The following is a 57,671-nucleotide window of genomic DNA, read 5'->3' as shown; positions in this document are numbered from 1 at the left end:
GACGTCGGCGGTCAGCGGCCGGGCGCCGTCGGTCGCCCTCAGTACCGGTGACTTCGCCTTCTCCCGCCCGTCGGCCAGGACGCTGAACCGCACGCTCCCGCGGGTGGCCTGGGCGTCGTCGATACCCACCTCTGCGGTGAAGGAGGTGCACCGGCCGCCCAGGTAGTAGCGGATGCTCGCCGGGGCGTGGGTGCCCAGGCCCTTGGCGTAGGCCACTCCCCCGACGGTCAGCGGGGTGCCGTCCCCGGCGGCGGTCCCGCCGTTGGAACGGTCGCGTTCGGCGGGGCCCCAGCCGTTGCGGGCGGAGACCCAGTCGAGGTCGCTCGCCCAGGCGTCGGCGGTGGGCGGCGGCGGGAGGGTGCGTACGGAGGTGGTGGTGGCGATGCCGCGCGCGCCGCCGTCGATGCTGTACGCGGCGGACGCGGCGAGCTCGTACGTCCGGTGGGCCGTGTCGGCGGGCGGGGTGACCCGCCAGGTGGCGGTGGCCCTGGCGCCCGGGTCGACGGTGCCGAGCGTGAGGGGCGAGCCCGGTTCGGCGGTCCAGCCGGCCGGCAGGGTCAGGGTGAGGACCGCCCCGCTCACCGCGGCCGCCTCGTCGTTGGTGAAGGTGGCGGTGATCTCGTTCGGGCGCCCCGGTTCCAGGGCCTCGCCCGCGGTGAGGTCGAGGGTTGCGCAGGCGGCCCGCTCGGCGGCGGGGCCGAGGTCGGTGACGGTGAAGCCGTCCAGGACGAAGTCGGCGCCGTCCGGGGCGTCGGCGCGCTTGCGCAGCCCCGTCCAGGTGTCGCGGCAGCCGGCGGTCACCGTTTCACTGAACCGGCCGGTGGTGCGCTGCTGCCCGATCGGGGTGCGGCGGGTCTCGGCGGAGGTGCCGTTCGCGCGGTCGTGGCCGGTGACCCATTCGTAGGCGCCCGCGTGGGCCGACTGGTAGTCGTACGTCACACGGTAGTTGTGCCCGTCCTTCATGGGCACGGTCCAGGGCGCGGTGCGGTAGACGAGCCCGGTGTTCTCGTCGTGCGCCTTGAGGGACTCCTTTCCACCGAGGACGTCGTCGACGAGCTTCCCGTTCCAGCCGGCCTGCGTGTACGGGGCGTGGAGTTGGGCGATGTGGGTGCGGGGGTCGTTGGCGCCGCCCGCGTCGCCCTTGACGAAGGGCCCCCAGCCCTGGTCGACGGCTTCGAAGTCCTCGTGGACGAGTGTGCCCGCCGGGGCGGCGGGGGCGCCCGCGACGATCCGGACGTCGTCGACGCGCACCCGGGCGGGGCTGCCGGCGGCGGCCGTGACGGCCAGCGTGACGCTGCCGTTCGCGGGAGCGGTGAAGGTGACCTTGGCGCGCTGCATGGCGGTGCCGTGCCAGTCGGAGGCCGCGACCCGGTTCTTGATCGCCGAGCGTTCGACGGTGACGGCCGCGCCGCCCGCGGAGAGGGTGGTGCGCCTGCTCCTGCCCGGCTCCACCTCGATCCAGGCGGACGCGGTGTACCGCTCGCCGGGCCGCAGGCCGGTGATCCGCCGGCTGAGTGCGGCGGTGTCGCCGCCGGTGAGGACGGCGCTGTTGCGGCCCTGCTCGTCGGTGTGCCGGGCGGCGCCGCCGGTCTTCGTCCAGGTGGCGAGCCGCCGGTCGTTGAAACCGGGGTCGGCGACCGGCGTGCCCTCGCCCCACCGCGGGTCCGCCTGGGCGGGGGCACGGCCCGGGTGGAGGACGTACGCCTGGCCCGCGGCGGCCGTGAGGGTGATCCGCCCGTCGACGGGCCGGACCGTCCCGGTCCTCACCCGCCCGTTGTCGGTGAGCCGGTAGACGGTGTACGCGCCGCTTCCCGGCACGGCCCAGCTACTGGTCCCGCCCGTCTTGTTGTAGTGGTACAGCTTCCGGCCGCCGTCCCAGGGCAGGAGATAGCGGTCGCCGTCGAGGACCTTGCGGCCGTGGTCGTAGAACGTGCGGCGGCCGTCCTCGACGGTGCCGCGCACCTGGCCGGTGAAGGTGATGTCATTGCCGTCCCAGCGGGTGATCCTCTGCCGCTGGAGGTACTTGGCGGGCAGGTTCCGCTGCCAGATGTTGGCGGTGAAGGCGTTGAAGTCGGTCTCGCCGGTCCAGCCCTCGAAATCCTCCAGGGCGGTCTGGCCGAGTACGGGGTGGTCGTTCCAGACGTCCTTCTCGCTGTTGCGGATGAACCGGATGATCTGCGAGTTCAGGCCCTTGTTGGTGGCGCCGCCGTAGTCGAGGTCGTTCGCCCAGTGGGACCAGAGCGAGGCCCGCTCGAATTTGTCGGACCACTCGGTGCCGACGTGCCAGCCCTGCGCCCGCACGGCCTGCAGGGTCTTGTCGGCGATCCAGCCGTGCGAGTGGTACACGTCGATGTAGAGGAAGTTCAGATTGCGGTCGGTCTCCTTGCGCAACTGCTGGAAGCGCCGGGCCAGGTCGCCGCTGTTGATGTCGCGCCGCTGGTCGATGTAGTAGCTCTGGTTCAGCCAGTTCCAGCCGGGCTTGGTCCTGTCGACGAGGGTCTCGCTGAAGTTCTTCGCCTCCGGGTAGGACTCGGTGGCGTTGACGTGGACGCCGAAGGTCGCGCCCCACTTCTTGCCGGACTTCAGCAGTGTGTTCAGGTCTTCGAGACCGCCGGCGCGCTTGTTGTGGTTGCCGCCGTAGTCGGGGTGGGCGGAGTCGTGGCCCTCGGAGCCGTAGCCCTTGAGCACGGCGAGCTGGCCGAGGCCGTCGGTCGCGAGGGACACCCGCTTGACGTCGTCGAGCGTGCGCAGGAACGGGTGGGTGGCCTGGCTGGCGAAGTTGAACGGGATGTGGGTGACGACCCGGTCCGGAGTCTGCGCGCTGCCGGGAGCGGTGACGCCGATCGTGCGGAACGCGACGGCACCGTCCTGCCAGTCGACGGTCCGGTCGCCGTTGGCGTCGGGCGTGACGACGACCTTGGCCCAGGGCAGGCCGGCGCCGCTCTCGGGGCGGGGTGCGCCGGCGCCGCGGTAGGTCCATTGGCCGGACCAGACCCCGACCCGTGTCCCGGTGCCGTCCTTGCGGGCCTGGTGCCAGAAGCGGGCGCCGTCCCGGCCGGTGGGCCCGGACGGGCTGTCGTAGCTGGAGTTGGACTCCACGGCCGCGGCGAGCGAGTCGGTGTTCACCAGCGCATAGCTCGCCCCGACGGGAGCGGCGTCGGCTTTCGTGTCCGGCTTCACCTCTCCGAAGACGTCGGCGGTCCGCGTGGAGTCGGGGTCGAGGCGGGTGAACGCGGTGGCGGCGCCGGGCTCGTCCGAGCCGACCGACACCAGGTCGTGGCCGGGTATGTCGATGGTGCCGACGCGGATGGCGCCGGTGTCCCGGACCGCCGTGATCCTGAACGTGGTGGTGCGGCCTGAGACTGCGAGGGTGGCGTCGATCTCGACCCCTGGCAGGGCGGGGAGGAGGAGCGTGTAACGGGCGCGCGCCGGGCCGACGGACGGCGCCTGCTTCAGCCGTACGTCGTACGCCGTGCCGTTGAGCGTGATGCGGGTGACCGGAGTCGTGCTGCCCAGCATCCGTGCCCCGCTGCCGCGGTCGGTGTACGAGACGACGCGCGGGAAGTCGCGGGCGACGGCGACGGCGAGCAGCGACGAGCGGATGACGGCGGTCCCGGCCGGAGTGGCGGCAGCGGACGGAGAGGCCGGGGCGGGCGGGGCCGGCGCGGCTGGCGGGGCCGGCGCGGCTGGCGGGGCTGGTGCCGCGGGGGAGGCGGTGGCGCCCGCGAGGGCCGGGGCGGCCGGCGGTCCGGCCGGGACGGCAGCTCCCGCGAGGGCCGGGGGCGCGAGAGCGAACACGGCGGAGGAGACGGCGGCGAGGGCGCACGCCGCGCGGATTGTTGGTGGCATGGCCACTGGGGTAGTCCCCGGCTCTCGGCACCGTCAACGAAACGGCCGCCGTAGGGCGACGTCAGTCCAACAACCCCGGTCGATTAGTCCAAGTCCCCTTGCGCTGCGCCAACTTGTGAACGCAACAAGATTGTGAGAGCGCTCTCAGTCATATCTCTTGACGCCCCTTCCGGTCCGGACCAAAGTGAGCGGCACCCCCACCACTCCCCACCCCAAGGAGTGCACCACCATGACCTCCCGCATGTCCCGTCGCACCTTCCTCGCCGGCACGGCGGCCGCCGCGGCAGGTGCCGCCGTCGCGGCGAACACCCGCACCACCGCGTCCGCCGCCCCCGCCACCTGCGAAATAGCCATGGAGAACCGCTCGTTGCCCGGCACCGTCCGGGCGTACGTCACCGGCCACGAGCAGTCCACGGGCCGCTGGGTACTGCTGCGCCCGGGCGGCGGCGTCCACCGCCCCGAGTCCCCCGCGGCCCCCATGACCCCGCTCCCCGTGGACTGCGCCATCCCCCTGCGCCCGGCCGGCTCCGGCCCCATTGTTTTGACGCTTCCTCAGATGTACGGAGCCCGCGTCTATTTCGTCCGGGACGGCCGGCTCGACTTCTTCCTCAACCCGGGACCGGCCCTGGTCGAACCCGCCTTCGCCACGCCCGCCGACCCGAACTACGGCCGTGTCTGGTCGTTCGCCGAGTTCACGTTCAACCCGCACCAGCTGTACGCCAACATCAGCTACGTCGACCTGGTGACCGCCCTGCCCATCGGGCTGACCCTCACCGGCGACGCCACGCACACCGTCGCCCCTCTTCCCCCGGGCGCGCTCCAGCGCATCGCCGACAGCCTGACCGCCCAGGCCGCCCGCGACGGCCGGCCCTGGGACAAGCTGGTCATCCGGGCGTCGAACGGCTCGGTGCTCCGGGTGATCTCGCCGCAGAACCTGATGGCGCCGTTCTTCGACCGCCCCGACCGGATGCCGTTCAGGGACGCCTTCACCGGCTACATCGACCGGGTGTGGCAGAAGTACCGCACCACCGACCTGCGCATCGACCTCCAGGGCGGGCGGGGCGTCCGGGTCGGCCGGGTCCAGGGCGACGTGCTCATCTTCAGCGGCGGCCACACCTTCACCCGGCCGACCTCGAAGGACGTCTTCACCTGCAATCACGGCCCCTTCGCCAACAATCCGGCCGACTCCGACGACCGCAAGGCGCTGCTGGCCCGCCTGGCGGCGGGCTTCAACCGGACCACCCTGCTGACCCACCCGGACCAGCCGAACGGCCCGGCGCCCTCCGACTACTACCGCGACCCGTCGACGAACCACTTCGCACGCGTGGTCCACGCGAACACCCCGATCGGGTACGCCTTCCCCTACGACGACGTCCGTCCGGACGGCCGCCCGGACGTCTCGGGCGCGGCCCACGACCCGAACCCGCGGCGCTTCACGCTGACGGTGGGATAGGCGCAGGAGTTCCGTCCCGCACCGCCTCGTCGGTTCACCCCGGAGGCGAAACAGGGAGAACCACGAGCGGTCCCGCCGGAGCAATCTCCGGCGGGACCACCGCCTACGCCCACGACTTCGTCCCCTGACTGGCGGTGTCCCGTCTCAGTGACGTGCGGCCGATGCCGTTGAGACCAGGCAACAAAACGAGGTCGACGCAGGTCAGGGCGGTACCCGATCATGCGTTCATGCCCCTGAGAGAAACCCTTGCCCGAGCCGATGCAGACCTGGCCGCCGGCCGGGTTCCCGTCGCGCGCCAGCGCCTGCGCGGTCTCATCTCGTCCTTCCCGCACGACCTGATGCTCCGCCGTCGTCTGGCCGAGGTGTACCGGCTCTACGGCGACGCCGCCGAGGCGGGACGCTGGATGTATCTCGAAGAGGACCGGAATTCCGACGAGACCGCCGCCTTCGAGGCGCGGTACGGGTCTCCCGGGTGGCGGATGAAGGCTCTCGCCTGGCGCGGCCCCGAGGCGAAGGCCGCCACCGCCTTCGCTGAAGGGCAGCTGATCGCGGTGCGGGCCGCCTGCGCCGAGGAGTTGGGGCACCCCGTCGACTGGGACGACCCCACTTCCTACCTGGACGACCTGAAAGAGGAGTACGAGGCGCCCTCCGAGCCGTGGACGGTCGGCGGTGTGCTGGCGGGCGTCGGCTGTCTGCTTGCGGCCCTTGCGTTCCTCGCGATCTGGGTGAATGGACTCGTTGCCCTCTTCGACTGACCCGGGTTACCGGGGCCGGTGAGGAGCGCCGCTCACGGTTCGGTGAGGACCTGTCCTGGCGATCATCCGGGAGGGCGCCTCAAGATGTTTTTGACCGGAATCATGAGAGGGGCGCCTGGCTTGCGGTCGGATTCTCGCGGCTGGGTTACACGGCCGGAGCCCTGCGGTCAGCCGGCCGAGGGGAACACGAAGAAGCCCTTCTCCGTGCTGATGTAGCCGTACCCGGTGGACCGGGAGAACAGCGGGACGTTCTCCTCCGGGAGGCTCTTGGCGAGCACCTTCCTGGTGCGGCCGTCGACGGCGAGGAAGGGGTCTTCCCCGCCGTCCCCGTCCGTGGTGCCGTACAGCACGCCGTTCGGGGAGAAGCGCAGCGGCTTCAGCGCCTTCTCGTCGGACTTCTGCGCCCAGACCTCCTTGCCGTCGGCGGGCTGCCAGACGGCGGTGCCGTTCTCGGTCTCGGCGGCGGCGAGGGTGCGGTCGGGGGAGAAGATCGAGGAGCCCTCGGTGTTGATGGTGTCGTGGGGGCTGTCCTCGTAAGCGTACGTGGTGGAGCCGCCGATCTGCTTGCCGGTCGCCATGTCGTACGTCGCCGTCACCCAGGTGTCCGTCAGGAATGCGGCTTTGCCCCAGGCGGTGAGGACACGCCCGTCGCGCACGTCGAGCACCCGGACGGCGCCGCTGGTGCGCTTGCCGTCGTCGTCGAGCTCCACGCCCGCCGGCGGGGTGACGTCGGCGGTGCTCCAGGCCTTCTTGCCGGTGGCGAGGTCCGTCATGACGAGTTGTTCGGGGTCGGTCGCGTAGGTGGTCGCGTTCTCGACGTGGAAGGCGTACGTGCCGGTGATCAGGGGGGCGTGCCCCTGAGCGCCGTCGATCTCCTTGTTGCGGGGGTCGAAGGAGCAGCTCGCGAGCCGGCCGGTGCAGGTGACCTTGCGGGCGGTGCCGCCGTCGATCGGGGTGAGTTTCAGGCTCGCCTCGCCGTCCTGCTCGACGATGTGGCCCTCGTGCACCTGGAAGTCGTCGCCCTCGCGCTGCGCCTTGCCCAGTTCGCCGCCGTCGCTTCCGTAGACGGTGACCGTGGTGGTGCTCTTCTCGGCGCTCAGACCGTCGGACTCCGTCGTGGCACCGGAGAACACCGCGAGCGCGCGGACGCCGTCGTGCCAGGTGGTGGCGGCCACACGCCGGGTCGTCACCTTGAGCGTCTTGCGCACCTCGCCGGTCTTCACGTCCCGGAACTCCAGGGTGACCGGCTCCGGGTCGTCGGAGGAGTGGAGGGTGCCGATCGTGCCGTCGGTCGGCTCCTTGTCGGCCGTGCCGCCCAGGGCGTACGAGCCCTGGGCGTCCTTGACGAACAGGAACGTGTCACCGAGGTCGATGGCGCCGGCCCGCGGCAGGCTCCAGGCCGGCTTCGCGGCGAGGCCCGGGATCGCGGGGCCGCTGTAGACCGGACCCTTGGCCACGGCGGCCCCGTCCGGGTGGGAGGAGCCGCCGTTCTCCGGCTGGGTGCCGGAGTCCGTGCCGTCGGAGGAGGCGCAGCCCGCGACGAGCCCGAGCGACAGGACGAGGCCGGCCGCCATCACTGTGTACTTGTTCATGTCCCCGTTGGTTCTGTTGGTGCGCGCTGTCGCGCATCGGTGCGGCGCGCGACACGAAACCCAACGCCGCGCCGCCGGTGTGCTTGAAATGCACACGGCAGCATAGGTGAACGCCGGGTTCCGTGATCAACGAGCCCCTCGACCCTCCTCCTCACGTTCGGGGCACACGGTGGTTGAAATTGGAACGGAATAGGTCTACGGTCGTTCTCGTTGAAGGTTAAACAACCACACCACCGAGGAGCACGTCATGGGCATCTTCAGCCGCAACAACACCATCACCGCCGCTGCCCCCGTCGCCGTCGACCCGGCCCTGGCCGCGCTGACCGGCGAGTACAGCATCGACCCGTCGCACAGCAGCATCGGCTTCACCGCACGTCACGCCATGGTCACCAACGTGCGCGGCACCTTCACCGAGCACAGCGGCTCCCTGAGCCTGGACGGCGCGAATCCGGCCGCTTCCTCCGCGTCGATCGATGTCAAGATCGCGTCCATCGACACCGGCAGCGCCGACCGGGACGGGCACCTGCGCAGCGGCGACTTCTTCGACGCCGAGCAGTTCCCGCTGATGACGTTCCGCTCGACGAGCGCCGAGGCGCTGGGCGGCGCCGACTACCGGATCACCGGTGACCTCACGATCAAGGACGTCACGCGTCCGATCTCCATCGACCTGGAGTTCAACGGCTCCGCGAAGGACCCGTTCGGCAACGAGCGCGTCGGCTTCGAGGGCAAGGCCGAGCTGCTCCGCTCCGAGTGGGGTCTGACCTGGAACGCCGCGCTGGAGACCGGTGGCGTCCTGGTCAGCGACAAGATCAAGCTGACCTTCGAGATCTCCGCGATCCGCAACGCCTGACCGGACGCGGAACTCGCACCACACGATCTTGCCCGGGTTCCGCTCCCCCACCCCCCAGGTGTCGGACAGCATCGCGACCAGCAGCAGCCCCCGCCCGCTCTCGGACAGGGCGCACAGCGGTCGTACGCAGACGACACCGCCCCCACTGTCGTGGAGTTCCACCCGCAGCCGGCCGCCTTCCGACGGCCGGCGCAGGTGCATCCGGAGCCGGTAACCGCGCCCCGGCGGGACGCCGTGCCTCAGGGCGTTGGTGGCCAGTTCGCTCACGCAGAGCGCCACATCGTCGGCCCGCTCGCCGATGCCCCAGGCGTCGAGGGTCTCGGCAGCGAAGCGCCGGGCCGCCGGGATCGACCTGCGCTCACGCCGGTAGAACGCCTCGCGGAGGGACGGGAGTTCAAGTTCGTCATTCACGCACCCCATGTCACCCTGCGTGACTAGAGTGATCCACTGCGTCAGGCCGTACAAATCGGTTGTACGGGTCGTGACGGGTCAGGTACTCCGCGGGGTGGGAAGAGGGCGACCATGCACCCATCGAGCAAGCCCAAGAAGAACGCCACGTGGCACCTCATCGGTGCCCAACTCGGCCAGCTCCGCAGAGCGGCGGGGCTCACGCAGCCCGAGCTCGCCGAGCGGGTCTGCATCCACCAGGAGACGATCGCCTCCATCGAGCAGGGCCGCAGACCGCTCAAGTACGACCTCGCCGAGCAGTTGGACCAGGTGCTGGGCGGGCGGGGTGTGCTGGCGGCGGGGGTGGCTCGGGTGCCGGAGCGGGAGAGATACCCGGCGTTCGCGCGGGACTTCATCGATCACGAGCAGCAGGCGCTGACGCTGCTCTCGTACGAGAACCATGTCGTCCCTGGCCAGCTCCAGACCGAGGACTATGCGGCGGCCGTCTTCGGATGCCTTTTCCCGCCGATCAGCGGGGAGGACGCCGAGGAACGGCTCTCGGCGCGGCTCGACAGGCGCAAGCTCTTCGACCGGAAGCCCTGGCCACCGATGATGAACTTCCTCATCGAGGAGGTCATTTTGCATCGGCCCATCGGAGGACGAGCGGTCCTGCGCGACCAGATCCGTCATCTGCGCCGCTGCGCCGAACTCCCCTTCATGGGCATCCAGATCATGCCGACGGCGCGGGAGCGACACGCGGGTCTCAACGGGCCAATGGTGTTGCTGGAGACCCCCGAGCACGAGCAATTGGCTTACATCGAAGGCCAGCGTGTCAGCTTCCTCGTCGACGACCCCGACGAGGTCAGTGTCCTCCACCAGAAATATGGGATGCTGCGTTCACAGGCCCTGACCCCCGAGGAGAGCATGGGCCTGCTGGACCATCTGGCAGGAGAGTCATGACATCCGCATCACTGACCTGGTTCAAGTCCAGCTACAGCGGCGACGAGGGCGGCAACTGCGTCGAAGTCGCCTACGACTGGCGCAAGTCCAGCTACAGCGGCGACGAGGGCGGCGACTGCGTCGAGGTCGCCGCCCACCCCGCCGCCGTGCACGTCCGGGACTCCAAGGTCGACGGCGGTCCCGTCCTCACCCTCTCCCCCGAGGCCTGGTCCGCCTTCGTCACGCGGGAGCGGTGACCACCCGCGCCTTGGCGATGAGCTGGTCGAGCAGCGCCAGCAGGGCTCCCCGGACGTCGTCCCGTCGGCGGGCGTCCAGCATCAGGATGGGCGTGTTCGGGTCGCTGAGGTGCAGGGCGGCGCGGATCTGGTCGGCCGTGTAGGGCTGCTCGCCGTTGAAGCAGTTGGCGCCGACGACGAAGGGCAGCCCGCGGTTCTCGAAGAAGTCGACGGCCGCGAAGCTGCGGTCCAGGCGCCGTGTGTCGACCAGCACGATCGCGCCGAGCGCGCCCCGCAGCAGGTCGTCCCACATGAACCAGAAACGCTCCTGGCCGGGCGTGCCGAACAGGTAGAGCACGACTCCCGCGTCGGTGAGGGTGATCCGGCCGAAGTCCATCGCCACGGTGGTCACCGTCTTGGACTCGATGCCGTCGAGGTCGTCGACGCCGACGCCCGCCGCGGTCAGGAGTTCCTCCGTGCGCAGCGGCTCGATCTCGGAGACCGACTGGACCAGGGTCGTCTTTCCGACGCCGAATCCCCCAGCGACGAGGATCTTGACGGGGGACTGTCCCTCGGCGGTGTCATATGCGGGCAAGGCTGTCCCTGATTCTTGTGAGCAGGTGGACGTTGGTGGTCTCGGTCTCGTCGAGGGGTGGCCGGTGGTGGATCAGGCCGCGGTCCGCGAGTTCGCCGAGGAGGACGGCCATGGGGGTGAGCCGCATGCGCATCCGGGCGGCGATCTCGGCGACCGCCCGTCCGTCCGGGGGCCGGCACATGGCGAGGATGGTCCGCCACTCGGTGGGGAGGCTGCCGTCGGCGTCCGGGTCGACCGTCGCCGTGATCACCGTGTCCATCGTCAGGACGGCGCGGGGAGCGGCCGTACGTCCGTCGGTCAGGACGTACAGCCGCGTACGGCGGCCCCTTCCGGGCCGCTGATCCGTCATTACGACTGGTGCAGCGCGGCGCGCTCGGGGGTGCCCAGCCATTCGCCGAGCGCCTGGGAGGCCCGTACCGCTTCGCCGCCGAGCTCGCCGAGGCGGGCCTTGCGCGAGGTCACGACGATGAGGGTGCTGCCCTCGCCGCAGCCGACGATGCAGAGATAACGGTCGTCCATCTCGACGAGCTGGCGGATGACACGGCCGCCGCCGACCTCCCGGGATATCGCCTTCATCGTGGCGGCGATGCCGGACGACGCCGCGGCCACGCGCTCGGCCTGGTCGCGTTCCAGCATGTAGGCGCTGAGCTTGATGCCGTCGTTGGAGAGGAGTACGGCTCCCTGAATGCCGGCGATCCTGCTCAGGTTGTTGTCCAGGATGCTGTAGATCACGTCGTTCGATGCTGTCGTCATGGCTGGTCCTGTCGGAGCTCTTCTTGTTCTGCGGTTGCGGTGCCGTGCTCGTAGTCCGCCCAGGCGTCGGCGACCTCTTCGGGCGTCGCGTCGTCCTGGTTCCCGGCCGGCGGCGGTTCCGGTGCGCGGGGCACGAGGAGCTGCGGGGCCATGTGGGTCTGCGGGACGCGCTCGGGCAGAGACGGCAGCGAGCCGCGGTCCGGTTCCGGGGAGAGGGAACGGATCGGTGTCGGCCGGATGGCGTCCGCCGCCGTGCCCGGGCGCCGCTGGGGAAGCCCGTACGGTGCGGTGGGGGCGGCCGGCCCGGCCGCGGGGGCGTGTTCGCGCGCCGGATCGTCGCTGAGGGCGGGTGCCGGAAGGGGAGCGACGGGCACGCGCTCGGACGCCGGGGCGGGCATCTGCTCCGGCACCCGCTCGGACAGTGGGGAGGAGACCGGGCCGAAGGCCGGGGCGGAGACCGGGGCAGCGGCTGGTACGGAGACGGGAGCCGGGGCAGGGGCAGGCGCCGGGGCCGGGGCCGGGGCCGGGGCCGGGGTGACCGCAGGGGCCGGGGTTCCCACCTCCGTCCGGACGAGGTGGCTCTCCGGGATGATCACGACGGCGGAGGTGCCGCCGAAGGCCGAGCTGCGCAGGGTGACGCGGGCTTCGAGCTGGTCGGCGAGGTGGCCGACCACGAAGAGACCGAGCCGGTGGGCGTTCTCGGCGAGGACGGAGTACGGCGGGGCGGAGTGCAGGCGGGCGTTCATCTCCTCGTACCGCTCGGGGGCGACGCGAGGACCGCGGTCCTCCACCTCCACGGACAGGCCGTCCGCGACCAGCTCGGCCCGGATGACGACCTTGGAGCGGGGCGGGGAGAAGCGGGTGGCGTTGTCGAGGAGTTCGGCGAGCAGATGGCTGATCTGACTGATCACACCGGCTTCGACGCTGATCTCGTCGAGCGCGACGCGCTCGATGCGCCGGAAGTCCTCGACCTCGGAGGCCGCCTCGCGCAGCACGTCGGCGATGCGCAGGGGCTCGGTGTGGGGGTCGGGGATCTCGCCGCCCGCGAGGATCAGAAGGTTCTCGATCTGCCGCCGCATGCCGACCGTGAGCTGGTCGGACTTCATCAGCTGCGGCAGGAGCGTGGTGTCGTGGCCGAAGGTCTCTTCGAGCTCCTCGGTCAGGCTGAGCTGGCGGGTGACCAGGTTGCCGGTGCGGGAGGCGATGCCCGCGGCGAACATGCTGAAGCCGTCGCGCTCCTCGGCGAGCCTGCGGTGGCCGTCCACGGAGACGGCGACGACCCGGGCGAACGCGTCGCTGATACGCCCGACTTCGTCACGGTCGCCGGTGACCCTGGGCAGCGTCCCGTGGTCGACGGGCTCCCCGCGCTGCAGGCGGTCCACGACCTGCGGCAGGGTCTTCTCGGCGAGTGTCACCGTGCGCCGGTGCAGGCGGTCCAGACGGCGGAAGACGGTGCGGGCGGTGAAGACGACGACGGCCGCGACGACGAGCAGCGCCATGACGTAGCGGGCGATCAGCCAGGCGACCTCGGTACGGAGCTGGTCGGCCCGGTCGGCGGCGCGGGCGATGACGTCGCGCGCCTGCTCGGCGTTGAGGGCGGTCAGCTCCGCGGCGAACGTCTTCCGCGCGGCGGGCCAGACCTTCACGTCGCGCGGGAGGGCCACACGGAGGTCGACGTCCTCGTGGTGGGACATGACGGCGTTCTCGACGAGGGTCTTGGTCTCCCAGGCGGCGGAGCCGGCGATCCGGTCGTAGGCCACGCGGTCCTCGTCGTTGAGGTACGGGACGATCCAGGTGTCGAAGAGGTACCGGTGGGCGCCGACGGCGTTCGTGAACTGGGCGAAGCGGTAGGCGGTGAGCTCGCGGGACGGTCCGGCCGAGGCGAGGATGGTGTCCTCGCGGGCGAGCATCTCCGAGGCCGAGAACAGCGCGACGGTGAGGCGGCTCTCATGGGTGAGCCCGGCGTCATCGACGTGGCCGAACTCCTGGAAGACGTAGATCATCTGGCTGACCACGCCGCTGTAGTAGTCGATGGCCTGGTCGGCGGTGCCCGTGCGGACGTCGGCGCGGTCGCGCTGGGCGTCGAGGTCGTCGAGGCGGTTGCCGACCTCGGCGAGGTACCGGTCGGCCTGTCCCACGCTCGCCGGACCGCCGACCACGGAGGTACGGAATTCGGCCAGGGCACGGTCGGTGGCGGTGCGCGTCTTCCGCAGGTCGTTCTCGGACAGCTTGGGGTTGGACCAGTGCTTGGCGGTGCTGGTCCGCTCGTCCTGCATCGCGACCATGAGCCGGTACAGGGGTATGCCGATTCGTTCGGCGGCCGCGACGTCGGCGCGCAGGTGATCGGACTGCTCCAGCAACCGGTCGGCCGTGGCGACCGCTTGGACGCCCATCGCCACGGTGGGCACCACCGCCAGCCAGATGAGCAGAGTGCGCAGCCGCACAGCACGCCGCCGGCGACGGCTCGTCGGGGGCGCGACTCGGCCCTCACGTTCGCTGGGAGTCATGAGGGCCGATCATATCCAGCCATCAGGAGGATGAAAGGGGTGCCGGAGCGATCGATTCCCGTTAACACCTTGTCAGACAAGGGCGGTTCGCTGGGTAACCCCCGATGCGTCCGTCTTGTCCCCAACGGCGGGACCCCAACGGCGGGACCCCAACGGGCCCCGCACACTCGTATCGGACTTCATGAGTGCCAGGGTCCCCAGGGGCATCAGGGGCTTCATGGGCCCTCACCCTGCGGGCCGGTTCACCGGCGGCCCGAGGGAAGGCCCCGACCGGAGGGGATGGGTCGGGGCCTCCAGGAGGGCGCGGGAGGAATCAGAAGCCTCCGCCGCCGAAATCGCCTCCGCCGCCCCAGTCGCCGCCACCGCCCCAGCCGCCTCCGCCGAAGTCGGAGCCGGAGAAGTCGGCGCCGGAGAAGTCACCGCCCTCGAAGCCCTCGCCGCCGTATTCGGAGGCGTAGGCCGGGGTGGAGAGCATCGAGCCGAGCATGGTGCCCATCAGCAGGCCGGGCAGGAGGCCGCCGCCGAAGTACCCTCCGGCCCAGGGGCCGTACACCGGGCCCGCCTCCCAGTAGGGCCTGCGTCCGTACTCCGTCTCGACCGTGCGGGTCATCGGGTCCTGGCCCTCGGCCAGGCGTGCCGCGTCGGCCGCGCAGACCGGGACCTGGCGGGCGGCGCCGCCGGCCGGGGCCCACTCGGTCTCGGTGGCCGCCGGACCGTGGCGCGGGTCGAAGAAGCAAGGTGCCCGCCGCTCGGGAAGCGGGCGGCCCTCGCGGCGGGCGGCGAGGACGGCCAGCGACCAACGGCCGTCCTCAAGGGCCTCGGTCACGCCCCTGACGTCATGGGGGTGCTGGGCCCCGGCCATGAGGGACTTGGCCTTTTCGTAGGAGTCGAGGGCACGCTCGTAGTCGCCGCGCATCGCGTCGTCCGCGCCCTTCTCGCCGGGGTGGAAGTCGAGCCGGTCCAGCTCCTCACCGTAGGCGGTGATGTCCTCGTCCACCACGACACGGAGCTTCTCCAGGGCCTCCCGCTCCTCCTCGACCTTCCGGCGCCGCTTGCGGTGGACGGTCGTGTACGCGGCCGCGCCGCCCGCGACCGCCACCGCGCCGAGCATGATCAGCCCGGCGACCGGGGCGCCGCCGTCGTCGGGGACGCCCGCCCAGGAGCTCGGGGCGGAGCCGCGCGCCACCGGGATGGCCTGGTCGACGAAGTTGTTCAGCTCGGTCGTCGCGTCCACGTCCGGCTGGCGCACCGCGGACACGATGTTCTGCACAGCCGCGTTCGACATCACGGACCGGTCGGCACCCGCGTTGAAGCCGTCACCGAGCCGTACGGCGTACACCCCGGTCACGCCGGTCTCGGTACGGAGATTGCGCAGCAGATTGTCCGGCGGGAACTCCTCGCTCGCCGGCAGGACCGCCACGAAGATCGGCTTGTCGGCGTCCCTGATCTTCTGGGCGAGTGCGTCCGCGTCGATCCTGGGCAGCTCACGTGCCGCGTCGGGGTGCACGTACACCGGGCCCTTCTTCAGGGCCGCGGCCGCGTCCTCCGTCCCCGTGGCCCTGGCCCCCGCGCCGGGGGCCAGGGCCAGGAGCAGCAGTACGACCAGCCCCGCGAGGGCCGACAGGAGGAAGAACGGCCTGGTCCTCATACCTTGACGCTACCCCAAAAGGGGTCAAATAGGACCAGTTCGGAGGGTTCGTTCGGGGCTTCCTGGCCGGGATGCCGCAGGGGTCACTCCGTGGCTACTCCACGGCTACTCCGTGGGTTCGATCCCCGCCCGCAGGAGCCCGTAGGTGTACGCGTCCTCCAGCGCCTGCCAGGACGCCGCGATGACGTTCTCGCCGACACCGACCGTCGACCACTCGGCGTTGCCGTCGCCGGTGGTGATCAGTACGCGGGTGGTGGACTCGGTGCCGTGCCGGCCTTCGAGGATGCGCACCTTGTAGTCGATCAGCTCGAACTTGGCGAGCTGCGGGTAGATCCGCTCCAGGCCGGCCAGCAGCGCCCGGTCGAGGGCGTTGACCGGGCCGTTGCCCTCGGCGGTGGCGACGATGCGCTCGCCCTTGGCCCACAGCTTCACGGTCGCCTCGTTGGCGTGCGTGCCGTCCGGGCGGTCCTCGACGATGGCCCGCCAGGACTCGACGCGGAAGTACCGGCGGGCGCGGCCGTCGGCGAGCTCGCGCAGCAGCAGCTCGAAGGAGGCGTCGGCGGCCTCGTAGGTGTAGCCCCTGAGCTCGCGCTCCTTCACGCGCTCGACGACCCGGCCGACCAGCTCCCGGTCGCCGCCCAGGTCGATGCCGAGCTCCTTGCCCTTGAGCTCGATGGAGGCGCGGCCGGCCATGTCGGAGACCAGCATCCGCATGGTGTTGCCGACCCGCTCAGGGTCGATGTGCTGGTACAGGTCCGGGTCGACCTTGATCGCGGAGGCGTGGAGGCCCGCCTTGTGGGCGAAGGCGGAGACACCGACGTACGGCTGGTGGGTGGAGGGGGTCAGATTGACCACCTCGGCGATGGCGTGCGAGATGCGGGTCATCTCGGCCAGGGCGCCGTCGGGCAGGACCCGTTTGCCGTACTTGAGCTCGAGCGCGGCGACGACGGGGAAGAGGTTCGCGTTGCCGACGCGCTCGCCGTACCCGTTCGCCGTGCACTGCACGTGCGTGGCGCCCGCGTCCACCGCGGCGAGGGTGTTGGCGACGGCACAGCCGGTGTCGTCCTGCGCGTGGATGCCGAGGCGGGCGCCGGTGTCGGCGAGGACGGTGGAGACCACGGCCTGGATCTGGGCGGGGAGCATGCCGCCATTGGTGTCGCAGAGGATGACGACATCGGCGCCCGCCTCGTGCGCGGTGCGCACGACGGACTTGGCGTACTCCGGGTTCGCCTTGTAGCCGTCGAAGAAGTGCTCGCAGTCCACGAAGACCCGACGGCCCTGCTCGCGCAGGTACGAGACGGTGTCGGCGACCATCGCCAGGTTCTCGTCCAGAGTGGTGCGCAGAGCCAGCTCGACATGCCGGTCGTGCGACTTCGCGACGAGCGTGATCACCGGCGCACCGGATGCCAGCAGCGCCTTGACCTGGGGGTCCTCGGCGGCCGTCGCGCCGGCGCGGCGGGTCGCCCCGAACGCCACGAGCTGCGCGTTCTTGAACGTGATCTCCTGCCGCGCGCGAGCGAAGAACTCGGTGTCACGCGGGTTGGCCCCCGGCCAGCCGCCCTCGATGAACCCCACGCCGAAGTCGTCCAGGTGCCGGGCGATGGTCAGCTTGTCGGCGACGGTGAGATTGATTCCCTCACGCTGGGCGCCGTCGCGCAGCGTGGTGTCGAAGACATGGAACCCGTCGTCGACGGGATGGCTGTCGGTCTCCGTGGTCATGACTGTGATGGCTCCTGTCGGATGTGGCTCCGGGACGACGTGGATCCACTGCCCCCATCATCGCGCGCCGCTCGCCTTCCGCCGGGGTGGTGCCGGAAAACGAAAAAACCCCTCGCGGGTGCGAGAGGTCTGCGCGCGGGTCTGGGGCACGGTGTCCGCTGCCACGGGGATTCTGCCGTGGTCTCAGCGGTCACTGCGGACCGGCGCGCTGCTGTCCATAATCATGGCGGTAGCAAGCACGTGGGCAGTTTGCCACATCTGGACGGGTGATTGGACAGCGGTCTCACGATGCGGGCGTCAGCGCGGTGGTAACTGGCCCCTATGAACACACCACCCCCACCTTCGGGGCCCACCTCCGGCCCACCCAGTGGCCCGCTCCGTCCTCCCCCACCCAGCGGGGGCGGCGGCTCTGGCGGCGACCGTCCCCAGCCGGCCGGCGCCCCCGGCCCCAAGCCGGGCAGGTCCCGGCGCCTCATCGCCCTGATCGTCGGCGCGGCGGTCGTCGTGATCGGGCTCGTCGTCGTCCTGATCGTGGTGATGGGGGGCGACGACGGCGATGGGGAAGCCACGTCCCCATCAACCACGCGGCGGACGGTGGCCACGGCGGCGGAGGCCCGGCAGGTCGCCCAGCGGGTGGCACTGGTGCCGGAGGACTGGGGGGCGGGCTTCACGAAGAACGACCCGTATGAAGCTCCCAGTGACGAATTCGTGCCGGCGCCGGACTGTTCGGTGACCGCGCGCCCTTCGAGGGCGGGCACCCTTGCCTCACTGCAGCGCGGTTCCGCGACCCCGGAAAGGGAGACGCAGGCAGTTTCCGAAGTACGCGTGTACGGAAACGCGGCGACCGCCCGGACGTACGTGGCGGACCTCAAGCGCGCGATTTCCAACTGCCCGAACCAGACCGGCAACGAGGTTCGGTGGGACGGTGTCCATGAGGTGGCCGCGCCGGCGGTACAGGGGTTCGATGAGCTGATGGCCGAAGAAGCCACCTATGTCTACACATACACCGACGGCACAGAGGGCAAGGACCTCTACGTCTCGTACACCGGGCGCGCCGGCGAGACAGTGCTCATCTCCACGGTCGAAGGTCCGCCCCAGGACAGTGCGGACATCCGCAAGCGCGCGAGAAACGCCCTCGCCTTGATGTACCAGCGCCTGGAGCAGACCCTCGGCACCGGCAGCACCGCCACCTACGGCTGACCCCGCACCGCCCGCCCCCGTTCAGGGCAGCAGGACGTCCTCCAGGAATTCCTTCACATGCGCCAGGACCTGGTCTCGGCCCGTGCCCGGTATGCCGACCGCGACGTGGACGCTGAAGCCGTCGAGCAGGGCGCGCAGGCGCGCGGCGAAGCGGTCCGGGTCGACGGGGCGGAGTTCGCCGCGGGAGATGCCCTCGGCGAGGAGGGCGACCAGGTCGCGGTGCCAGGCGCCCTCGATGGCGGCCTGGCGGGCGCGGGCGTCCTCGTCGGCGTTCTGCGAGCGGTTCCAGACCTCCAGCCACAGGGTCCAGTGCGGGTCACGGGGGCCGTCGGGCACGTACAGGTCGACGTACGCGGCGAGCCGTTCGCGGACCGGGGCCTGGCGGGACAGCAGCGCGCTGCGCTCGGCGCCCAGGCGGCCCTCGCTCCACTCCAGGGTCTGGAGGAGGAGCTCGTCCTTGGTGCGGAAGTAGTAGAGCAGGTGCCCGCTGCTCATCCCGACCTCACGGCCGAGCCCCGCCATGGTGAGCCCTTCGAGCCCGCGCTCGGCGATGGTCTCCATGGCGGTGGCGAGGACCTCTTCCCGGGGCGGCGCGGTGTTGCGGGGGCGCCGCCGCGCGGCGGGCGTCACAGGGGGTTCGTTCACTCGTACGTTGTACCCGATCCTTCCAGGTCGCCGCGGCGGACCGCCCGGGATCCCGGGGCTCGGAGCCGCGTCTCAGATCCTCGGCTGCTGCTGTGTGATGCAGTGGATGCCGCCGCCGCCCGCGAAGATCGTGCGCGCGTCCACCAGCGTCACCGTCCGCTCGGGGAAGAGCCGGCGGAAGATGCCCGCGGCGATCTCGTCGTTCGGGTCGTCGAAGCCGCACAGCACCACACCGCCGTTGCAGATGTAGTGGTTGATGTAGGAGTAGTCGACCCAGTCGCCCTCCTCGTCCTTGATGACCGTCGGGGCCGGGATCTCGACGACCTCCAGCCGGCGGCCACGGGCGTCGGTCTGGCCGCGGAGGAGGTTCACGTACATCCGGGAGCGCTCGTGGTCCGGGTGCGCGGGGTTCTGCTGGCTGTGGACCACCACGACGCCGGGCTTGGCGAAGGCGGCCACGATGTCGACATGGCCCTGGGTGCCGAACATCCCGTAGTCGGCGGTGAGGCCGTGGGGCAGCCAGATCGCCTTGCTGGTGCCCAGCTTGGCGTGTATCTCGGCCTCGACCTGCTCGCGGGTCCATTCGGGGTTGCGGCCCGCGCCGAGCTGCACGGTGTCGGTGAGCAGCACCGTGCCCTCGCCGTCGACGTGGATGGCGCCGCCCTCGTTCACGAGCGGGCTGCTCAGCACCGGCACACCCGCGAGGTCCGCGACATGGCGGGCGATCTTGGAATCGTGCTCCCAGCGGGCCCAGTCGGCGCCACCCCAGCCGTTGAAGACCCAGTCCACGGCGGCGAGCCGGCTGCCGTCGGTGACGAACGTCGGCCCGATGTCGCGCATCCACGCGTCGTCGAGGTCCCGCTCCACCAGTTCGATGCCGGGGCCGAGGAGTTCCCGGGCGGACGCCTCCTGGCCGGGCCCGTGCACGACGGTGACGGGCTCGAAGCGGTGTACGGCACGGGCGACGGACGCCCACGCCGTGCGGGCCTCGGCCAGTTCCTCGTCATCGGTGAAGGTGGCGTTGGGGCCGGGCCAGGCCATCCAGGTGCGCTCGTGCGGGGCCCATTCGGCGGGCATGCGGAAAGTACTCATGGAGTGGGTGTCCTCAGAGGAAGTAGAGGCGATTGAGGGAGACGGAGTCGGCCGGGTCGGAGCGGACCGGGTCGCCGTCGAGGGTGACGAGCCCGGTGCGGCCGTCCACGGCGACCTCTCCGACACGGGAGTTGAGGAGCAGGTCTCGGGGTCCGATGCCGCGCGTTCCGCGCACGGCGACCCGGCGGCGGCGCGTGGGCATCCGGTCGGCGCCGAGCTGGGCGGCCGCGCCGGACACGAAGGCGACCGAGATGTCCGCGGCGGTCGCGCCGTGAGCGCCGAACTGCGGGCCCAGGACGAGCGGTTCGCAGGTGTCCGTCGCCGCGTTCGGGTCGCCCACGACCCCGTACGCCGGGAAGCCGGACTTGAGGACGAGCTGAGGCTTGGCGCCGAAGAACTCGGGCCGCCACAGCACGATGTCGGCGAGCTTGCCGACCTCGATCGAGCCGACCTCGTGCGCGAGGCCGTGGGCGATCGCCGGGTTGATGGTGAGCTTGGCCATGTAGCGCAGGACGCGGGCGTTGTCGTCGTTGTCCCCGTCGCCCTCCAGCGGGCCCAGCTCGGCCTTCATCTTCCCGGCCATGGCGAAGGTCCGGCGTACGGTCTCGCCGGCCCTTCCCATGCCCTGCGCGTCCGACGACGTGATACCGATCGCGCCGAGGTCGTGCAGGACGTCCTCCGCGCCCATCGTGCCTTCCCTGATCCGGTCGCGGGCCATGGCCGCGTCGCCGGGCAGGTCGGTCTTCAGGTCGTGGACGGAGACGATCATCCCGTAGTGCTCGGCGACCGCGTCCCGCCCGAAGGGGAGGGTGGGGTTGGTCGACGAGCCGATGACGTTCGGGACGCCCGCCATCTTCAGGACGTTGGGGACGTGCCCGCCGCCGCAGCCCTCGATGTGGAAGGCGTGGATGGTCCGGCCCTCCAGCACCCTGAGGGTGTCCTCGACGGACAGGCACTCGTTCAGGCCGTCGCTGTGCAGGGCGACCTGGACGTCGTGCTCCTCGGCCACCCTCAGTGCGGTGTCCAGGGCGCGGGTGTGGGCGCCCATGTCCTCGTGGACCTTGAAGCCGGACGCGCCGCCCTCGGCGAGCGCCTCCACCAGCGGCGCGGCGTCCGAGGAGGAACCGCGGCCGAGGAAGCCGATGTTGACCGGCCAGGCGTCGAAGGCGTTGAAGGCGTGGCGCAGGGCCCAGGGCGAGTTCACGCCGACGCCCCACACCGGGCCGAACTCCTGGCCGATGATCGTGGTGACGCCGGAGGCGAGCGAGGCCTCCATGATGCGCGGTGACAGCAGGTGGACGTGGGTGTCGACGGCTCCGGCCGTGGCGATCAGGCCCTCGCCGGAGACGATCGAGGTGCCGGTGCCGACGACGACGTCGACACCGTCGAGGGTGTCGGGGTTGCCGGCGCGGCCGATGGCGTGGATGCGGCCCTCGCGGATGCCGACGGAGACCTTGCGGATGCCCTGGACGGCGTCGATGACAAGCACGTTGCTGATCACGACGTCGCAGGTCTCGCGGACGGCGGCGGCCTTGAGGTGCAGTCCGTCGCGGGCGGTCTTGCCGAAGCCGGCGAGGAACTCGTCGCCGGGCTTCTGGGCGTCGGACTCGACACGGACGGTCAGTCCGGAGTCGCCGAGCCGGACGCGGTCGCCCGCGCGGGGGCCGTGCACCGATGCGTACTCGTAGGGGTCCATTACTCCGTGGCCTCCGCTCCCAGGTAGCCGCAGGCCGCAGCCCTGCGCAGTGCTTCCGCCTTCGCGTCGGGCGCGTCCAGCGGGCCGTCGACGAGGCCCGCGAAGCCGATCGCGACCCGGTCGCCGCCGATCGGTACGAGGCCGACCCGTGCTTCGCCGCCCGGGTCGAAGCGCATGGACGAGCCGGCCGGGATGCACAGCCGCATGCCGTACGCGGCGGCGCGGTCGAACCGCAGGCGCGGGTTGGCCTCGAAGAAGTGGAAGTGCGAGGTGACGCTGACCGGCACGGCGGCGGTGTTCCGCACGGCCAGGGTGATCGCGGGCTCCCGCTCGGCGTGGAGGGGGCCGGGGAGCAGGGCGCCCGGGGCGTCGTCGCCGCCGGGGCCGCCGATCGGGTCGCTGACCACCGCGAGCCGCGAGCCGTCGTCGAAGACGGCTTCCACGTGCACCTCGGTCACGACGTCCGCGACTCCCGGCAGGACGTCGTCCGGGCCGAGCACCGAGCGCGCGGCCTCGATCGCCTCGGCGAGCCGGCGCCCGTCGCGGGCCGCCTCGCAGACGGTGTCCGCGATCAGGGCGGTCGCCTCGGGCACATTGAGCCTCAGGCCCCGGGCCCGGCGGGCCCGGGCGAGCTCGGCGGCGCCGAAGATCAGCAGCCGGTCGCGTTCCGTGGGGGTCAGTCGCACGTCACCACACCTCCTGTTTGAGCACCACTCTAACCAGAAGATTCATTGACGTGAAGCATTGACGCGAGTGCGCGGCGTAAGTCACATTGAGCGCCGCTCCATTTAGAGCGACACTCAAAGAAGCGGAACCAGTGCCTCCGAGCCTGGACCGGCTGACGGACCTGCGAGCAGGGAGCGCCCATGCAGAGAGAACAGCGCGGAGTCGACACCATCCCCGAAGCGGAACGCACCAGCGGACCACGAGACCTCATCTCGATCCTGCTGGGGTCGAACCTGTGCCTGGGCGTGATCGTCTTCGGCTGGCTGCCCGTCTCCTTCGGTCTCGGCCTGTGGCCGGCGGTCACCTCGATCCTGGCCGGAACGGTCGTCGGAGTGGCGGTGACCGCGCCGCTCGCGCTCGTCTCGCTGCGCACCGCGACCAATCTGTCCACGTCGAGCGGTGCCTTCTTCGGCGTGCGGGGCCGGCTCGTGGGGTCCGTGGTCGGGCTGCTGCTCTCGCTGGGCTACACCGCACTCACGCTGTGGATCGGCGGCGACGTCATGGTCCGCACGCTCGCCAGGCTCATCGGCCTGCCGACCGGAGGCACGACCCACGCCCTGGTGTACGCGGTGCTGGCCGGTTGCACCGTCGTCGGGGCCGTCTACGGCTACCGGCTGCTGCTCAGGCTCAGCAGGGCACTCGCCGTCGGCATGACCGTGCTCCTCGCGATCGGCCTGGTCGCGTACGCCGGCGACTTCACCACCGCGCCGCCGCCGGACACCCCGTACCTGCTCGGCTCGTTCTGGCCCACCTGGCTGCTGTCCGCCGTCGCGGCGGGCCTCAGCGGCCCGATCGCCTTCATCACGCTGCTCGGCGACTACACCCGCTACATCTCGCGCGAGCGCCACAGCACGCGCACCGTGTGGTGGGCCACCTGCGCCGGGCTCTTCCTGGGCCTGCTGGTGCCGCAGCTGTTCGGCACGTTCACGGCGCTGTCCGCGCGGGCCGGCCTCGACTACGCGGGCCCGCTCGTCGACGCCTCACCCGCCTGGTACCTGGCGCCGCTGCTGCTCGCCGCCACCGCCGGATCGATCGGCAACGCGGGGCTGATGCTCTACTCGATGGGTCTCGACCTGGACGCCATCCTGCCTCGGACGACCCGCACCCGGGCGACGCTGGTGGTCGCCGTCGTCGCCACGGCCTTCGTCTTCCTGGGCCACTTCGCGTGGGACGCGCAGTCCGCCATGACGTCGTTCGTCCTGCTGCTGACGGCGATCGGCACCCCGTGGGCGGTCATCACCCTCATCGGCCACTTCCGCTGCGGCGGCGCCTACGACCCCGAGGCGCTGCAGGTCTACAACCGGCGCACCAAGGGCGGCATCTACTGGTTCACCGCGGGCTGGCACGTGCGCGCTACCGCGGCGTGGGCGCTGGGTGCCGCGGTGGGCCTCTCCGCCGTCACCACCCCGCTCTACGAAGGCCCGCTCCTCGCCCTCACGGGCGGCGTGGACTGCTCCTTCATCCTCTCGGCCCTGGTCGGCGGCGTGCTCTACGCGGCCCTCACCCCCGGCTCCCGAACCCCGGCCCCCGCACCCGCTTCCGCGCCCGCCGGGACCGCCGCCCCGGCCGCGGAGCCGGAGACCGCCGCGTCCTGACGCGCGGCACGCCGGAGCGCCCGCGCCCCCGAGCGGGGGGCGCGGGCGCTCCCTTCAGGCCGGGAACCCCCGCGGAGGACCGCCGGCGCCCGCGGGTGTGCGGGACTCGCACAGGACATGCCCGGCTCCGCGGACCGGGGCCGGGCATGTCGGCGAGCGTTCAGCCGATCCGGTGCGTCCAGCCGTGGACGTCCTCCGCCGCGCCGGTCTGGATGTCCAGCAGCGCCTTGCGGAGCTTGAGCGTGACCTCGCCCGGCTTGCCGTCGGACTGGGTCCACTCGCCGCCCTGGGACTTCACCACGCCGACCGGCGTGATGACCGCGGCGGTGCCGCAGGCGAAGACCTCGGTGAGGGTGCCGTTCTCGCTGTCGCGCCGCCAGTCGTCGATGGAGATCCGGCCCTCCTCGGACGTGTAGCCGAGGTCCTTGGCGAGGCGGAGCAGCGAGTCGCGGGTGATGCCGGCCAGCAGCGAGCCCGTCAGCTCGGGCGTGACGATCTTGTTCCCGTACACGAAGTACAGGTTCATGCCGCCGAGCTCCTCGACCCACTTGTGCTCGACCGCGTCGAGGTAGGCGACCTGGTCACAGCCCTTCTCGGCGGCCTCGGCCTGGGCGAGCAGCGACGCGGCGTAGTTGCCGCCGGTCTTGGCGAAGCCGATGCCGCCGGGGACCGCGCGGACGCGGTCCTCGGACAGCCAGATCGAGACGGGCTTCACGCCACCGGGGAAGTACGCCCCGGCGGGCGAGGCGATCACGATGAAGAGGTACTCGTTGGCCGGGCGGACGCCCAGCCCGATCTCATTGGCGATCATGAAGGGGCGCAGGTACAGCGACTCCTCGCCACCGTGCGGCGGGACCCAGGCCTCGTCCTGCCGGACCAGCGCGTCGCAGGCCGCGACGAACGTCTCGATCGGCAGCTCCGGCATGGCGAGACGGCGCGCCGAGATCTGGAAGCGCTCGGCGTTGGCCTCGGGGCGGAACATGGCGACGGAACCGTCGGGGCGGCGGTAGGCCTTCAGTCCCTCGAAGATCTCCTGCGCGTAGTGCAGGGTCATGTTCGCCGGGTCCATCGCCAGCGGCGCGTACGGCGTGAGCTGCGCGTCGTGCCAGCCCCGGCCCTCGGTCCACTTGATCGTCACCATGTGGTCGGTGAAGTGGCGGCCGAACCCGGGGTTGGCCAGGATCGCCTCGCGCTCCGCGTCGGACAGCGGGTTCGAGGAGGGCTTGAGCTCGATCGTGGGCGTCGTCATGAGTGCTTTGTCCTTCACCGTGTGGTTGTGACGGACCGCGCCCACGCCTAGTACTGCTAGGACGTCCGAGCTTTCCCGCATGCCGCGGCCCCGCGTTCGATTATCGCCCGCGAGGCGCCGTGCGCGAAACAGTCGGGAAGCGGGCACGGGGAAGGCATGACCGCGGTCCAGGGGTTGATGGTGGCACCCGCGGCCGCACAGGAGAAGCCGCCGGGTGCGGTGTGCGACCCGGCGGCTGTGTTCAGAGAAGGTTCAGTCGGCGGGTCAGCTCGCTACTCGTACCGCGAGCGCGTCGCCGATCTCGTCCGTCGTGCGGACCGAGTCGCCGCGCTCCGCGAGATCCACGGAGACGGCGTCCTCGATGCGGGTCGCCTCGGTCTCGTAGCCGAGGTGGCGCAGCATGAGGGCGACGGAGAGGACCGTGGCGGTCGGATCGGCCTTGCCCTGGCCCGCGATGTCCGGCGCCGAGCCGTGGACCGGCTCGAACATGGACGGGAACTCGCCGCCGGGGTTGATGTTGCCGGAGGCGGCGACGCCGATGCCGCCGGAGACGGCCGCGGCGAGGTCGGTGATGATGTCGCCGAAGAGGTTGTCGGTGACGATCACGTCGAACCGCTCGGGCTGCGTGACGAGGAAGATCGTCGCCGCGTCCACGTGCAGGTAGTCGGTGGTGACCTCGGGGTACTCCTCGGCCACCTTGTTGAAGATGTTGGTCCACAGGTGACCGGCGAAGGTCAGCACGTTGTTCTTGTGGACCAGGGTGAGCTTCTTGCGCGGGCGGGCCTGGGCGCGGGCGAAGGCGTCGCGGACCACGCGCTCGACGCCGAAGGCGGTGTTGACCGAGACCTCGGTGGCCACCTCGTGCGGGGTGCCGGTGCGGATGGAGCCGCCGTTGCCGGTGTACGGGCCCTCGGTGCCCTCACGGACCACGACGAAGTCGATCTCCGGCTGGCCGGCCAGCGGGGTGGAGACCCCCGGGAGCAGCTTGCTCGGGCGGAGGTTGACGTGGTGGTCGAAGAGGAAGCGCAGCTTGAGCAGGAATCCGCGCTCCAGGACGCCGGACGGGACCGAAGGGTCGCCGATCGCGCCGAGCAGGATCGCGTCGTGCTGCTTGAGCGCCGCGACGTCGGCGTCGGTGAGGGTCTCACCGGTGGCGTGGTAGCGCCGGGCACCGAAGTCGAACTCCTTGGTCTCCAGCTTCACATCCTGCGGGAGAACGGAGCGAAGGACCTTGAGGCCCTGGGTCACGACCTCCTGGCCGATGCCGTCACCGGGAACCACTGCGAGATTGATGCTGCGAGACATGTCGGCACCCTACTCTCCGTCCCAGTGCATGACACCGGTGGTCCACCATATGGACGGCTCGTGTTCCGGTCGGACGGTCGGACGGCCCGAGCGGACGGTCGGACGGCCCGAGCGGACGGTCGGACAGGAGGACGGGACGTCAGTGACCCGTGGAGCCGCCGTTGTCCCTGCGGTCGAGAGCGCGCTGCAGGGCGGCGGCGGCATTCTTGCGCTCGGTGTCGGTGGGGCGCGCGGCGGAGTGGCGGACGCGACGGCGGGCGGTCTCAGCGGCCATGGTGATCGACTCCTTGAGATCAAAAGGGATCTGCGAGGCGCCGGAAGGGGCGGGGAGCGGTGCCGCAGGGGTTGCCTGCGCCGGGGCACTGCGCTCACGACCGCCATTCGCTGGATGGAGCGAGACGTTCGGCTCCTACAAAGCTAAGCGAGGGACGCGCCCCTGTCTCCACAATTACTCGGACTTCCTACTATCTGAGACGGAGCCGGGGCCCGACGGCGGCAAAGCATGACGAAGTTCGCGGATCAGCGCCCGGACGGAGACGGCCCGCGCCAGCTCGGGGGTGGTCACATAGCCCACGGAACGCGTCGGGCGCTCCGGTCCGAGATCGGTGATCTCGACCGAGGGCGGTGCTCCGGTGAGCGAGAGGCTCGGCATGACCGCCATGCCGAAACCACTGCTCACCATCGAGAGCACCGCTCCGTCGTCCTCCGCCTCGACCGTGGCCGGGGGCAGCCAGTCCTGCCGCGCCCACCATGCGCGGGTGTACGAGGTGCAGTTCTCCGGCCAGTCGACGAGAGGCAGCGACCGCGGCGAGCCGGAGGCGTCCCCTCCACGAGCGGGACCGGGAGCCCGCGGCAGGCCGGCCGGGTGCACGAGGGCGTATCCCTCCTCGAACAGCACTCCCCCGACCAGCTCGGCCGGCACCGGCGAAGACGTGCCGATCGTGGCGATACCGACGTCGGCCCGGCCCTCCAGCACCTCGCCCGCCGTGCCGGGGCCCACCTCCCGGACGATCCGCACCTGCGGCTCGACACCGGGGTGACGGCGCACCAGCCGCTCCAGGACCGGCGGCAGCAGATACAGCGCCGCACTCCGGAAGGCCGCGATCCGCAACGTCCCCCCGGCCGTCCCCCCGGCCGCGCCCCGCACTTCCGCGCCCATCACGTCCAGCAGCCGCAGCACCCGCCGGGCGTGGGCCACCGCCCGCTCGCCGGCGGCCGTCGGCCGGGCGCCCTGCCGGCCCCGGTCGAAGAGGACCGCGCCGAGCTTGCGTTCGGTGCCGCGGACCGAGTGCGAGACGGCGGACTGCGTCATGCCGAGCGCCACGGCCGCGGCCGAGAACCCCCGCTCCCGCTCCACGGCGACGAGCACGCGCAGCTCCTTGGGCGCCAGATCGGGCACCTGTTCTCCTTCTATGAGAGCCGTTCATGGATGACGGCCGTTCCATCGACGGAACCTACTGCCCGGCCGGGCACCCGCGCTCGTACGGTCCCGGCATGAACAGCATCACCGTGCGCCAGATCGCCCGCCCCGACGGCTTCCCCACCCCCGACCACTTCGCCTTCGTGGAGGGCCCGGTCCCCGAACCCGCCCCGGGCACGGCCCTCGTCGAGAACCTCCTGTGGTCCGTGGACCCCTACCACCGGGAAGCCATGGACTCCGACGAGCTGTGGGCCCTGAACGCCCCGATGGAGGGCCGCACGATCGGCCGGGTCACCGCCACCCGCCACCCCGGCCTCGCCGAGGGCGACCTGGTGTTCCACCGCCTCGGCTGGCGCACCCACGCCCTGGTGACGCCGGGCCGGGACGGTGCCCGCAAGCTGCGCCGCCACGACGGCGTGCCGCTCTCCGCCCACCTCTCGCTGCTCGGCGGCACGGGGCTCACGGCGTACGCCGCGCTCACTCGCACCCTGCGGCTCCAGCGGGGCGAGGACCTGTTCGTCTCGGCGGCGGCGGGCGGTGTCGGTACGGCGGCCGGCCGCATCGCCCGGCTGCTGGGCGCCGGACGGCTGATCGGCAGCGCCGGCTCGGCCGCCAAGGTCAGACACCTGACCGAACACATCGGCTTCGACGCGGCCTTCGACTACCACGACGGCCCGGTGGGCGAGCTGCTGGCCGCGGCGGCGCCCGACGGCATCGACGCGTACGTCGACAACGTCGGCGGCGAGCACCTGGCGGGCGCGATCGGCGCCCTGAGGGAGTTCGGGCGGATCGCGTGGGTGGGCGCGGTGGCGCAGTACAACAGCGCCGGGGCACCGGCCGCACCGCGCAACCTCTTCGACATCGTGGCGAAGTCACTGCGCCTGGAAGGCGTGATGGTGCGCAACCACGGGGACCTGCAGGAGGAGTTCGAGGACTTCCTGGTGCCGCACCTGCGGTCCGGGCGGGTACGGCCCGACGAGACGGTGGTGGCCGGCTTCGAGCGGATCGTGGACGCCTTCCTGGGCATGCTGCGCGGTGAGAACACCGGGAAGATGCTGGTCGCCCGCGACTGAGACCACCGCCGCTCCGGGGAGTGCCCGTTGCCCGCGAAGTGGCACCGGGCCCGCCGGCGGGGCGGGCCCGGTGCCGGCCTTCCGCCGGCCGGACGGGACTTGGCGGACCCGGCCTACAGCACGTCGCCGTCGCGCCAGTCGAACAGCAGCGCCCCGGCGTCGGCCGCCGGCAGCGGCCTGCCGGACGCCGGGCGCAGATACGTGCTGTCCTCCTCGTCCGGGAGGTGCTCCACGCCATCGGGGCCGTACGTCTCCACCCGGCCGTTCCACAGCTGCCAGCCGCGCGCCCGATAGAGCTCGGCGCCGTCGTCGGAGGCGGACAGCGCGCCGAACGCGTACGCCCCGTCGACGACTTCCTCCAGGGCGGCCATGACCCGGCCGCCTAGACCCTGCCTGCGGCGGTCGGAGCGCACCGCGACGGCCTCCACATAGCCGACCCGGTACGCCCGGCCGGCGTGCACCACACGGCGCATGATCACACTGCCGTGCGCGGCGATGCCCTCGTCGTCCTCGATGAAGGCATGGACACCGCCGAGGCCGTGGTCCCAGTCCTCGTCGCCGAAGTCGCCGTCGAAGGCGGCGTCCAACAGGGCGCGGATCGCGGTGAGTTCGCCAGATGTCAGCTCATAGGTGTGAGCGGTGCGCAGCGAGTCGGTCATACCACCCACTGTCTCAGGCGGCGGGCACGGGCCGGTGGCCGGGTGGGCGGACGCGCGCCCGTGCCGGCACGCTCAGAGCCGGCCGCCGCTGAGGCGGGAGAGCGGACCGCGCTGCCGCAGCCCCGCGCGGCGGCCGAGTGCGTAGGAGCCGGCCACGGCGGACGCGACACCGGCGCCCGCGCCGGCCACGATGGCCTTGCGGGCCTTGAACAGCGTCCACACGATGCCCGCCTTGCCCGCGGTGGCGCCGGCGGCCTTGGTGGCGGTCCGCCGGACGGCGCCGACCGCGACCCTGGCCTTCGCGGCACCCGCCGCGCCGGCGCCCCTCGCGGATTCGGCGGCCGACTTGCCGGTGTCCTTGGCGGACTCGGCGGCCGACTTGCCGGTGTCCTTCGCGGACTCGGCGGCGTCCCGGGCGCGTTCCTTCGTCGTCGTACCTGTCTGGGTCCTCTTCGTCTCTGCCATGGCGGGCGTGTAACCGGTCAACACCCGCACAAACACGTCCCTTCGAGACGGTTCCTGCCCGTGGCGCGCCGATCACCTCGGTGACCTCGTCACACACGGGCAGGACCGGGCCGGATTTTCCTGTCAGTAGACGCTGACGCCGTAGGCGCTCAGCGCCTCCCGTACCGGCTGGTGGATGGCCGAGCCGTTGGTGCCCGTGCAACCGGAGCTGCCGGAGTGGATGCCGAGGGCGACGGAGCCGGCGAAGTGGGCCCCGCCGCTGTCCCCGCCGGCCGAGCAGGCGGTCGTCCGGACCATGCCGTAGACCGGGCCGTCGCTGTAGTTGACGGTGACGTTCACGGCCGTGACGGTGCCGCTGGTCACCTTGGTGGTGGAGCCGCTCTTGCGGATGGCCTGGCCGACGACGGCGTCGGCGGCGGAAGAGATGTCCTGGAAGCCGCCGTTGTACAGATTGACACTGCCGGGCGTGCCGGCGGTGTTGGTGTACCGCACGATCCCGTAGTCGTTGGTCGGGAAGCTCGTGCCCTCGCGCACGCCGATCTGCGCCCCGCCGGAGGTCGCCGACCAGGTGGCGGCCGCGTTGGTGCAGTGGCCGGCCGTGAGGAAGTACTTGGTCGAGCCCTTCTGGACGTTGAAGGCGGCCGAGCAGCGGTAGCCGCCGCCGTGGATGGCGTCGCCGCCGGCGACCTCGCGGGTGAGGGTGCCGGGGACGCGGGTGATGCGGACGGCCCCGCCCAGGGAGGCGGCGACCCTGCGCAGCCGCGCCATGTCGCGGGCCGAGACGGATTGGTCGGCCTCGACGGCGATCTGGTTGGTGCGCGGGTCCAGGCCCCAGGAGGTGCCGGGGATCTTCGCCCGGGATTCCAGCGCGGCCGTGGCGGCGTCCAGCTGGGCGGCACTGCGCTCGACGAGCCGCGGTGTGGCCCCTGCGGCACGGGCTCGCTCGGCGGCCGCTTCGGTGGTGACGGTGACGATCAGTTGGCCGGTTCCGGCGTCCAGGTAGGTGCCGGCGCTGTCGGCGCCGAGCTGCCGCTCGACGGCGGAGTCGAGGGCGTGGAGATCGGTCGAGCCGGCGGCTCCGGCAGGGGTGGCGCCGAAGCCGAGGGATCCGGCGACGAGCAGGATGGACAGGCCTGTGCGCGCACGGGTTGTGCGTCTCATGACAGGGGTCTCCTTCATCGGTGACGTGTGGGGACGTACCGGTGAATGAATTTGTCATGTACACCACTAGGACACAAGGGGCGTGCGCGGCCGTGCATGAATACCGCCCCCGACCGGCGTGGGGGCCGGAGGGGGGCGGTGCGGAGGGGGCCGGGAGGCCGGGGGCGTCAGCCCATGTGCGGGTAGCCGTACTCGGTCGGCGGCACCAGCGTCTCCTTGATGGCGCGGGTCAGCGTCCAGCGCATCAGGTTCTGCGGCGCACCGGCCTTGTCGTTGGTGCCGGAGGCACGGCCGCCGCCGAAGGGCTGCTGGCCGACGACGGCGCCGGTCGACTTGTCGTTGATGTAGAAGTTGCCCGCGGCGTACCGCAGCTTCTCCATCGTGTGAGCGGCGGCGGCACGGTCATTGGCGATGACCGAGCCGGTCAGCGCGTACGCAGACACCGACTCCATCTGCTCCAGCATCTCGTCGTACTTGTCGTCCTCGTAGACGTGGACGGCCAGGAACGGGCCGAAGTACTCGGTCGTGAAGACCTCGTTCTCGGCGTCCGTGCACTCGACGACGGTGGGGCGGATGAAGTAGCCGACCGAGTCGTCGTAGGTGCCGCCGGCGACGATCGTGCAGGCCGGGTCCTCCTTGGCGCGGTCGATCGCGGCCTTGACCTTGGCGAAGGCCCGCTCGTCGATGACGGCGCCGATGAAGTTGGTCAGGTCGGTGACGTCACCCATCCGGATGCCGTCGACCTCGGCCGCGAACTCCTCCTTGAAGCCGGAGTTCCAGATCGACGCCGGGATGTAGGCGCGCGAGGTGGCCGAGCACTTCTGGCCCTGGAACTCGAAGGAGCCGCGGGTCAGCGCGGTCTTCAGGACGGCACGGTCGGCGCTCGGGTGCGCGACGACGAAGTCCTTGCCGCCCGTCTCGCCGACGATGCGCGGGTAGGAGCGGTACTTCTCGATGTTGTTGCCGACCGTCTTCCACAGGTGCTGGAAGGTCTTGGTCGAGCCGGTGAAGTGGATACCGGCGAGGTCCGGGTGGTTCAGGGCCACCTCGGAGACGGCGATGCCGTCGCCCGTCACCAGGTTGATGACGCCCTTGGGCAGGCCGGCCTCCTCCAGCAGCTCCATGAGCAGCACGGCGGCGTGGGTCTGCGTCGGGGACGGCTTCCACACCACCACGTTGCCCATCAGGGCGGGGGCGGTCGGCAGGTTGCCCGCGATGGCCGTGAAGTTGAACGGCGTGATCGCGTAGACGAAGCCCTCCAGCGGGCGGTGGTCCAGGCGGTTCCACACGCCCGGGGAGTTCGCCGGAGGCTGCTCGGCGAGCAGGTCACGGGCGTACTTGACGTTGAAGCGCCAGAAGTCGACAAGCTCGCACGGGGTGTCGATCTCGGCCTGCTGGGCGGTCTTGGACTGGCCGAGCATGGTGGAGGCGGCCAACGTCTCGCGCCACGGGCCCGCCAGCAGCTCGGCGGCCCGCAGGATGATCGCGGCACGGTCGTCGAAGGACATCGCGCGCCAGGCCGGGGCGGCGGCCAGGGCCGCGTCGATGGCGTCCTGCGCGTCCGCCTGCGTGGCACCGCGGAACGTGCCGATGACGGCCTGGTGGTTGTGCGGCTGGACGACCTTGAACTCCTCACCGCCGCCCATGCGCTTGACGCCACCGATGGTCATCGGCAGGTCGATGGGGTTCTCGGCCAGCTCCTTGAGCTTGGCCTCCAGACGGGCGCGCTCGGCCGAACCGGGGGCGTAGCCGTGCACCGGCTCGTTGACCGGGGCGGGGACCTGGGTCACAGCGTCCATGAGTTCCGTATCTCCTTAGGGGGGTCGGGGGAGGCGGGTTGCTCAGCCCTTGGTGAGGATGGAGCGGGCGAAGAAGAGCAGGTTGGCCGGCTTCTCCGCGAGGCGGCGCATGAAGTACCCGTACCAGTCGGTGCCGTAGGCGGTGTAGACCCGCATCCGGTGGCCCTCGGCGGCGAGCCGCACGTGCTCGTCGCTGCGGATCCCGTACAGCATCTGGAACTCGTACTCGTCCAGTTTGCGCCCCGCGCGGCGGGCGAGCTCCTGGGTGACGGCGATGAGCCGAGGGTCGTGGGACCCGATCATCGGGTAGCCCTCGCCCTCCATCAGGATCTTCAGGACGCGGACGTAGGCCTTGTCGATCTCGGCCTTGTCCTGGAGGGCGACGGAGGAGGGCTCCTTGTACGCGCCCTTCACGATGCGGACCCGGCTGCCGTTCGCGGCGAGGCGGCGGGCGTCCTCCTCGGTGCGGAACAGGTACGCCTGGATCACGCAGCCGGTCTGCGGGAAGTCCTTCCGCAGCTCCTCGTGGATGGCGAACATCGAGTCGAGGGTGGTGTGGTCCTCCGCGTCCAGTGTGACCGTGGTGCCGATCCTGGCCGCGGCCTCGACGACCGGGCGGACATTGGCGAGCGCCAGCTCGTGGCCGCCCTCCAGCGCTTGGCCGAACATCGACAGCTTGACCGACATCTCGGCCTTCTCACCGAAGCCCAGCCCCTCGAGGTGCTCGATCAGCTCCAGGTAGGCGTCCCGCGCGGCGAAGGACTGCTCGCGCGTGGTGATGTCCTCGCCCACGACGTCCAGGGTGACCTCCAGGCCCTTGCCGATGGCGTCCTTCACGATCGGCACGACCTGCTGGACGGTCTCTCCGGCGATGAACCGGGCGACGACCTGCTTGGTGCCCGGCGCGGCAGAGACAAAGCGTCGCATCCGGTCGCTGCGCGACGCTGCGAGGATCACGGGACCCAGCACGGGGCACCTCCACGGAACAAGGGGTTGAAGGGGGCCGGATCCGAACGAATCGGGAACGGCACGGAGAACCACCGTGAAACCTAAGGATCGCTCCGATCGTCGGCCATCGACAGCTGTCACGCATCCGTGCCCCCCATCTCAGACATCTGTCTGAAGCGCGGCCGGGTCGGTGCGAGAATGGCCGGGTGAAGGGCGATTACCAGGACCTGGTCGACGAGATCTCGGCGCTGCTCGGCGCCCCCGCGACGCTGGAGAACCGGGACTTCGGACTGATCGCCTTCGGCGCCCACGACAGCGATGACGACACCGCCATGGACCCGGTCCGGACCCGCTCGATCCTGACCCGCACGTCCACCCCGGCGGTCCGTGCCTGGTTCGAGGGGTTCGGGATCACCCGGGCCACCGGCCCGGTCCGCATCCCGGCCGCCCCCGACGCGGGCGTCTACCGCGACCGGATCTGTCTGCCCGTACGCCACCGGGGCGTCGTCCTCGGGTACGTCTGGCTCCTCGACGCCGACCCGGGCCCCTCCCCCGACCGGCTGACGGCGGCCATGGAGGTGGCGGCCCGGATCGGAGCGCTGCTCGCCGACGAGGAGCGGGCGGGCGCTGACCTCTCCCGTGAGCTGCGCGCGGTCCTGACCGCCGAGCGCGGCTGGCAGTACGACATGGCGCTGGCCCCGCTGCGCACCGCGCTGGGCCCGGGTGCGGACGGGCTGCACGCCCTGGTGTGCGTCGCCCCCTGGCCGGGCGGCGACAGCCCCTCGGTCCGTACGGCTCCGGGGGCGGCCGCCCTGTGCACGGTGCCGTGGACGACTCAGGCGCCCTCCGGGGCCCCGGGCGATGGGCCGGCCCCGTCGGACACGCCGGGCGCGGCCGGCCCGCACGCGCTGGCCGCCCTGATCCGGCTGCGCTCGGCGGACAGCCCGGCCCCTGCCCTCACCGCGGCGAGCCGTCTGCGTGACGCGGCGCTGGCGCCGGGCACTCCTGCCGCCCCGGGACCGGCGGTCTCCGGCGCCGCGGGCCCGGGTACGGCCGGAAAGGGCACCGGCCTGCCCGTCGCGGGGATCGCGGACCCGCGTACCGGCCTGGCCGACCTCGGCGCCGCCTGGCGGGAGGCGGTGTCGGCGGCCCGCGCGGCCGCCGCCGAGCCCCGGCTCGGGCCACTGGCCCCGTGGTCGTCGATCGGTCCGTACCGGCTGCTCACGGCGCTCCCCGCGGGCCCCGACCAGGATGCGGCCGTCCGTCCGCTGCTCGCCCCGGCCCACTCGGAACTGGCCAGGACCGCCGAGGTGTTCCTCGACAGCGCGGGCCAGGCGGGGCGCACCGCCGCGAACCTGGGCATCCACCGCCAGACCCTGTACTACCGGCTGTCGCGCGTCGAACAGCTCACCGGCCTGGACCTGGACGAGGGTGAGGACCGGCTGCTGCTGCACATGGCCCTGAAGGGCGCGCGGCTCCGGCGCACCCGGTGACCGTCAGGGTGTTTCGTCGCCCATCAGCGCCCTGAGGCCCGCCGTTAGGTCGTCGGCGGACGGCGCGCTCTCCGGGTCGACCATCCACTGGATCATCACGCCCACCACCAGCGCCTGGCAGAGCAGTCCGGCCACCCGGGCCTTCTCCGGGTCGGCCGCCGGGTCGAGGCCCAGCAGGGCCTGGGCCATGCCGAGACGCCCCTCGCGCTGCGGCTCCTTGATCGCCTCACGGAGCTTCTCGTCGTTCTCCAGCCGGGTCACCACCTCCAGCTGGAGCTTCCACAGCGGCCGGCTCTCCTCCGCGGTCGCGATGACCTGTTCCCAGACCCGGTGGAACCTCTCGTACGGGTCGGCCGGCGGCTCCGCTCCGTCACCGCCCGGCCCGGCCGGGCCGACGGCGTTCCCCCACTCCTCCGTCACGGCCAGGAACGCCTGGTTGAGGAGGGCCTCCTTGGAGCCGTAGTGGTAGCCGATGGAGGCCAGATTGGTGCCGGAGGCGGCGACGATGTCCCGCGCGGTCGTCCGGGCGTACCCCTTCTCCAGCAGGCAGCGCTTGGCGCCTTCCAGCAGATCTTCGCGGTGTCCCATGAACGCAGCGTACCCGGCATTCATACGTCCGTGTAAGACGCATGTCTGAATGCCGGGTACGAGCGTGTGTGTGCCGGGGGTGTGCCGGGCGTGTCAGTCCGTGAGGTTGACCGAGCGGACCGACGTCGCGCCGACCTCCTCGGCGAGCTCCGCCAGGACCGGCGCCGGAACCGTGTCGTCCACGGTCAGGACGGCGAGCGCCTCGCCGCCCTCCTCCGAACGGGCCACCTGCATACCGGCGATGTTCAGACCGGCCTCACCGAGGATGCGGCCGACGGTGCCGACGACACCGGGACGGTCCTCGTACCGCAGGACGACCATGTGCTCGGCGAGCGCGAGGTCCACGTCGTAGTCACCGACGGCGACGATCTTCTGAAGATGCTTGGGGCCGGCCAGGGTGCCGGAGACCGAGACCTCCTCGCCGCCCGAGAGCGTGCCGCGCACGGTGACCACATTGCGGTGGTCGGGCGACTCGCTGCTCGTGGTCAGGCGCACCTCGACACCGCGCTCCTGCGCGAACAGCGGGGCGTTGACGTACGACACGGTCTCGTCGACGACGTCCTCGAACACGCCCTTGAGCGCGGAGAGTTCGAGCACCTTGACGTCGTGCTGGGTGATCTCGCCGTACACCTCGACGTCGAGACGGACCGCGACCTCGCCCGCCAGCGCGGTGAAGATCCGGCCGAGGCGCTCGGCGAGCGGCAGACCCGGCTTGACGTCCTCGGCGATGACGCCGCCCTGGACGTTGACCGCGTCCGGGACCAGCTCACCGGCGAGCGCGAGGCGCACCGAGCGGGCGACGGCGATACCCGCCTTCTCCTGGGCCTCGTCCGTGGACGCGCCGAGGTGCGGGGTGCAGACGACCTGGTCGAGCTCGAACAGCGGGGAGTCCGTGCAGGGCTCCTTGGCGTACACGTCCAGACCCGCGCCGGCGACCCGGCCTTCCTTGAGAGCGGAGAACAGCGCCGCCTCGTCCACGATCCCGCCGCGCGCGGCGTTGACGATGCGGACGGTCGGCTTGACCTTGTGCAGCGCCTCGTCGCCGATCAGGCCGAGCGTCTCGGGGGTCTTCGGGAGGTGCACGGTGATGAAGTCGGAGACCTCCAGCAGCTCGTCCAGGGAGAGCAGCTTGACGCCCATCTGCGCGGCACGGGCCGGCTGGACGTAGGGGTCGTACGCCACGATCTTCATACCGAAGGCCGACATGCGCTGGGCGACCAGGACGCCGATGCGGCCGAGGCCGACGACACCGAGGGTCTTCTCACTGAGCTCGACGCCCGTGTACTTGCTGCGCTTCCACTCGCCGTTCTTCAGCGCCGTGTTGGCCTGCGGGATGTTCCGCGCGGTGGCGATCAGCAGACCGCAGGCGAGCTCGGCGGCGGTCACGATGTTGGACGTCGGCGCGTTGACGACCATCACGCCGGCCTTGGTGGCGGCGGAGACGTCGACATTGTCGAGACCCACACCGGCGCGGGCGACGACCTTCAGCTTGTTCGCCGCCGCGATGGCCTCGGCGTCGACCTTGGTGGCGGAACGGACGAGGATGGCGTCCACATCGGCGACGGCGGGCAGCAGCTCGTCGCGGTCGGCGCCGTTGCAGTGCCGGATCTCGAAGTCCGGCCCCAGCGCGTCGACGGTGGCGGGCGACAGCTCTTCAGCGATGAGTACGACAGGTTTCGAGCTCACGTGAGTCCTCACAAGTCCAGTGCGGACGGCCGTCCCGACGGCCGCAGGCGGTGGAGGGGGCTTGCCGCGTGGAAGACGCACGACGCTGTGGGCCTGACGCGTATGTATTCAGAAGTGTAGTGGGGGTGGGGCACATCTTTTCCGCCATGGCGGAAGGATCACCCTTCCGTGGTTGGACTGGGTGTCCAACGCGCGGGGCGGGCCCGGACGAATGTCCGGACCCGCCCCGCGGAGGGCTTACGCCTCCTCGCTGTCCACCCAGCTCATGAGCTTGCGCAGCTCCTTGCCGGTGGTCTCCAGCAGGTGCTCGGAGTCCTGCGTCTTGTACTCGTCGTACTTCTTCAGACCGCCGTGGTACTCCTCCATCCAGTTCTTGGCGAACGTGCCGTCCTGGATCTCGGCGAGGACCTTCTTCATCTCGGCCTTGGTCTGGTCGGTGATGATGCGCGGGCCCGTGATGTAGTCGCCCCACTCGGCGGTCTCGGAGACCGACCAGCGCATCTTCTCCAGGCCGCCCTCGTACATCAGGTCCACGATCAGCTTCAGCTCGTGGAGGCACTCGAAGTACGCGATCTCCGGCTGGTAGCCGGCCTCGACCAGGGTCTCGAAGCCCGCCTTGACCAGGGCGCTGGCGCCGCCGCACAGCACGGCCTGCTCGCCGAACAGGTCGGTCTCGGTCTCCTCGGTGAAGGTCGTCTTGATGACGCCCGCGCGGGTGCCGCCGATGGCCTTGGCGTACGACAGCGCCAGCTTGAAGGCCTCGCCGGTGGCGTCCTGCTCGACGGCGGCGATCGCCGGGACGCCGCGGCCCTCCTCGTACTGGCGGCGGACCAGGTGGCCCGGGCCCTTCGGGGCGACCAGGGCGACGTCGACACCGGCCGGGGGCTTGATGAAGCCGAAGCGGATGTTGAAGCCGTGGGCGAAGAACAGCGCGTTGCCGTCCTTCAGGTTGTCCTTGATGGACTCCTCGTAGACCTTCGCCTGGATCGGGTCCGGGATCAGAACCATGATCACGTCGGCCTCGGCGGCGGCCTCCGCCGGCGTGACCACGCGCAGGCCCTGCTCCTCGGCCTTCGCCTTGGACTTGGAGCCCTCGTGCAGACCGACGCGGACGTCGACACCCGAGTCACGGAGCGACAGCGCGTGGGCGTGGCCCTGGCTGCCGTAACCGATCACCGCGACCTTGCGGCCCTGGATGATGGACAGGTCGGCGTCGTCGTCGTAGAACAGCTCGGCCACTGGGTCTCTCCTATGTGTGCTGGTGTTGCGTCCCACCGTACGGTGGGAGGGGATGAGGAAGTTGGGGGGTCTCGCTCCGCGGAACGGCCGCCCGGCCGGATCGCGTCGCCGTCCGGCTACGCGGAACGGTCCAGGGCACGCAGCGAACGGTCCGTGATGGACCGGGCACCACGCCCTATGGCGATCGTGCCGGACTGGACGAGCTCCTTGATGCCGAACTGCTCCAGCATCTTCAGCATGGCGTCGAGCTTGTCACTCGAACCGGTGGCTTCGATCGTGACCGCCTCGGGCGAGACGTCCACGGTCTTGGCGCGAAACAGCTGGACGATCTCGACGATCTGGGAGCGGGTCTCGTTGTCGGCGCGGACCTTCACCAGCACGAGCTCGCGCTGGATCGCGGCGCTGGGCTCGAGTTCGACGATCTTCAGGACGTTGACCAGCTTGTTGAGCTGCTTGGTCACCTGCTCCAGCGGCAGGTCCTCGACATTGACCACGATGGTGATGCGGGAGATGTCGGGGTGCTCGGTGACACCGACGGCGAGCGAGTCGATGTTGAAGCCGCGGCGGGAGAACAGGGCGGCGATCCGGGCGAGGATGCCGGGCGTGTTCTCCACCAGGACGGAGAGCGTGTGCTTGGACATGTCTGTCGTACCTCTTCCTACGGCTCTCAGTCGTCTTCGTTGTCGCCGAAGTCGGGGCGGACGCCGCGGGCGGCCATGACCTCGTCGTTGGAGGTGCCGGCGGCGACCATGGGCCACACCTGGGCGTCCTCGTGGACGATGAAGTCGATGACCACGGGGCGGTCGTTGATGGCGTTCGCCTCCTGGATGACCTTGTCCAGGTCATCCGGGTGCTCGCAGCGGATCGCGACGCAGCCCATGGCCTCGGACAGCTTGACGAAGTCCGGGACCCGGGTGCCCGCGCTGGGCTGCTTGCCGTCCGCGTCCGGGCCGGAGTGCAGGACGGTGTTGGAGTAGCGCTGGTTGTAGAAGAGGGTCTGCCACTGGCGGACCATCCCGAGCGCGCCGTTGTTGATGATGGCGACCTTGATGGGGATGTTGTTCAGCGCGCAGGTGACCAGTTCCTGGTTGGTCATCTGGAAGCAGCCGTCGCCGTCGATCGCCCAGACCGTGCGGTCCGGCATGCCCGCCTTGGCGCCCATGGCGGCGGGCACGGCGTATCCCATCGTCCCGGCGCCACCGGAGTTCAGCCAGGTGGCCGGCTTCTCGTAGTCGATGAAGTGGGCGGCCCACATCTGGTGCTGGCCGACGCCCGCGGCGTAGATGGTGCCCTCGGGGGCCAGCTGGCCGATGCGCTGGATGACCTGCTGCGGCGAGAGGCTGCCGTCCTCCGGCTGGTCGTAGCCCAGCGGGTAGGTCTCGCGCCAGCGGTTGAGGTCCTTCCACCAGGCGGTGTAGTCACCGGCGTTGCCGTCGGTGTGCTCGGCCTGGACGGCCTGGACCAGGTCGGCGATGACCTCGCGGGCGTCACCGACGATCGGCACGTCGGCGGCGCGGTTCTTGCCGATCTCGGCCGGGTCGATGTCCGCGTGGACGATCTTGGCGAACGGGGCGAAGCTGTCGAGCTTGCCGGTGACGCGGTCGTCGAAGCGGGCGCCGAGGGCGACGATCAGGTCGGCCTTCTGCAGGGCGGTGACGGCGGTGACACTGCCGTGCATGCCGGGCATGCCGACGTGCAGCGGGTGGCTGTCGGGGAACGCGCCGAGCGCCATCAGCGTCGTCGTCACCGGCGCCTGGGTCAGCTCGGCGAGGACCTTCAGCTCGGCGGTGGCGCCGGCCTTCAGGACGCCGCCGCCGACGTACAGCACGGGCCGCTTGGCCTGCGTGATCAGCTTGGCGGCCTCACGGATCTGCTTGGCGTGCGGCTTGGTCACCGGCCGGTAGCCGGGCAGGTCCTGCTGCGGCGGCCAGCTGAACGTGGTCTTGGCCTGCAGGGCGTCCTTGGAGATGTCGACCAGGACCGGGCCGGGGCGGCCGGTGGAGGCGATGTGGAACGCCTCGGCGATCGTCCGCGGGATGTCGTCGGCGTTGGTGACCAGGAAGTTGTGCTTGGTGATCGGCATGGTGATGCCGCAGATGTCCGCCTCCTGGAAGGCGTCCGTACCGATCGCCTTGGAGGAGACCTGCCCGGTGATGGCGACCAGCGGGACGGAGTCCATGTGCGCGTCGGCGATCGGCGTGACCAGGTTGGTGGCGCCCGGGCCGGAGGTGGCCATGCAGACGCCGACCTTGCCGGTGGCCTGCGCGTAACCGGTCGCGGCGTGGCCGGCGCCCTGCTCGTGACGGACCAGGACGTGGCGGACCTTGGTGGAGTCCATCATCGGGTCGTAGGCGGGGAGGATCGCGCCGCCGGGAATGCCGAATACCGTCTCGGCCCCGACTTCCTCGAGAGAGCGGATGAGGGACTGCGCACCCGTGACGTGCTCAACGGTGGCGGAAGACTGTCCGCCGGTACGGGCCCGCGGCTGCGGATGGTGGGCCCCGGTGGCCTGCTCGGTCATCGGCATTCTCTTCTCGAAGCTGAGGGTTTTCGCGAGGGTTTAGCGGGTTTGGCAGGTGCCAGTGCAACAAAAAACCCCTCGTGCCGTGAGGCAAGCGAGGGGAGCGCGCCGGTGTGGGTCTGCAGGGCCGTCATGCAGCCGTGCTCAGCCGACGCGCTTTCCAAGTACGAGAATTCGGGTGCGCATGGCAATGACCCTCCCCCCGGCGCACCACCAGTGTCAAGTGGGTGGGACGCGAGTCTCATTATGTGAGCGCATCGAGGGAAGCGTCCCACCGCTGAGGACGGGCAGCGCGACCCCTCCGGGCACGGGGAACTCACCCCTGACCAGGGACCGGCGCAGCCGGTACTCGTCGAGGGGTCCCGAGAAGGCCATCCCCTGACCATGCGTGCATCCCATCGCGCGCAGCGCCAGCACCTGCTCCGGCACGTCGACGCCGTCGGCCACCGACTGCATGCCGAGGTCGCAGGCGATACGGAGCAGCCCGCTGGTGATCTTGTGCAGCCGGGCGGACTCGACCACACCTTCGACCAGACCTCTGTCCAGTTTCAGTATGTCCACGGGAAGCCGTCGCAGCGCGTTGATCGCGGCATATCCGCTGCCGAAACCGTCCAGAGCGATACGAACGCCGAGCCGCCGCAGGGCCACCAGGCGCTGTTCCAGCTCGTCGAACGAGATACGAGGGTCACTGTCGGCCAGCTCGATGATCAGGGCACCCGAGGGCAGCTCGTGCCTGGTCAGCAGGGCTTCGACGGTACTGAGGGGCATGGACTTGTCGAGCAGCCGGCGGGCGGGGAGCCGGATGGTGACGGGGGCCTGGTGGCCGAGTCTGCTGCGCTCGGCGGCCTGCTCGACCGCTTCCTCCAGGAGCCGGCGGCCGAGGTCCGCCGCGCGCTCACCGTCCTCCGCGCCCCGCAGGAACTCGGCCGGGGTGAAGAGGATGCCCTGGGCCGAGCGCCAGCGCGCCTGGGCGGCCACGGCAGCGATCCGGCCGGTGGCGAGGTTCACCACGGGCTGGTGGAGCAGTGCGAACTCGCCGTCCTGGAGCGCGGTGCGGAGCCGGGTGGCCCGCTCCGTCTTCCGTACGACCTCGGCCTGCATCTGGGGGGCGTAGAGCTCGACCCGGTTCTTGCCGCCGGCCTTGGCGCGGTACATGGCGAGGTCGGCGTTGCGCAGGAGGTCCCCCGCGCTGATGCCGGGCTCCGCGAAGGCGACTCCGATGGAGGCGGCGACCCGGACCTCCTGGCCCTCGACGCGGTACGGCTGGGAGAGCGTGAGCCGGAGGCGGTCGGCGATCTCCTGTATCTGCGGCTCGCGGGCGGAGGCGTCCCGGCTGCCGTCGCCGAGGATCAGCGCGGCGAACTCGTCGCCACCGAGCCGGGCGGCGGTGTCCCCGGCCCGGACGGACTCCTGGAGCCGCCGGGCGGCCTGGATCAGCAGCTCGTCGCCGGCCTGGTGGCCGAGCCGGTCGTTGACGCCCTTGAAGCCGTCGAGGTCGATGAAGAGCACGGCCGTGCCGGAGTCCCCGGCCCGGCGCCCGCTGAGCGCCTGGCGGACCCGCTTGGTGAACAGGGCGCGGTTGGGCAGATCGGTGAGCGGGTCGTGCTCCGCGTTGTGCTGCAGCTGGGCCTGGAGGCGGACCCGCTCGGTGACGTCCCGGCTGTTGAAGATCAGGCCGCCCTGGTGGCGGTTGACGGTGGACTCGACGTTCAGCCATTCGCCGGTACCGGACCGGAAGCGGCACTCGATTCGGGTCGTCGGCTCCTCCGACGGAGGAGCGGCCAGAAACCGCCGCACCTCGTGGACCACGCCGCCGAGGTCCTCGGGGTGGATCAGGGAGGCCAGCTCGGAGCCGATGAGTTCGTCGGCCTCCCGCCCGTACACGCCGGAGGCCGCCGGGCTGACGTACCGCAGGACGCCGGTGGGCGCGGCGATCATGATGACGTCGCTGGAGCCCTGCACCAGGGACCTGAAGTGGTTCTCTTTCTGGGCCAGTTCGTGGGTGAGGGCGATGTTGTCGAGGAGCATGATGCCCTGGCGGACGACCAGGGCCAGCACGACCGTGCAGCCGGTGAACACCACCACCCTGTCCACCCGGCGGCCCTCGATGACGTTGTAGAGGATGCCCAGGGTGCACACGGCGGCGGCGAGGTACGGCGTGAGCGCGGCGAGTGAGCCGGCGATGGGGCGGCTGGGGTGGCGGATCCCGCGCGGCGGCGTGGCGGCTTCGGCCATGCGGCGCACCCCCCACGGCGCGTAGGCGAGGAGCAGCGAGCCGGCGAACCAGCCGGCGTCGAGCAGCTGTCCCGAGCGGTAGTTCTCGCGCAGCAGCGGTGAGGTGAACAGGGCGTCGCACAGCACGGTCAGCGCGAGGGCGGCGATGGCGGTGTGCACGGCCGAGCGATTGGCGTGCGAGCGCCGGAAGTGCAGCGCCAGCACCATGCTGACGAGCACGATGTCGAGCAGCGGGTACGCCAGCGACAGCGCGGCCCGGGCGACGCTCTCGCCCTCGAACCGCGTGGTGTGCGCGAGGGCGAGGCTCCAGGAGAGCGTGAGCAGGGAGCCGCCGATGAGCCAGGAGTCCAGCGCGAGGCAGACCCAGCCGGCCCGGGTCACCGGCCGCTTGGCGAGGACCAGCAGCCCGACGATGGCGGGCGGCGCGAAGAGCAGGAAGAACAGATCGGCGATGGAGGGGCTCGGCACCTCTTGGTCGAGGACGACCTCGTACCAGCCCCAGACGGTGTTCCCGGCGGCCGCCATCATGGAGGAGAAGGCGAAGAGCAGCCAGGCGGGCCGGAAGCGGCTGCCGCGCGCCCGTGCGTAGAGGAAGCACGAGACAGCGGCGATCAGGGCTGCGACGCTGAGGCCGAAGTCACCCATGATCGTTGCCAGTTCCTGTGATCCCCAGCCGACGGCTGCTCCGGCGGCATAACCTCCGCAGACGAGGGCGAGGAGGAACTGCCAGAGCAGTCCACGCCCGCCGCCTGAGGGTTTCCGGCCCGCGCCGTCGCCGGGGACGGGCCGCCTCTCGATGACCATGCCGGGGGCGGTCATCGGAACTCCCCGGCGACCGTGCCCGGACGGGCCGGGCGCCACGGTTTCCGCCGGATCGCGCTCGAGGATCGCGGCCGATTGCCCCGCCGCGTCGGATCGTTGCTCCATCGACCGTGCATCGCCCGTCGCCCCCCTCGGATTCTGATCGGCAATCACGTCGCTCCCCGGCGCCGTCCCGTGCTCGACGCGTCCCCCAGGTCGGGACGATACACCAGGATCGTCACTCAGGGACAGGGGTGATCTACGCTCCGTAACGATCATCGGTCTAATGGGCACACAGTGCAGGCATACCACTCCGTAGCGTGGCTACCCGGTGGTGAGTACCACGTTCCGCATCGGCGCCCCCTCGGCGAAGCGGGTGAGCTGGCCGGCGATGAGCCGCTTGGCGCGGGGCATGAACGCCGACGTGGGGCCGCCGACATGGGGGCTGATCAGCACACCGGGGGCGTGCCAGAGCGGATGTCCGGCCGGCAGCGGCTCGGGGTCGGTGACGTCCAGGGCGGCCGTGATCCGGCCGCTTTCGGCCTCGGCGAGGAGCGCCTTGGTGTCGACGACGGGCCCGCGCGCGACGTTCACCAGCAGGGCGCCGTCCTTCATCCGGGCGAGGAACTCGGCGTCGGCGAGGTGATGGGTGTCGGGGGTGAGGGGCGTCGACAGGACCACGACGTCGGCCTGCGGGAGGAGCTCGGGAAGGTGACTCAGGGCGTGCACCGGACCGCGCTCGGTGGTGCGCGCGGAGCGCGCGACGCGCTCGATCCGGGCGCATTCGAACGGAGTGAGCCGGTCCTCGATGGCCGCGCCGATCGAGCCGTACCCGACGATGAGGACGGACTTGTCGGCGAGCGCGGGGTAGAAACCGGTCCGCCACTCCCCCTTGTCCTGGCCGCGTACGAAGTGGGGGATGCCGCGCAGCGAGGCGAGGATCAGGGCGAGCGTGAGCTCGGCGGTGCTGGCCTCGTGCACGCCCTTGGCGTTGCACAGCCGCACACCGGGCGGCAGGTCACCGAGCCCCGGTGTCACGTGGTCGATGCCGGCGGAGAGGGTCTGGACGACCCGCACGGAGGTCATCGCCGCCAGCGGGCGTATCGCGGTCTCCGAGGGCTTCAGGTACGGGACGACGTAGAAGGCGCAGTCCGCGGGATCGGCCGGGAAGTCCGGGCCGCCGTTCCAGAAACGGTAGGTCAGGCCCGCATCGGCGGGGTCCGGGAGCCCCTCGATCTCGTCGGCGGGGAGCGGGAGCCATACATCAGCGGTCATGGTCAGGAGGCTATGCGAAGGCGGCCGGAACTCATTGGTTAGTTTTGGGGAGCGGCACAGGGAGGGGTACGGGGACTTGGAGCGCAGGACGATCGGGGCGACGGCGCTCGAGGTGGGTGCGATCGGCCTCGGCTGTATGCCGATGAGCTGGGCCTACAGCGCTTCCCAGCAGCGCGGGGACCGTTCCCTGCGCGCCGTGCACGCGGCGCTCGACGCCGGTGTCACCCTGCTCGACACGGCCGACATGTACGGGCCGTTCACCAACGAGCTGCTGCTGGGGCGGGTGCTCAGGGAGCGGCGCGCGGACGCGTTCGTGTCGACCAAGTGCGGGCTGCTGGTCGGGGAGCAGCACATCGTCGCGAACGGGCGGCCGGGCTATGTGCGGCGGGCGTGCGACGCGTCGCTGCGGCGGCTGCAGACCGATGTGATCGACCTGTATCAGCTGCACCGCGCCGACCCCGAGGTGCCGGTCGAGGAGACCTGGGGCGCGATGGCGGAGCTGGTGACCGCGGGCAAGGTGCGGGCCCTCGGGCTGTGCGCGATGGGGGCGCGGGTGTCGCGCCGGGTGGGCGCCGATCCCCGGCGGCGGGGGCCCGATCTGTACGAAGGAACGATCCGTCAGCTGGAGCGGGTGCAGCAGGTCTTCCCGGTGAGCGCGGTACAGGCGGAGCTGTCGGTGTGGTCGCCGGAGGCGCTGGCCCGGCTGCTGCCGTGGTGCGAGTCGCGGGGCGTGGGCTTCATGGCGGCGATGCCCCTGGGCAACGGCTTCCTCACCGGGACGCTGACGCCGGGGGGCGGTTTCGAGCCGGAGGACCTGCGGGCCCGGCACCCCCGGTTCACCGCCGAGATGATGGCGGCGAACCAGCCCGTGGTCGCGGGGCTGCGGCGGGTGGCCGAACGGCACGGCGGTGTCGCGGCCGGGGTCACTCCCGCGCAGGTGGCGCTGGCCTGGGCCCTGAGCCGCGGCCGGCACGTGGTGCCGGTGCCGGGCACCAAGCACGCGCGGTGGGCGGTGGAGAACGCCCGTGCGGCGGAGCTGACCCTGACGCCCGGGGACCTGGCGGAGATAGCCGCGCTGCCTCCGGCGCGGGGGTCGTGGGACTGATCCGGGGCGGCCGGTTCCTGGCCTCGCGGAGACGGGGGGGGGGAGGGGGCGGGACGCGGGCGGCCATGCGGGCGAGCGCGCGAGCGGAGACGCGGCGGGACACGGGCGGCCAGGCAGGCGGGCGCGAGCGGAGACGCGGCGGGACACGGGCGGTCGCGCGAGCGGAGGCCCGGGGGGGTGTGGATCTTCTTCCGGGGGGCGGACCGCGATCGGGCCGGGCGGTGTATCAAGGGTGGTAACGCAGCTCGCACCGCCGTGCTCGAAGGGATCAGAACTGTGCAACGTCCTGCTGTGACGGCCGTGTTGGCCGCTGCCGCGCTGGTGTTCGCGGCCGGGTGCTCCTCCGACGGGGGCGCACCGCCCGCCCAGGGCACGAGCGCGGCGTCGCCGCGGCCCCCGTCGGGGTCGCCCACGTCCGCCGCGCCCTCTCCCTCCGGGCCGCCGGCGAAGGGGTCGGTGAAGGTGGTCGGCACCCTCGCCGAGGGGCTGAAGTCGCCGTGGGGTGCGGCCGCGCTGCCCGACGGGGACCTGCTCGTCTCCTCGCGCGACGAGGGAACGATCACCCGGGTCGACGCCGAGAGCGGCAAGCAGACCGTGATCGGCTCGGTGCCGGGAGTGGCGCCGGGCGGCGAGGGAGGGCTGCTGGGGCTCGCGATCCCGCCGTCGTACGCCTCGGACCACCTGGTGTACGCCTACTTCACCACCGAGTCGGACAACCGCATCGCCCGCATGCTGTACGACGAGGGGAAACCGGCCGGGCAGCAGCTGGGGGCGCCCGACACGATCCTGCGCGGGATCCCCAAGGGCTCTGTCCACAACGGCGGGCGCATCGCGTTCGGCCCGGACAAGATGCTGTACGCGGGCACGGGCGAGACCGGTGAGACCGGGCTGGCACAGGACAAGGAGTCCCTGGGCGGGAAGATCCTGCGGATGACGCCGGACGGGCAGCCCGTGCACGGCAACCCCTCCGCGGACTCCGTGGTGTACAGCTACGGCCACCGCAACGTGCAGGGCCTGGCCTGGGACTCCGAGAAGCGGCTGTGGGCGGCCGAGTTCGGGCAGAACACCTGGGACGAGCTGAATCTGGTGGAGGCCGGCAAGAACTACGGCTGGCCGGAGGTGGAGGGCAAGGGCGGCAGGGCCGGTTTCGTCGATCCGGTGGCCCAGTGGAAGACCGCGGACGCCTCACCGAGCGGCATCGCGTACGCCCAGGGGTCGATCTGGATGGCGGGCCTGCGGGGCGAACGGCTCTGGCGCATTCCGCTCGCCGGGGCGGAACCTTCCGCGGCTCCCCAGCCGTTCCTGGAGGAGACACACGGCCGCCTGCGCACGGTGCTGGCGGCGGGTGGCGACAAGCTCTGGCTCGTCACCAGTGAGACGGACACCCGGGGCACACCCGAGCCCGGCGACGACAAGATCCTCCGGCTGGAGGTGAAGTGAGGGGCTGCGGCCAGTGTTCAACCTGATGGACGAGTTCTTCGCGCCCGGCCGCAAGCACACCGACGACGAGCGCCGGCGCCTGGAGCTGACCAGGGAGGACGCCGGCGACAACGATCCGGCGCGGGGCCCGATAGACCTCACCTCGGGCAAGGTGACGATACGGCTCGGCTCCTTGTCCGGCGGCGACGCGGCCGGACCGGCGGACGGCGGTCCGGCCGGCGACGGGCCGTCGGACGGCGCTGACGGCGGCTGACGGCGGCTGACGGCGGCTGACGGCGCCCGACGCTTCCTGGAGTCCGCGGCCCCGGTCAGGCCAGCGCCTCGGGGAGCAGCCGGCGGCGGTGGGCCATCGCGGCCGCCTCGCCACGGCCCGAGACGCCGAGCTTGGCAAGGATGTTGGAGACGTGCACACTCGCCGTCTTCGGGGAGATGAAGAGTTCCTCGGCTATCTGCCGGTTGGTGCGGCCCGCCGCGACCAGGCGCAGGACCTCCTGTTCCCGGGGGGTCAGGCGGAATCCCTCCTCCTCGGGGCCGGGGGTGGCGGCCGGGGCGGTCAGCGAGAGCCGGGCCCGTCCGGCGAGCAGCTCCAGGTCCTCCCGCAGCGGCCGGGCGCCCAGGTGCACCGCGACCGGATGGGCCTCGCGCAGCAGCGCCGCGGCCTCCTCCCGGTGGCCGCCCTCCGCGAGCAGTGCGTCGGCCCAGCGGTGCCGGGCGCGGGCCAGCTCGTAAGGGCGCTCCAGCGGGCCCAGGGCGCAGGCGACCTCCGCCCAGCGTCCCGCGCTGCCGCTGCCCTCGGCGCGGGCCACCTCGGCGGTGACGAACAGGGCGTACGCCTGCCAGACGGCGACGGGCGCGGCGAGTGCCCTGGCGAGCGAGCGGATCCGGTCGAGTGCCTCGGCGCGTCCCTCCGCCGCGGCGGGCAGCCCGGCCGCGTCGGCCTCGGCGGTCGCGGCGGTGAGCAGCAGCGGCCAGGCGTAGCGGTGGATGCCCGGCGGGAAGCCCGCCTTCGCCGCTTCGGCGAGAGCGGTCCGTACGTCGGTGACGCGCCCCTGTGCCGCGGCGACGGCCATGTCGACCTGGGTCATGGGCAGGTGGGTCTGCAGCATCAGGTCGTGCGTGCCGAACGCCTGCCGTGCCAGCGTCACGTGCTCGGTGGCGGTCGCCGGCTCGCCCCGTAGCTGGGCCAGCCGGGCCAGGGCGAGGCGGGCGGCGCCGCGGGGCTTGGCACTGTAGGCGATGCGCAGCAGCTCCTGGGCGCCTTCGTACGCCTCGTCCCAGTGGCCGAGCGAGATCTGTGACTCGATGCGGTTGCCGAGGGCCCAGCCCTCGTTGTCACGCAGGCCCCTGTTGCGGGAGTGGGCGGTGCCGGCGACGGCGGTGTCGACCGCCTCGCGCGAGCGCCCGACGCTCTCCAGGCAGGAGGCGAGGTTGACGTAGGACCGGCCCGCCTCGCTGACGAGGCCCAGCTCCAGGGTGCGGTCGCGGACGGCGTACATCTCGGCGAGGCCCGCCCGGATGGCGCCGGAGTCGACCATGAGGCTGCCGAGGGTCAGTCGTGCGTTCAGTTCGATCTGCTCGGCCTTGACGAGCCGGGCGTACTCCACGGCCCGTTCGGCGGCGGCCAGGCTCTCGTGGCCCGGGGCGTGCAGCATGCCCCAGCCGGCCGCGACGGCGAGGACCTGGGCGTGGACGGCGGACGGCGGCAGACCGCGGACCAGCTCCTGCGCGGTGGCGATCTCGGACCAGCCGTCGCTGCGGCCGAGGTTGGACGCGAGCCGGGAGCGCTCGGCCCAGAACCAGGCGGCGCGCTGGGGGTCCGCCCCGGCGCTGTGGCAGCCCTCGGTGCCGGACGCGCCGTGGTCGGACTCGCCCGCGTCGATCAGCCGCAGGGCGGTTTTCGCGATCTTGAGGGCGCGTTCGCGCTCGCCGCACAGGCGGGCCGCGACGGTCGCCTCGGCCAGCAGGTCGAGGTAGCGCAGCGGGGTCGTCTCGGGGTCGCAGCCGCAGGCCGGGTAGACCTCGGCGTAGTCGATGGGGCGCAGGGAGCGGCGTACCTCGCCGGGTACCTCGTCCCACAGCTCCATGGCCCGTTCCAGCAGCCGCAGTTGCTCGGCGTAACCGTGGCGCTTGCGCGTCTCGACGGCGGCGCGCAGGACCACGGGGAGGGCCTTGGCGGCGTCGTGCGCGTGGTACCAGTAGGTCGCGAGGCGGGTGCTGCGCTCGTCGGCGCGGACGAGGCCGGGGTCGGCCTCCAGCGCCTGGGCGAAGCGCCGGTTGAGCCGGGAGCGCTCGCCGGGCAGCAGGTCGTCGCTGACGGCCTCGCGGACGAGGGAGTGACGGAAGCGGTAGCCGTCTCCGTCGGGCACGGCGAGCAGGATGTTGGCGCCCACGGCGGCGCGCAGCGCCTCGATCAGGTCGTCCTCGGAGAGTCCGGCGACCGCCGCGATGAGGTCGTACTCGACGGTGGAGCCGCCCTCGGCGACGATCCGGGCGACCTTCTGGGCGTCCTCGGAGAGCCGCTCGACGCGGACGAGCAGCAGGTCGCGCAGGGACTCGCTCATGCCGCCGGGCGCGCAGCCGTCCGCGTGGCAGACGACGAGTTCCTCGACGAAGAAGGCGTTGCCGTCGGAGCGTTCGAAGATGTCCTCGACCAGGTCGGCCGCGGGTTCGGCGGCGAGGATGCCGGTGAGCTGGCGGTGCACCTCGGTGCGGTTGAAGCGGGAGAGCTCGATGCGCCGGACGGTGCGCAGCCGGTCCAGCTCGGCCAGCAGGGGGCGCAGCGGGTGGCGGCGGTGGATGTCGTCCGCGCGGTAGGTGGCGACGACGACGAGCCGGCCACGGCGCAGCGTGCGCAGGAGGTAGGCGAGCAGATGGCGGGTGGAGGTGTCGGCCCAGTGCAGGTCCTCCAGGACGAGGACGACCGTGCGTTCGGCGGCGACGCGCTCCAGGAGCCGGACGGTCAGCTCGAACAGCCGGGCGATGTTGTCCTCGTTGTACGGCTCGGGGCCGCCGGCGTCGCCCAGCTCGGGGAGGATGCGGGCCAGTTCGCCCTCCTGGCCCTGGGCGGCGGCGGCCAGTTCGTCCGGCAGCGTGCGGCGCAGGGAGCGCAGGGCGGTCGAGAAGGGGGCGAAGGGCAGGCCGTCCGCGCCGATCTCGACGCAGCCGCCCACGGCGACCACGGCGCCGCGCCCGCACGCCTCGTCGCGGAACTCCTCGACGAGGCGGGTCTTGCCGACGCCGGCCTCGCCGCCGATGAGCAACGCCTGCGGCTCTCCCGCGGTGGCGCGGGAGAGCGCTTCGGTGAGGGCGGTCAGTTCGGCCGCGCGGCCGACGAACACCGGGCTGACGGACCTGGTTTCCACGTCGCCGAGCATCGCACAGGCATCCGACGGCCGGGTGGCCGAGATCGGTTCGGCGGTCATGGCCGGGTGTCAGGCGGCCCGGACGAAACGGTCACGGCCGGTACTCAACCCCCTTTCGGGGGCGTCGCCGCCGGGTCGGCGGGCGGCGGCACGGCGGGCCTTGCGGGCGACGTTGACCAGGCGCTCGTTGTCGGCCTCGCGCAGGAGCTCGGCGTGGTGGGTGCGGTGCAGCTCGTAGGTGAACATCGGTTCTCCCCTGGTGAGATGGTGATCGCTTGCTGCGATGCCTCCACTCTCGTCTCCGGGGGGATGCCGCCGCATCGGGAGGGTGCCGCATCTTCCTGGGCTGTGGGCCTTAGGCGCGTCCTCGGCGGGATCCGCGGGCCTTAGGCGCGTCCTCGGCGGGATCCGCGGGCCTTAGGCGCGTCCTCGGCGGGATCCGCGGGCCTTAGGCGCGTGCCCGGCGCGGCCCGCGGGCCTTAGGGGGCGTGCCCGGGCGGCCGCCGGGCCTTAGGGGCGTGCCCGCGCGGCCGACGGGCGCCTGAGTCCCCCCGGCGGCGCCGGCTCGCGATCCGCACACCCCTGCGCGGGAGTCGGTGGCTCAGCGCTTCCCGGCGCGCTGTTCGCGCCACTCGTGGGCGAGCACCGACCAGATCTCGGTGTCCTGGCGTACGCCCTCGTAGAGGAAGTTCTCGCGCAGGACGCCGTCCTTGGTCATGCCGAGCCGCTTGGCGACGTTGATGCTGGGCGTGTTGGCGGAGGAGACCTGCCATTCGACGCGGTGGATCCCGCGCTCGTTCACCGCCCAGTCGATGATGACGCGGGCCGCGCGGGTGACCAGTCCGCGGCCCGCGGCGCCCGGCTCCAGCCAGCAGCCCGCCTCGGCCTTGCCGCCGGCCACGTCCATGGTCCGGAAGAGGACGCCGCCGACGAGGGTGCCGTCCAGCCAGATCCCGTAGATGCGGCCGGTGTCGGAGGCGGCCTTCTCGGCGTACGACTGGAGGAAGGCGCGCGCCGACGCGAGGTCCTTGGCGACGGCCGCCAAGGCGATGTGCCGGCCGATGTACTCGCGGCCCCGGTCCATGTGGGCCAGGTACTCCTCGGCCTGCCACGGCTCCAGGGGCCGCAGTTCGGCGCCGTCGTCACCCAGGGATATCGCGAACAAGGTTCATGCCCTTCCGGCGTTGGGGCGCGAGTTCGGCTACTGCACGAGCTCGCCCTCGTCGCTCGTGCGCTGTCCGACGATCTTCGCACGCGGGGTCTCGGCGGTCTCCGGGGTTTCGATACTGATGCGCGGCAGCAGCCGGTCCAGCCAGCGGGGCAGCCACCAGTTGGCGCCGCCGAGCATGTGCATCAGGGCGGGCACGAGCAGGGTGCGCAGCACGAACGCGTCCAGGGCGACCGCCGCCGCGAGACCGATGCCGAACATGGCGATGATCCGGTCGCCGGAGAGGACGAAGGCCAGGAAGACGGCGATCATGATCACGGCGGCGGAGTTGATGACCCGGCTGGTCTCGGCGAGACCGACGCGGACCGCCCGCCGGTTGTCCCCCGTCTCAAGCCACTCCTCGTACATACGGCTGACCAGGAAGACCTGGTAGTCCATGGACAGCCCGAAGAGCACGGAAACGGCTATCACGGGCAGGAAGGGTTCGATCGGGCCCGCCGAGCCGAGGCCGAGCAGTTCGCTCCCCCAGCCCCACTGGAAGATCGCCACGACCACCCCGAAGGCGGAGGCGACGGCCGCGACGTTCATCGCGGCGGCCTTCAGCGGGATGCCGACGGACCGGAACGCGAGCAGGAGCAGCAGACAGCCGAGGGCGATGACGACGCCCACGAAGAGGGGGAGCTTGCCGACGATGACCTCGGCGAAGTCGTCGTACCCGGCGGTGACGCCGCCCACGTGCACGTCCAGCGAGGTGCCGTGCTCCGCGGTGGGCAGCACGTCGTCGCGCAGCCGGTCGACGAGGGCGCTGGTCTCCTGGGACTGCGGGGCCGATTCCGGTACGACGGTGAGGACGGCGGTGTTGCCGCTGCCGCTGTAGGTCACGGGGCCGACCGATTCGACGCCCTTGGTGGCGGCGAGCGTCTCGGGGAGGTTGTTGAGGGCGAGCCGGTCGTCGGCGCCGTCGAGGTGCGCGACGAGGGTGAGGGGGCCGTTGACGCCGGGGCCGAACCCGTCGGCCAGGAGGTCGTACGCCTGGCGCGTGGTCGACGTGGCCGGGTTGTTGCCCTGGTCGGAGGTGCCGAGATGGAGGGAGAGCGTCGGCAGCGCGAGGACCGCCATGACGACGGCGGCGACGGCGCCCAGCAGCTTGGGGTGGCGCTCGACGAAACGGGACCAGCGGTGCGCGAAGCCGGTGGGCAGTTCCGGCTGCGGGCCGTGCTCCGCCAGCCGGCGGCGCTCGCCGCGGGAGAGGGCCCGCCTGCCGATGAGGGACAGCAGCGCCGGGAGCAGGGTGACGGACGCGGCGACGGTCAGGACGACCGTGAGCGACGCGGCGATCGCGACCCCGTTGAGGAAGCTCAGCCTCAGGATCAGCATGCCGAGCAGCGCGATGCAGACGGTGGCTCCGGCGAAGACGACGGCCCGGCCGGTGGTGGCGACCGCCTTGCGGGCGGCCTCGTCGACGGGAAGCCCGCTCTTGAGGCCCTTGCGGTGCCTGGTGACGATGAACAGCGCGTAGTCGATGCCGACGCCGAGGCCGATGAGCATGCCCAGCATGGGGGCGAAGTCGGCGACGGTCATGACGTGGCCGAGGAGCGTGATGCCGGCGTACGCGGTGCCGACGGCGACCAGGGCCGTGGCGATCGGCAGCATGCTCGCGGCGAGCGATCCGAAGGCCAGGAACAGCACGAGCGCGGCCACGACCACGCCGACGACCTCGGCGATGTGGGCGCCGGGCGCCTCGGTGAGCGCGATGGCGCTGCCGCCGAGCTCGACCCGTACACCGTCCCCGGCGGCGGCCTTGGCCGTGTCTACGACGGCCTGGGCCTGTCCCACCGGGATGTCGTCGGCCTGCTCCTCGAAGGTCACCGTGGCGTACGCGGTGCGACCGTCGTCACTGACGCGGGCGTTCTGGGAGCCGCCGCCCTCGCCCCGGGTGCCGTCGGCGGGGCCGTACGGCCCCGTGACGGAGGCGACACCGGGCAGGTCCCCGACTTCGTCGAGCATCTGGGTCATGCGCTGCTCGACGGCGGCCGCGCGGACGCTGCCGCGTTCGGTGTGCCAGACGATGGTGTCGCTGTCGCCGGCCTGCCCTTGGAAGCCCTTTTCCAGCAGGGCGACGGCCCGGCCGGACTCGGTGCCGGGGACGTCGTAGTCGTTGGAGTACGCGGAGCCGGCCAGGCCCGCGGCCGTCGACGCGCCGCCGAGTGCGAGCAGCCACAGCAGGACGGCGACAAGGCGGTGCCTGATGCACCACCGGGCGATGGCTGCCAACGGGTTCGCTCCCTGAGGGGTTCGTGGATCTTTGACAGGAAACAACCCGCAAAGAAACGCATGAACTGAATACAGCCACTCTGGCAGCCCTTAGTGATCCTTTGTCCCTTTCGTGGGGTTACTCACAATGGGAAACAGCACCCTCGACCGGCCACTGTCGCTCAGCGTGACGATCAGGACACCGTCCGAGGGGAGGTGTGGCCGAAGGCTTCGGGGCGGCCCCGCGGGCCGCGGCGCGGGCCCGGCGGCGACCGCGGCGGCCGGCCGGCTCCACGGCGGATCACGGGGGGCGCCCGGCTCCGCGGCGGATCAGGGGTGGCGGCCGGCTCCGCGGCGGATCAGGGGTGGCGGCCGACGGGTGGTCAGGCCCCCGTCCCAGGACGGGCGTTGTCAGTGGTACCTGTCACGATGGATCACATGAACGACACGGGGATCATCACCACGCCCGCGGAGGCCGCCGACCTCGCGCAGCAGCTGCACGACGCGCCGGACGAGCACTTCGGACGGCCACCGGTCACGGTCGTGGAGTACGCGCCGGGGGCGACGCTGGTGGAGCGACGCGAGGCGTTCCGCGCGGTGTACGGGGCGATAGTGGAGCGGATCGGGGAGCCGACGCTGTACGGGGGATCGGCGGACGGCCCCAGCATTCGCTGGCGTGACGAGAACCGCCTGGTGCTGCTGGCCGGCAGCCCCTTCCGGGCGACACTCACGGTGCTCGTGCCGGAGGAGCGGGAGAACGACGAATACCGCTTGTTCGAGTGGGGCGGCGCCTGGACGGCGAGCGAGCCGCACGACTTCGACATGCTGCCCTATGTGTGGCAGCTGGACCGGGGCGGCCCGGGCGAGCGGCCCGCCTTCCGGCCCGGCGGCCGGCTCGCCGCCTGCTGGGAGCACTTCCAGGCGGCGCTGGAGCTGATGCTGGGCGCCTGGGCCGAGCAGCTCCCGGTGCAGATCCCGGGCGACTGGGCGGGCTTCTCCATCCGGTCCCGCGGCGACCGCGCGCTGTACGTGGACCTGTCGTACGACCCCGAGGAGGGCCTCGGTGTCTGCCTCGGCGCCCAGCGGGACGACAGCACCCCGGAGGAGGAGATGCGGGCCCGTGGCTGGCAGACGCTCGACCGGGGCCGCTGGACGGCCTGCTTCCCGGAGTCCCGGGAGGGTGCGGCCGCGGCGGCCCGGCTGGCCGTGGCCGAGCTGCGGGCCCGGGGGGCGGCCGATGTGGAGGACCTGTTCGCCTGGGACGTCAGCGCCCATGACCACGGCGAACTGTGGCTCCCGGGCCTGGGCATATCCACGCGCTGACCACGCGGCGGACGACCGGGACCGGGTGAGGGGTGCCCGGGGGATCGGGTGGGCTCGGAACGTCGCGAGCCCGGCATGATCCGCCGGGTGGCCCCACAGGAGACCGGCCCCCGCACTCGGGGGAATGCGGGGGCCGGGCGGGGGGCGGGGGCGTCAGCCCTCGGTCACCCCGAGCCTCTCCAGGATCAGCTCACGCACACGGGCCGCGTCCGCCTGGCCGCGCGTGGCCTTCATGACCGCGCCGACCAGGGCACCGGCCGCGGCCACCTTGCCGCCGCGGATCTTGTCCGCGATCGCCGCGTTGCCTGCGATGGCCTCGTCGACGGCCGCGCCCAGCGCGCCCTCGTCCGAGACGACCTTCAGGCCGCGCTTCTCGACGACGGTGTCCGGGTCGCCCTCGCCCGCGAGGACACCCTCGATCACCTGGCGGGCCAGCTTGTCGTTGAGGTCGCCGGACGCGACGAGCTCGGAGACCCGGGCGACCTGCGCCGGGGTGATCGGCAGCTCGTCCAGGGCCTTGCCGGACTCGTTGGCGTTGCGCGCCAGCTCGCCCATCCACCACTTGCGGGCCTGGTCGGCCGGGGCGCCCGCCTCGGTCGTGGCGACGATCAGGTCGACCGCGCCCGCGTTGAGGATCGACTGCATGTCGAGCTCGGACACACCCCAGTCCTCGCGCAGCCGGTTGCGGCGCACGCGCGGCAGCTCGGGCAGCCCGGCGCGCAGCTCCTCGACCCACTCGCGGGACGGGGCGACGGGCACGAGGTCGGGCTCCGGGAAGTACCGGTAGTCCTCGGCCTCCTCCTTCACCCGGCCGGACGTGGTGGAGCCGTCGTCCTCGTGGAAGTGACGGGTCTCCTGGACGACCG

General features: G+C 71.7%; 46 protein-coding genes and 1 pseudogene (2 of these 47 only partly in view). 13 read left to right on the top strand and 34 right to left on the bottom strand.

Going from position 1 to position 57,671, the window contains the following annotated elements:
* Positions 1-3,849 carry the 5' portion of an endo-alpha-N-acetylgalactosaminidase family protein gene (locus ACY34K_RS06780; RefSeq protein WP_462744750.1) on the bottom strand. 102 nt of this gene lie to the left of the window's left edge, so only the first 3,849 of its 3,951 coding nucleotides appear in the window; it begins with the start codon at positions 3,847-3,849; its stop codon lies off the left edge, out of view.
* Positions 3,850-4,078: 229 nt separating this feature from the next.
* On the opposite strand from ACY34K_RS06780, the gene ACY34K_RS06775 reads away from it, so the two are divergent.
* Positions 4,079-5,302 (top strand): glycoside hydrolase family 64 protein, encoded by a 1,224-nt coding sequence (locus tag ACY34K_RS06775; protein WP_462744748.1) that lies wholly within the window; start codon positions 4,079-4,081, stop codon positions 5,300-5,302.
* Positions 5,303-5,529: 227 nt separating this feature from the next.
* Positions 5,530-6,057: a DUF6584 family protein gene (locus ACY34K_RS06770; protein WP_462744746.1), complete on the top strand. Its 528-nt coding sequence runs from the start codon at positions 5,530-5,532 to the stop codon at positions 6,055-6,057.
* 167 nt (positions 6,058-6,224) lie between these two features.
* Here the strand turns inward: ACY34K_RS06770 and ACY34K_RS06765 are convergent, their stop codons facing one another.
* Positions 6,225-7,649 (bottom strand): YncE family protein, encoded by a 1,425-nt coding sequence (locus tag ACY34K_RS06765; RefSeq protein WP_462744744.1) that lies wholly within the window; start codon positions 7,647-7,649, stop codon positions 6,225-6,227.
* A gap of 247 nt (positions 7,650-7,896) precedes the next feature.
* Between ACY34K_RS06765 and ACY34K_RS06760 the strand changes: the two genes are divergently transcribed.
* A complete protein-coding gene (locus ACY34K_RS06760) occupies positions 7,897-8,499 on the top strand; it encodes a YceI family protein (RefSeq protein WP_462744742.1) in 603 nt (200 codons plus the stop codon).
* A gap of 30 nt (positions 8,500-8,529) precedes the next feature.
* Here the strand turns inward: ACY34K_RS06760 and ACY34K_RS06755 are convergent.
* Positions 8,530-8,919, bottom strand: a pseudogene (locus tag ACY34K_RS06755) (ATP-binding protein); the annotation flags it as partial.
* 102 nt (positions 8,920-9,021) lie between these two features.
* Here ACY34K_RS06755 and ACY34K_RS06750 point away from each other — a divergent pair.
* Entirely contained in the window at positions 9,022-9,846 is an 825-nt protein-coding gene (locus ACY34K_RS06750; RefSeq protein ID WP_462744740.1) for a helix-turn-helix domain-containing protein, read from the top strand.
* A complete protein-coding gene (locus ACY34K_RS06745; protein ID WP_462744738.1) occupies positions 9,843-10,082 on the top strand; it encodes a DUF397 domain-containing protein in 240 nt (79 codons plus the stop codon). Before ACY34K_RS06750 ends, ACY34K_RS06745 begins: the two co-directional genes overlap by 4 nt.
* Here the strand turns inward: ACY34K_RS06745 and ACY34K_RS06740 are convergent.
* The 6 genes from ACY34K_RS06740 to cimA form a co-directional block, all read right to left on the bottom strand.
* Positions 10,066-10,656, bottom strand: a complete 591-nt coding sequence (locus tag ACY34K_RS06740) for a GTP-binding protein (RefSeq protein WP_462744736.1) — start codon at positions 10,654-10,656, stop codon at positions 10,066-10,068. The genes ACY34K_RS06745 and ACY34K_RS06740 overlap by 17 nt on opposite strands.
* Entirely contained in the window at positions 10,643-11,005 is a 363-nt protein-coding gene (locus ACY34K_RS06735) for a DUF742 domain-containing protein (RefSeq protein WP_462744734.1), read from the bottom strand. The genes ACY34K_RS06740 and ACY34K_RS06735 overlap by 14 nt, the downstream gene beginning before the upstream one ends.
* Positions 11,005-11,409 carry a roadblock/LC7 domain-containing protein gene (locus ACY34K_RS06730; RefSeq protein WP_462744732.1) on the bottom strand — a complete coding sequence of 135 codons (405 nt, stop codon included), beginning with the start codon at positions 11,407-11,409 and terminating at the stop codon, positions 11,005-11,007. Before ACY34K_RS06730 ends, ACY34K_RS06735 begins: the two co-directional genes overlap by 1 nt.
* Positions 11,406-13,916, bottom strand: coding sequence for a sensor histidine kinase (locus ACY34K_RS06725; RefSeq protein WP_462744730.1), 2,511 nt, complete (start codon positions 13,914-13,916; stop codon positions 11,406-11,408). The genes ACY34K_RS06730 and ACY34K_RS06725 overlap by 4 nt, the downstream gene beginning before the upstream one ends.
* Positions 13,917-14,229: 313 nt before the next feature.
* Entirely contained in the window at positions 14,230-15,564 is a 1,335-nt protein-coding gene (locus ACY34K_RS06720; protein WP_462744728.1) for a hypothetical protein, read from the bottom strand.
* 105 nt (positions 15,565-15,669) lie between these two features.
* The gene (gene cimA, locus ACY34K_RS06715; protein ID WP_462744726.1) at positions 15,670-17,283 is read right to left on the bottom strand and encodes a citramalate synthase; all 1,614 of its coding nucleotides are present in this window, start codon (positions 17,281-17,283) and stop codon (positions 15,670-15,672) included.
* A 504-nt stretch (positions 17,284-17,787) separates the two neighbouring features.
* Here cimA and ACY34K_RS06710 point away from each other — a divergent pair.
* Positions 17,788-18,483, top strand: coding sequence for a hypothetical protein (locus ACY34K_RS06710; protein WP_462744724.1), 696 nt, complete (start codon positions 17,788-17,790; stop codon positions 18,481-18,483).
* 21 nt (positions 18,484-18,504) lie between these two features.
* Here the strand turns inward: ACY34K_RS06710 and ACY34K_RS06705 are convergent, their stop codons facing one another.
* The 4 genes from ACY34K_RS06705 to ureA all read right to left on the bottom strand — a co-directional run bounded on the left by ACY34K_RS06705 (position 18,505) and on the right by ureA (position 22,602).
* Complete coding sequence (locus ACY34K_RS06705; protein WP_462744806.1) at positions 18,505-19,044, bottom strand: TetR/AcrR family transcriptional regulator; 540 nt, start codon at positions 19,042-19,044, stop codon at positions 18,505-18,507.
* Between the two features lie 156 nt (positions 19,045-19,200).
* Positions 19,201-20,220, bottom strand: a complete 1,020-nt coding sequence (locus ACY34K_RS06700) for an agmatine deiminase family protein (protein ID WP_462744722.1) — start codon at positions 20,218-20,220, stop codon at positions 19,201-19,203.
* Positions 20,221-20,233: 13 nt separating this feature from the next.
* Positions 20,234-21,916 carry an urease subunit alpha gene (locus ACY34K_RS06695; protein ID WP_462744720.1) on the bottom strand — a complete coding sequence of 561 codons (1,683 nt, stop codon included), beginning with the start codon at positions 21,914-21,916 and terminating at the stop codon, positions 20,234-20,236.
* Positions 21,916-22,602 (bottom strand): urease subunit gamma, encoded by a 687-nt coding sequence (ureA, locus tag ACY34K_RS06690; protein WP_462744718.1) that lies wholly within the window; start codon positions 22,600-22,602, stop codon positions 21,916-21,918. The genes ACY34K_RS06695 and ureA overlap by 1 nt, the downstream gene beginning before the upstream one ends.
* A 180-nt stretch (positions 22,603-22,782) precedes the next feature.
* On the opposite strand from ureA, the gene ACY34K_RS06685 reads away from it, so the two are divergent.
* On the top strand, positions 22,783-24,237 hold the full coding sequence (locus ACY34K_RS06685) for a cytosine permease (RefSeq protein WP_462744716.1): 1,455 nt from the start codon (positions 22,783-22,785) through the stop codon (positions 24,235-24,237).
* Positions 24,238-24,397: 160 nt separating this feature from the next.
* On the opposite strand, the gene ACY34K_RS06680 is transcribed toward ACY34K_RS06685, so the two are convergent.
* The 4 genes from ACY34K_RS06680 to ACY34K_RS06665 all read right to left on the bottom strand — a co-directional run bounded on the left by ACY34K_RS06680 (position 24,398) and on the right by ACY34K_RS06665 (position 28,190).
* The gene (locus ACY34K_RS06680) at positions 24,398-25,486 is read right to left on the bottom strand and encodes a branched-chain amino acid aminotransferase (protein ID WP_462744714.1); all 1,089 of its coding nucleotides are present in this window, start codon (positions 25,484-25,486) and stop codon (positions 24,398-24,400) included.
* A gap of 264 nt (positions 25,487-25,750) precedes the next feature.
* A complete protein-coding gene (locus ACY34K_RS06675) occupies positions 25,751-26,791 on the bottom strand; it encodes a 3-isopropylmalate dehydrogenase (protein WP_462744713.1) in 1,041 nt (346 codons plus the stop codon).
* Between the two features lie 139 nt (positions 26,792-26,930).
* Entirely contained in the window at positions 26,931-27,065 is a 135-nt protein-coding gene (locus ACY34K_RS06670; RefSeq protein ID WP_462744711.1) for a hypothetical protein, read from the bottom strand.
* Positions 27,066-27,239: 174 nt separating this feature from the next.
* Positions 27,240-28,190: a LysR family transcriptional regulator gene (locus ACY34K_RS06665; RefSeq protein ID WP_462744709.1), complete on the bottom strand. Its 951-nt coding sequence runs from the start codon at positions 28,188-28,190 to the stop codon at positions 27,240-27,242.
* Between the two features lie 95 nt (positions 28,191-28,285).
* Here ACY34K_RS06665 and ACY34K_RS06660 point away from each other — a divergent pair, with 95 nt between their 5' ends.
* Positions 28,286-29,284, top strand: a complete 999-nt coding sequence (locus tag ACY34K_RS06660) for an NADP-dependent oxidoreductase (RefSeq protein WP_462744707.1) — start codon at positions 28,286-28,288, stop codon at positions 29,282-29,284.
* Positions 29,285-29,397: 113 nt separating this feature from the next.
* Here ACY34K_RS06660 and ACY34K_RS06655 read toward each other — a convergent pair whose 3' ends face one another.
* The 5 genes from ACY34K_RS06655 to ACY34K_RS06635 all read right to left on the bottom strand — a co-directional run bounded on the left by ACY34K_RS06655 (position 29,398) and on the right by ACY34K_RS06635 (position 34,337).
* A complete protein-coding gene (locus tag ACY34K_RS06655) occupies positions 29,398-29,943 on the bottom strand; it encodes a GNAT family N-acetyltransferase (protein WP_462744705.1) in 546 nt (181 codons plus the stop codon).
* Between the two features lie 72 nt (positions 29,944-30,015).
* A complete protein-coding gene (locus ACY34K_RS06650; protein WP_462744703.1) occupies positions 30,016-30,408 on the bottom strand; it encodes a hypothetical protein in 393 nt (130 codons plus the stop codon).
* Between the two features lie 123 nt (positions 30,409-30,531).
* Positions 30,532-31,569 carry a S1 family peptidase gene (locus ACY34K_RS06645; protein ID WP_462744701.1) on the bottom strand — a complete coding sequence of 346 codons (1,038 nt, stop codon included), beginning with the start codon at positions 31,567-31,569 and terminating at the stop codon, positions 30,532-30,534.
* A 167-nt stretch (positions 31,570-31,736) separates the two neighbouring features.
* The gene (gene pruA, locus ACY34K_RS06640; RefSeq protein WP_462744699.1) at positions 31,737-33,368 is read right to left on the bottom strand and encodes an L-glutamate gamma-semialdehyde dehydrogenase; all 1,632 of its coding nucleotides are present in this window, start codon (positions 33,366-33,368) and stop codon (positions 31,737-31,739) included.
* Positions 33,369-33,410: 42 nt separating this feature from the next.
* Positions 33,411-34,337, bottom strand: coding sequence for a proline dehydrogenase family protein (locus ACY34K_RS06635; RefSeq protein ID WP_462744697.1), 927 nt, complete (start codon positions 34,335-34,337; stop codon positions 33,411-33,413).
* A 185-nt stretch (positions 34,338-34,522) separates the two neighbouring features.
* Here ACY34K_RS06635 and ACY34K_RS06630 point away from each other — a divergent pair, with 185 nt between their 5' ends.
* Positions 34,523-35,809, top strand: coding sequence for a PucR family transcriptional regulator (locus ACY34K_RS06630; protein ID WP_462744695.1), 1,287 nt, complete (start codon positions 34,523-34,525; stop codon positions 35,807-35,809).
* A 3-nt stretch (positions 35,810-35,812) separates the two neighbouring features.
* On the opposite strand, the gene ACY34K_RS06625 is transcribed toward ACY34K_RS06630, so the two are convergent.
* The 7 genes from ACY34K_RS06625 to ACY34K_RS06595 all read right to left on the bottom strand — a co-directional run bounded on the left by ACY34K_RS06625 (position 35,813) and on the right by ACY34K_RS06595 (position 46,154).
* Positions 35,813-36,397 (bottom strand): TetR/AcrR family transcriptional regulator, encoded by a 585-nt coding sequence (locus tag ACY34K_RS06625; protein ID WP_462744693.1) that lies wholly within the window; start codon positions 36,395-36,397, stop codon positions 35,813-35,815.
* Positions 36,398-36,490: 93 nt separating this feature from the next.
* Positions 36,491-38,083, bottom strand: coding sequence for a phosphoglycerate dehydrogenase (gene serA / locus ACY34K_RS06620; protein WP_462744691.1), 1,593 nt, complete (start codon positions 38,081-38,083; stop codon positions 36,491-36,493).
* Positions 38,084-38,320: 237 nt separating this feature from the next.
* On the bottom strand, positions 38,321-39,322 hold the full coding sequence (gene ilvC / locus ACY34K_RS06615) for a ketol-acid reductoisomerase (RefSeq protein ID WP_462744689.1): 1,002 nt from the start codon (positions 39,320-39,322) through the stop codon (positions 38,321-38,323).
* A 116-nt stretch (positions 39,323-39,438) separates the two neighbouring features.
* Complete coding sequence (ilvN, locus tag ACY34K_RS06610; RefSeq protein WP_019889675.1) at positions 39,439-39,963, bottom strand: acetolactate synthase small subunit; 525 nt, start codon at positions 39,961-39,963, stop codon at positions 39,439-39,441.
* A gap of 26 nt (positions 39,964-39,989) precedes the next feature.
* Positions 39,990-41,849 (bottom strand): acetolactate synthase large subunit, encoded by a 1,860-nt coding sequence (locus tag ACY34K_RS06605; RefSeq protein ID WP_462744686.1) that lies wholly within the window; start codon positions 41,847-41,849, stop codon positions 39,990-39,992.
* 213 nt (positions 41,850-42,062) lie between these two features.
* Positions 42,063-44,897 (bottom strand): putative bifunctional diguanylate cyclase/phosphodiesterase, encoded by a 2,835-nt coding sequence (locus ACY34K_RS06600; protein WP_462744684.1) that lies wholly within the window; start codon positions 44,895-44,897, stop codon positions 42,063-42,065.
* 306 nt (positions 44,898-45,203) lie between these two features.
* Positions 45,204-46,154, bottom strand: coding sequence for a 2-hydroxyacid dehydrogenase (locus ACY34K_RS06595; RefSeq protein WP_462744682.1), 951 nt, complete (start codon positions 46,152-46,154; stop codon positions 45,204-45,206).
* A 76-nt stretch (positions 46,155-46,230) separates the two neighbouring features.
* Here ACY34K_RS06595 and ACY34K_RS06590 point away from each other — a divergent pair, with 76 nt between their 5' ends.
* The 3 genes from ACY34K_RS06590 (at position 46,231) to ACY34K_RS06580 (ending at position 48,952) form a co-directional block, all read left to right on the top strand.
* Complete coding sequence (locus ACY34K_RS06590) at positions 46,231-47,259, top strand: aldo/keto reductase (protein WP_462744680.1); 1,029 nt, start codon at positions 46,231-46,233, stop codon at positions 47,257-47,259.
* Between the two features lie 291 nt (positions 47,260-47,550).
* Positions 47,551-48,699: a PQQ-dependent sugar dehydrogenase gene (locus ACY34K_RS06585; protein ID WP_462744678.1), complete on the top strand. Its 1,149-nt coding sequence runs from the start codon at positions 47,551-47,553 to the stop codon at positions 48,697-48,699.
* Between the two features lie 13 nt (positions 48,700-48,712).
* On the top strand, positions 48,713-48,952 hold the full coding sequence (locus ACY34K_RS06580) for a DUF6191 domain-containing protein (RefSeq protein WP_462744676.1): 240 nt from the start codon (positions 48,713-48,715) through the stop codon (positions 48,950-48,952).
* A gap of 55 nt (positions 48,953-49,007) precedes the next feature.
* Here the strand turns inward: ACY34K_RS06580 and ACY34K_RS06575 are convergent, their stop codons facing one another.
* The 4 genes from ACY34K_RS06575 to ACY34K_RS06560 form a co-directional block, all read right to left on the bottom strand.
* On the bottom strand, positions 49,008-52,073 hold the full coding sequence (locus ACY34K_RS06575; RefSeq protein ID WP_462744804.1) for a helix-turn-helix transcriptional regulator: 3,066 nt from the start codon (positions 52,071-52,073) through the stop codon (positions 49,008-49,010).
* Between the two features lie 57 nt (positions 52,074-52,130).
* Positions 52,131-52,307, bottom strand: coding sequence for a hypothetical protein (locus ACY34K_RS06570; protein ID WP_462744674.1), 177 nt, complete (start codon positions 52,305-52,307; stop codon positions 52,131-52,133).
* Between the two features lie 355 nt (positions 52,308-52,662).
* Entirely contained in the window at positions 52,663-53,226 is a 564-nt protein-coding gene (locus ACY34K_RS06565) for a GNAT family N-acetyltransferase (protein ID WP_462744672.1), read from the bottom strand.
* 36 nt (positions 53,227-53,262) lie between these two features.
* On the bottom strand, positions 53,263-55,503 hold the full coding sequence (locus ACY34K_RS06560) for an MMPL family transporter (protein ID WP_462744670.1): 2,241 nt from the start codon (positions 55,501-55,503) through the stop codon (positions 53,263-53,265).
* Positions 55,504-55,920: 417 nt separating this feature from the next.
* On the opposite strand from ACY34K_RS06560, the gene ACY34K_RS06555 reads away from it, so the two are divergent.
* Complete coding sequence (locus tag ACY34K_RS06555) at positions 55,921-56,805, top strand: hypothetical protein (protein WP_462744668.1); 885 nt, start codon at positions 55,921-55,923, stop codon at positions 56,803-56,805.
* Between the two features lie 153 nt (positions 56,806-56,958).
* On the opposite strand, the gene gatB is transcribed toward ACY34K_RS06555, so the two are convergent.
* Positions 56,959-57,671: the 3' portion of an Asp-tRNA(Asn)/Glu-tRNA(Gln) amidotransferase subunit GatB gene (gene gatB / locus ACY34K_RS06550; protein WP_462744666.1), read on the bottom strand. The gene runs 799 nt beyond the window's last position; the window shows 713 of its 1,512 coding nt (coding positions 800-1,512); its start codon lies off the right edge, out of view — the gene reads right to left on this strand; it ends in the stop codon at positions 56,959-56,961.

This window comes from Streptomyces sp. STAM6, from assembly GCF_054963715.1.
This window is presented reverse-complemented; position numbering and strand designations above follow the sequence as displayed.

Excerpts from the sequence above, each read along its gene's own strand:
- ACY34K_RS06775 (WP_462744748.1), top strand. The coding sequence starts at position 4,079 with ATGACCTCCCGCATGTCCCGTCGCACCTTCCTCGCCGGCACGGCGGCC.
- ACY34K_RS06770 (WP_462744746.1), top strand. The coding sequence starts at position 5,530 with ATGCCCCTGAGAGAAACCCTTGCCCGAGCCGATGCAGACCTGGCCGCC.
- ACY34K_RS06765 (WP_462744744.1), bottom strand. The coding sequence starts at position 7,649 with ATGAACAAGTACACAGTGATGGCGGCCGGCCTCGTCCTGTCGCTCGGG.
- ACY34K_RS06760 (WP_462744742.1), top strand. The coding sequence starts at position 7,897 with ATGGGCATCTTCAGCCGCAACAACACCATCACCGCCGCTGCCCCCGTC.
- ACY34K_RS06750 (WP_462744740.1), top strand. The coding sequence starts at position 9,022 with ATGCACCCATCGAGCAAGCCCAAGAAGAACGCCACGTGGCACCTCATC.
- ACY34K_RS06745 (WP_462744738.1), top strand. The coding sequence starts at position 9,843 with ATGACATCCGCATCACTGACCTGGTTCAAGTCCAGCTACAGCGGCGAC.
- ACY34K_RS06735 (WP_462744734.1), bottom strand. The coding sequence starts at position 11,005 with ATGACGGATCAGCGGCCCGGAAGGGGCCGCCGTACGCGGCTGTACGTC.
- ACY34K_RS06730 (WP_462744732.1), bottom strand. The coding sequence starts at position 11,409 with ATGACGACAGCATCGAACGACGTGATCTACAGCATCCTGGACAACAAC.
- ACY34K_RS06725 (WP_462744730.1), bottom strand. The coding sequence starts at position 13,916 with ATGACTCCCAGCGAACGTGAGGGCCGAGTCGCGCCCCCGACGAGCCGT.
- ACY34K_RS06720 (WP_462744728.1), bottom strand. The coding sequence starts at position 15,564 with ATGAGGACCAGGCCGTTCTTCCTCCTGTCGGCCCTCGCGGGGCTGGTC.
- cimA (WP_462744726.1), bottom strand. The coding sequence starts at position 17,283 with ATGACCACGGAGACCGACAGCCATCCCGTCGACGACGGGTTCCATGTC.
- ACY34K_RS06705 (WP_462744806.1), bottom strand. The coding sequence starts at position 19,044 with ATGGAGACCATCGCCGAGCGCGGGCTCGAAGGGCTCACCATGGCGGGG.
- ACY34K_RS06700 (WP_462744722.1), bottom strand. The coding sequence starts at position 20,220 with ATGAGTACTTTCCGCATGCCCGCCGAATGGGCCCCGCACGAGCGCACC.
- ACY34K_RS06695 (WP_462744720.1), bottom strand. The coding sequence starts at position 21,916 with ATGGACCCCTACGAGTACGCATCGGTGCACGGCCCCCGCGCGGGCGAC.
- ACY34K_RS06685 (WP_462744716.1), top strand. The coding sequence starts at position 22,783 with ATGCAGAGAGAACAGCGCGGAGTCGACACCATCCCCGAAGCGGAACGC.
- ACY34K_RS06680 (WP_462744714.1), bottom strand. The coding sequence starts at position 25,486 with ATGACGACGCCCACGATCGAGCTCAAGCCCTCCTCGAACCCGCTGTCC.
- ACY34K_RS06675 (WP_462744713.1), bottom strand. The coding sequence starts at position 26,791 with ATGTCTCGCAGCATCAATCTCGCAGTGGTTCCCGGTGACGGCATCGGC.
- ACY34K_RS06670 (WP_462744711.1), bottom strand. The coding sequence starts at position 27,065 with ATGGCCGCTGAGACCGCCCGCCGTCGCGTCCGCCACTCCGCCGCGCGC.
- ACY34K_RS06660 (WP_462744707.1), top strand. The coding sequence starts at position 28,286 with ATGAACAGCATCACCGTGCGCCAGATCGCCCGCCCCGACGGCTTCCCC.
- ACY34K_RS06655 (WP_462744705.1), bottom strand. The coding sequence starts at position 29,943 with ATGACCGACTCGCTGCGCACCGCTCACACCTATGAGCTGACATCTGGC.
- ACY34K_RS06650 (WP_462744703.1), bottom strand. The coding sequence starts at position 30,408 with ATGGCAGAGACGAAGAGGACCCAGACAGGTACGACGACGAAGGAACGC.
- ACY34K_RS06645 (WP_462744701.1), bottom strand. The coding sequence starts at position 31,569 with ATGAGACGCACAACCCGTGCGCGCACAGGCCTGTCCATCCTGCTCGTC.
- pruA (WP_462744699.1), bottom strand. The coding sequence starts at position 33,368 with ATGGACGCTGTGACCCAGGTCCCCGCCCCGGTCAACGAGCCGGTGCAC.
- ACY34K_RS06625 (WP_462744693.1), bottom strand. The coding sequence starts at position 36,397 with ATGGGACACCGCGAAGATCTGCTGGAAGGCGCCAAGCGCTGCCTGCTG.
- ilvN (WP_019889675.1), bottom strand. The coding sequence starts at position 39,963 with ATGTCCAAGCACACGCTCTCCGTCCTGGTGGAGAACACGCCCGGCATC.
- ACY34K_RS06605 (WP_462744686.1), bottom strand. The coding sequence starts at position 41,849 with ATGCCGATGACCGAGCAGGCCACCGGGGCCCACCATCCGCAGCCGCGG.
- ACY34K_RS06600 (WP_462744684.1), bottom strand. The coding sequence starts at position 44,897 with ATGACCGCCCCCGGCATGGTCATCGAGAGGCGGCCCGTCCCCGGCGAC.
- ACY34K_RS06595 (WP_462744682.1), bottom strand. The coding sequence starts at position 46,154 with ATGACCGCTGATGTATGGCTCCCGCTCCCCGCCGACGAGATCGAGGGG.
- ACY34K_RS06575 (WP_462744804.1), bottom strand. The coding sequence starts at position 52,073 with ATGCTCGGCGACGTGGAAACCAGGTCCGTCAGCCCGGTGTTCGTCGGC.
- ACY34K_RS06570 (WP_462744674.1), bottom strand. The coding sequence starts at position 52,307 with ATGTTCACCTACGAGCTGCACCGCACCCACCACGCCGAGCTCCTGCGC.
- ACY34K_RS06555 (WP_462744668.1), top strand. The coding sequence starts at position 55,921 with ATGAACGACACGGGGATCATCACCACGCCCGCGGAGGCCGCCGACCTC.